This window comes from Roseofilum halophilum BLCC-M91 (assembly GCF_030068445.1).
Classification (GTDB): domain Bacteria; phylum Cyanobacteriota; class Cyanobacteriia; order Cyanobacteriales; family Desertifilaceae; genus Roseofilum; species Roseofilum halophilum.
Genome location: NZ_JAQPOK010000100.1, coordinates 1 through 55,043 on the forward strand (window position 1 = coordinate 1; position 55,043 = coordinate 55,043).

The following is a 55,043-nucleotide window of genomic DNA, read 5'->3' on the forward strand; positions in this document are numbered from 1 at the left end:
CCAGAAAATTGCATCATTTTGCGAAGTGTAAGCTGGTCAACCTATCAGGCACTGATGGCAGATGTTGGCGAAGATCGGGCGTGGAGAATTGCTTATGATAAAGGAGTCTTAGAACTGAGGATGCCATTACAACAGCATGAAATCCCTAATCGACTAATAGCACGTTTTATTGATACTATCGCCGATGAATTAGAAATTGAGGTGATGGGTGTGGGTGCATTGCTCTTAGAACGAGAAGATTTAAGTCGTGCCATTGAGCCAGATAGTTGCTTTTATATTCAGAATGAAGCTTTAGTCAGAGATAAAATCATTAAACTGCCCAACGATCCTCCTCCAGATTTGGCAATTGAGTCAGATTATACTCGCTCATCCTTGAAGAAATTTACGATTTATGCAGCATTGGGAGTGCCGGAACTGTGGAGATACACGAAGGAAATCCTGGAAGTTTATCAACTCATTGATGGAGAATATCAAAAGTTGGATAAAAGTCTGGCTTTCCCGTTTTTACCTGTGGATGAAATACCCGGTTTTATCGAGCAGAGTAAAGTGGTTGGACAACGATCTGCGGTGCGGTTGTTTCGGGAGAGAATTCGAGAAATTTTAGAGAGTGAGTCAAATACGAACCAGTAATAGCTTGGCAAGCTTAATGAGTGTAGGTTGGGTTGCCTTTGGGTTTCATTACTCAACCTAACCTACATTCTTACTGGTACACTGGTGATTGAGGAATTGATGCATTGATAGCATTTGCTAGATGCTCATATATAGCTTTAAAGGAAAGTGAGATATGGTGGGTTCGTGCGGGTTTCCGCTTCGCGGACATGAATACAAAAATAGTTGTCAGCCTACAAGATTTGGGTATAACCCGCCCCTACAGATCTCTGTAGCGTAAATAAATAGATTTGATATAACTGTGGATCTTAACGAAAATCAAGTTTCTTCAGGTTGTAAGATTGCTACAATAAAAGTCTATGTTTTCCGTTCAACCGCAACGCCATGACTCTCGTAGACTTCCAAGATGAATTTGATATCGTTGTTGTCGGTGCAGGCCATTCCGGGTGCGAAGCAGCCCTTGCCTCGGCCCGCCTTGGATGTCGCACCCTTCTGCTGACGCTGAATTTGGATAAAATTGCCTGGCAACCCTGTAATCCTGCTGTGGGGGGCCCCGCCAAGTCCCAATTAACCCATGAGGTGGATGCTTTGGGGGGAGAAATTGGGAAAATGAGCGATCGCACCTATCTCCAAAAACGAGTCCTCAATGCCTCCCGTGGGCCCGCAGTTTGGGCCCTCCGCGCTCAAACCGATAAGCGCGAATACGCTGCGGTCATGAAAAACATCGTCGAAACCCAAGAAAACCTGGTCTTGCGCGAAGCCATGGCTACCGACTTAGTATTGGGAAACAACGACGAAATTATTGGTGTAGAAACCTACTTTGGGGTCGCCTTCGGATGTCGCGCCGTCATTCTCACCACCGGAACCTTCCTGGGCGGTAAAATCTGGGTCGGTAAAAAATCCATGGATGCTGGACGAGCCGGTGAATTTGCCGCCGTCGGTCTCACGGAAACCCTGAACCGCTTAGGGTTTGAAACCGGACGACTCAAAACCGGAACCCCCGCGCGGGTCGATAAGCGCTCCGTAGACTATAGCAAAATGGAGCGGCAACCCGGAGAAAATGAAGCCGGTTGGTTTAGCTTTGACCCAGAGGTGTGGATTCCACGGGAACAGATGGACTGTTACATTACCCGCACCACTGCCGAAACCCATCAACTCATTCGCGATAATTTGCACCTTTCCCCCGTCTATGGCGGATGGGTAGATGCCAAAGGGCCCCGCTATTGTCCCAGTATTGAGGATAAAATTGTCCGCTTTGCCGACAAGGACTCCCATCAAATTTTTATTGAACCAGAAGGACGCACCATTCCGGAGTTGTATATCCAAGGCTTTTCTACGGGTTTACCGGAAACGTTGCAATTGAGGATGTTGCGCTCTTTACCCGGTTTAGAAAACTGTGTCATGTTGCGTCCAGCCTATGCGGTGGAATATGACTATTTACCCGCGACCCAATGTTATCCCACCCTGATGACAAAAAGAGTCGAAGGTTTGTTTTGTGCCGGACAAATTAATGGCACAACGGGTTATGAAGAAGCAGCCGCCCAAGGATTAGTGGCCGGAATTAATGCGGTGCGTTTGGTACGCGGCCAAGAGCCGATTGTTTTTGCCCGCGAACAGAGTTATGTCGGCACATTGATTGACGATCTCTGTACGAAAGAACTTCACGAACCCTATCGGATGCTCACCTCTCGTTCCGAATATCGGCTGCTGTTGCGCTCCGATAATGCGGATCAACGGTTAACACCTTTGGGTCGAGAAATTGGCTTGATTGATGACCGGCGCTGGAGCCTTTTTACCCAGAAGCAAGAGAAGATTACCGGGGAAAAAGAACGGCTCTATGAAACTCGCGTGAAAGAACACGATCCTGTCGGTAAGAAGATTGTAGCCGATACCGGACAAAAAATAAAAGGGTCGATTACCCTGGCGGATTTGTTGCGCCGTCCCCGGTTCCATTATGAGGATTTGGAGCGCTATGGCTTGGGAGATCTTCAGTTAGCGGCTGAAGAAAAACAAGGAGCTGAGATTGAGATTAAATATTCGGGCTATATCCAACGGCAACAAAATCAAATTGACCAAATTAACCGTCATGCCAATCATAAGTTGCCGGAGAGTTTGGATTATTTCCAAATAGAAACTCTGTCGATGGAAGCCAGGGAAAAGTTAGACCAGGTGCGTCCGTTGACCGTGGGTCAAGCCTCTCGAATTGGTGGGGTTAATCCTGCGGATATGAATGCGCTGTTGATTTATTTGGAGGTACAAAACCGGAGGAAGTTAACGATTAATAATTAATTACAGCGCTTTCCTTGCGTCGCGGATCTGTTTATGTCGGACTTTCGTCCGAAACGCGCGGCAGAAGGGTAATGGGCAGAAGGGTAATGGGCAGAAGGGTAATGGGTAAACCATTTTTCACTCTCCCCATTCCCCTATTCCTTTTGGACGAAAAGAGCGATCGCATGGGGGGTGGTACACCCCTCATCTTTTACTGTTCCCATAAGCTGACGTTATTTTGATAAAGTTTTGTAAAGAATATTAACGTCATTTTCAAAATTCTCTCTGATCGTCTACATTATACTAAAAATACTTCACAAATACTCAAAGCATAACAAAAGCTAATATGTACCTTTTGAAATCTGACAAACATAATAAAACGCAATTAAAATCACAAGTCACTTCCATGGATGCCAATCGAGAAAATGCCCTTTTCAATCAAGCGCCGACGGGGATGCTGGAATGGTCTCTAGAAGGAAAAATCCTGAGAATTAATCCTCGGTTTGCCCATCTGATTGGCTATCACGTATCAGAATTGCAAGGTCATTCGTTGATGGAAATTATTCATCCGGATGATATTGAGAGCGATCGCCAGTTTCTCGATCAACTCTTAGAGGGAGAGTTGCAAACCTTCATGCAAGAAAAACGCTATCTGCATCAAGATGGCTCCATGACGTGGGTTAACTTAGCAGTTTCCCTGATCCATACCAATTCCTCTAGTCCTCCGACTTTGCTCGGAGTTGTCACCGATACCAGCGAGCGCCAAGCGGTATTACGCGATCGCCGCAAAGCGCAACGAGCGCTCAAAGAGAGCGAACGGCGCTTTCGAGCCATCTTTAACTCTGCTTTTGGCTTTATGACGATTCTCTCTCCAGAGGGAGAAATTTTAGAAGCCAACCACACCCTCTTAGAGTTTGCTGGAATGCAACTTTCTGATGTGATCGATCGAGATTTATGGGATGCTCCCTGGTGGCCCCAAGATTGTGCCAATCAGGAACAGATCAAAGCTAAAATTAGGGAAGCAGCCAAGGGTAAAACTCTACGCTCAACGGTGGATTTTTTAGGGGTGAATCAGCAAAGCATCACCGTAGACTTTTCCATGAAACCGGTGATGGACTCTTGCGGGAAAGTGGTGATGCTGATTGCGGAAGGACGAGATATTAGCGATCGCCAAGCCTTGCAAAAAGAACTTGTTTGGCGCGATCAACTCTGGAATGCCTTCTTCAAAGCAGCTCCCATTGGCATGGCGATTCTGGACAAACAAATGCGATTTGTGCAAGTCAATGAAACCCTGGCCAGTACCAATGATACTGGAATTACCGAGCATCTGCGAAAAACCATTGGTGAAATTAACCCCTATCGAGCCACAACGCTCGAACCCCATCTGAAGCAAGTTTTAGCGACGGGTCAACCCCTGCTCAACGTGGAAGTCTCCCATGAAATTCCCCGCTTATCGGGGAATGTGCGTCATTGGTTAGAAAACTACTTTCCCCTCACCACCGAGCAAGGTCAATCGAAAGGAGTGGGGATGATCTGCATTGATATGACCGCTCGCAAACAGGCCGAACATGCCCTACGCCATTCTGAATCGTTGTTAAAAGATAAAAATCAACAGTTACAGGAAACCTTATGTGACTTAAAACGCACCCAATCCCATTTAATTCAAGCGGAGAAAATGTCTTCTCTAGGTCAAATGGTGGCGGGATTAGCCCATGAAATTAATAATCCGGTTAACTTTATCTATGGGAATCTGGCTCACGCAGAAACCTACATGAAAGATTTGGTCGAGATTCTGCAATTGTATCAATACCATTATCCCAAACCCCATCCGGCGATCGCCGAAATCAAGGACATTAAGGATCTCGATTTTCTGCTTGAAGATTTGCCGGAACTCCTCCATTCCATGACTGTGGGTACGGAGCGGATTCGCGAAATTGTCAAATCTATGCGGACGTTTTCTCGCTTAGATGAATCCTCCGTGAAGTCGGTTGATATTCATGAAGGGATTGATAGCACCTTATTGATTCTGCACAATCGCATGAAGGTCAAACCCGATTATTCCGGAATTGAGGTGATTAAAGAGTACGGAAAATTACCGAAAATTGAGTGTTATGCCGGACAACTGAATCAGGTGGTGATGAATATCCTTAGTAATGCCATCGATGCTATTGATGAATCCCTTTGCTCAAAACAAGGCAACTTACAAGAACCTCGTGAAGGCAAAATTCGTATTACCACCCAATTACTCGATGCTGACTGGGTAGAAATTCGGATTCAAGATAATGGAATGGGGATTCCGGAACGGGTCAAACATCGCTTATTCGATCCCTTTTTCACCACTAAACCGGTGGGTAAAGGCACAGGTTTAGGCTTATCGATTAGTTACCAAATTGTGATCAAAAACCATCGGGGTAAAATGGATTGTCATTCGATTCCAGGAGAAGGGACGGAATTTATTATTCAAATTCCCTGCACCCAAAGGGTAACGAGAAAAAATTAATACAGCGCTTCATCGTCTTCCACGTCTGGTTGGGTTGCAAATAGTTTGTGAATCTCGTGAACTAAGCCAATAATCCGATCGCATCTATTGAGTATCTCTTGTTTTTGTCTGCTGTTGCGTTTGGCAAATTCAGTGAAATACGACATTTTTCTTCTTTTGCGTGAGTCATCAGTCTCTGCGAGAGCCTTACCCCCTTTCCATACTTTGGGTTAATAGCGATAAGGAATTCTGGAGTTCTTGGACTCAGTGGGTTGATTTGGCAATTATCATCGTTCAATTAGACTTATTCCATAAATTGGACACCGATAAGGTAAACCCCGGTAAGATGGTTTCACCGTCTAACGTATCCGGTTGAATGCGCTTTTCTACTTTCTGAGATGGGCGATAAATTTCCACCGTTTGCCCTTGGATATCGATCAACCAACCTAGACTAGCACCGTTGTCTAGATATTCTTGCATTTTTGCTTGTAACTCTTTGAGAGAGTCAGTTTTAGAGCGCAATTCTAAGACAAAATCGGGACACAGGGGCGGGAACGTCTCTTGTTGTTCGGGGGTGAGCGCTTCCCATCTTTCGCGCTGCACCCAAGAGACATCCGGCGATCGCGCTGCACCATTGGGTAAACGAAAGGCCGTAGAAGAGTCAAAGACTTCCCCTAGTTGAGCTTCGTCATTCCAGACGATAAAGCGGGCAGTAAATCGGGCATTGCGTTTGCCAGTATTTCCTCCAGTGGGGGGCATAACAATCAATTCTCCGGTCGCGGTTTGTTCCAGACGCAGATCCCGATTGGCCTGTGCCAGTTGGGCAAACTGTTCTGGAGTCACTTGTAACTGTTCAGGAATAATCAGAGTGTGTGTCATCTTCCCGACCTACATTTTTAGGGTTATAGTATCAGAAACAGAGGAAAAAGTGTGCTTAGATTTCCATAAAATCAAAAAGACATCAACCCGGACAATAACTTAAATGAACAGTCTATTGATATATACAAAATATAGACGAAGGATACATAAATTGAATTGGAAAAATCTGATTGAATTCAAAAAAAGCTGGTACGCTTAAAAAGATAAGCAGTCGTAGTGGGCACGCCAGTTATGGTATTCACGTTATCGGTAGAACCAACCCAAACGAATTCACAACGGAGTTTAGGACGGGTATTGGTGGTCGAAGATGAAGAACTGATTCGGGAAACAGTCGCTTTATCCTTACGGGATGAAGGATTTGAGGTGATCGCGGCTGAAGATGGTCGCATGATAGTAGACTTATTTCACCAACAAGATGACGGCAGCGATCGCTCCCTAGACTCGATTGATGCCATCATCCTCGATCTGATGTTACCCTCAATTAACGGTCTCGATCTCTGCCGTTGGCTCCGTCAGAAAGGACAAACCGTACCGATCCTGATTCTCAGTGCCAAAGGCTCGGAAACCGATCGCGTCGTCGGCTTAGAAGTGGGTGCAGATGACTACCTCACCAAACCCTTCGGCGTGCGCGAATTAGTGGCCAGAGTCCGCGCCCTCCTACGGCGTAATCGCTACCCCATCCCCCCATCTAACCCTTCAGTGCTGAGAATCAAAGACATTACCCTATTTCCCCAAGAATGCCGGGTGATCGTCCGCGACCAAGAAATTAACCTCTCCCCCAAAGAATTCCGCCTCCTGGAACTGTTTATGAACCATCCTCGACGAGTGTGGTCGCGAGACCAACTGATCGAACGCATCTGGGAAGCCGACTTCATGGGAGATACCAAAACCGTAGACGTACATATTCGGTGGTTACGAGAAAAAATTGAACTCGATCCGAGTCATCCAGAATATTTACTCACCGTTCGTGGATTTGGATACCGCTTTAGCTAACCCGACTCCCGATTGAGAGTTCGCACCAAAACCGAGACCTTGAGGCGATAATCAAGGGGAGCAATGATTAATTGAGAATGCTGCGATGGTGCCACTATTCGGATTCTTGCTGGGATTAGCAATAGGTTTGATCCTATGGCTAGGATGTCAACTGCGCTTAGAACTACAAATTAAGCAAATCCTACCGGAACTGACTTCCTATTCAGGACTCATGGGCCGCTTCCCCGATCGCCTCCTGCGGGCGATCGCCCATCAACGACAACATCAGCACCATCTACAACAACAAATAGACTACTGGCAATCCATCCTTGCTCGTGCCCCCCTAGGATACTTACAAGTCGATGACCAAAACCAACTGATCTGGTGTAACACCGAAGCCTATAAAATCCTGGGCATCAATCCTCCCCAATCCGACAGTCCCCGTCTCCTGTTAGAAGTTGTCCGCTCCTACGAACTTGACGAACTGATCGAACAAACCCGCACCACCCAAAAACCGGCCGAAAAACAATGGCACTTTCAACCCATCGCCCCCACCCTAGACCCGGAAAACACCAAGCGGCGATCGCTAAAACCCAAAATCGCCCTCAAAGCCTATAGCCTTCCCCTCTCCCAAGGTCGCATCGGAGTCTTCCTAGAAAATCGTCAAGAACTGCTCACCTTAGCCAACCAGCGCGATCGGGCCTTTTCTGATGTCGCCCACGAACTCAAAACCCCCCTCACCTCCATTCGCCTCGTCGCCGAAACCCTGCAAACTCGCCTCGATCCCCCCCTCCGCAACTGGATCGATCGCCTCCTGTCCGAAGTCATTCGCCTCAGCGATATTGTTCAAGTTCTCCTCGATCTGAGCCAACTCGAACGGGAATCGGCCTACAGCCTCAAGTGGAAATCCATCAACCTACCCGACCTGATCCGCTCCTCCTGGTTATCCCTCGAACCCCTAGCCCGACAGAAAGAACTCCAACTCCAATACTCCGGGCCAGAACAGCTCTTTATCCACGCCGACGAACATCGGTTATGCAGAGTCCTCATTAACCTACTCGACAACAGTATTAAATATAGTCCCCTTCGCGACCCCATATGGGTTAAACTGAGCCTAGAAGAATCAACAAGTGTAACCCCCCAATTTTCTCAAAACTTCGTGCATCTTGAAGTGATTGATGGTGGCATAGGCTTCCCAGAAACCGACTTACCCTACGTCTTCGAGCGATTCTATCGGGGAGAACCTTCCCGTGCCAGAGTCCTCTCTAACCCCAAAACTACTCCCATCCCATCTAAAAATGCCTCCGATCCCCAACCAACTCTCTTAACTCACAGTAGTGGATTAGGATTAGCCATTGTGCGGCAAATTGTCGAAGCTCATCAAGGATGGGTAAGCGCCAGCAACCATCCAGAAACCGGTGGAGCCTGGATTGAAGTTTATCTACCTCAGCATCCATACCATTAGAGGAAAATATGGAGGATCAATCAATTGGGGCACAACGGACTTGGATATGGCGAGGATGGCGTATCCGCTATACCTATATTCGCAGTTTATCGCGCTTAGAGGCGATTCCGATTGTGTTATTGCATGGGTTTGGCTCTAGTTTTGCCCAATGGCGCTATAACTTGAAACCCTTGAGCGAGTCACATTCGGTTTATGCGTTGGACTTGCTGGGGTTTGGAATGTCGCAAAAGGCTCCAGAGCGCTATGGTTCGCCGTTATGGATGGCTCAGGTGTATGAATTTTGGCGCACTTGGATTCAGCGCCCGGTGATTTTGGCGGGACATTCTTTGGGGGGTTCGGTGGCGCTGGCGATCGCCGATACTTATCCAGAGATGGTACAAGGCTTAGTATTGTTCACCGTTCCCCCTTCCCGTGAAGAGCTGTTTCAATCTCAAGTACAAGCTAACCTCGCTTCCCTGGAAGGGTTACTCACTCCCCGGTTTTTGCTGGTTCCCCTGTTTCGTCTCCTGTTTTATCCCCCTTTATTGATTCCCTTTGTGCGTCAAGGGTTGCGCTCGGTTTATGTGAATAAAGATCTCGTCGATGAGCAGCTCGTGGAAAGTTTTACGACACCGCCTCAAGATCCGGGAGCGGTAGATGTTCTCTCTCGCCTCTTCCTGTCGAAAAATAATCGGGAGTATACCCCCCATGTGGGGCGCGTGTTTCCCCGGCTAAAAATGCCCGTTTTGCTGGTTTGGGGCAAGCAAGACCCCATTTTTTCAATTCGCCAAGCTCGTGAGCTTGTAGCCCAAAATTCCCAGGCTCAGTTGGTGGAGATTGAAGCAGCAGGGCATTGTGTTTATGATGAACAACCGCAACAGGTGAATCGAGCGCTGTTACAGTGGATTGAGGAAATTACAGAGTAGAGGGGTTTTTGGGGATGTCAAAACCAGCGATTATTGCCCATCGGGGAGCAAGCGGATATCGCCCTGAGCATACCTTAGCGGCTTATGAGTTGGCGATCGCCCAAGGTGCAGAGGCTATAGAATTAGATATTGTCCCCACCAAAGACGGCGAGCTAGTGGTACGCCATGACTCCGAATTAAGCCAAACCACAGATATCCTCACCCATCCAGAATTATCCCATTATCGAACCCCTAAAACCCTCTATGGGCAAACTCTAGAAGGTTGGTTTACCGAAGACTTAACCCTCGCCGAAATCAAAACCTTACGAGCCAAAGAACCCTTCAGTTTTCGCTCCTCTGATTATGATTTTCAATATCCGATTTTAACCCTCTCCGAAGTTTTGCAATGGCATCAAGTCACCCAACAAAAACTCCAGCGTCCCATCACCCTCTATATAGAAATCAAGCATTCCCATTATTTTCGCAGCCTCGGCTTACCCCTTGAAGAGCGGTTAATTGAATTGCTTAAAAACAAAGGATATAAATTTTCCCTCGACCCGATTTTAATTCTATCCTTTGAAATCGAGAGCGTGCAATATTTGCGCTCTTTAACCGATTTGCGTCTCATTCAACTGATGGCACAAGCAGAAGATCGACCCTACGATCGCATGATCAAAGGAGATCCAGTAACCTATCAGGAGTTACTCAGTTTACCCCAATTAACCCAAATCGCCCAATATGCCAGTGGTCTAGGATTACATAAAGAACTGCTCTGGTCAAAGGGTAGACAAGATTTAGTGAACCAATGTCACGATCTCAATTTAACGGTGAATGTCTGGACTTTTCGCCGTGAATCTCAGTTTGTTTTACCCGATTTTTCTGGGGATTGGCAGAAAGAAATGCAAGCATTTATGAATTTGGGCATTGATAGTTTAATTACCGATTTTCCAGATGTAGATCGATAGTAATATCAAGTGCGGTTAAACACCATATTACAAGCTATTCCTCCCATGTTCAGTTATGGACTGGGTACGGAGGCGATCGCCGAATTGCTGGATTTACAGTTGATTGGATTAAGATTGATAGAATTTTGATTGGTCTATTGTAGGGGTGGGTTTCAAACCCACCCTATTGTAGGGGTGGGTTTCAAACCCACCCCTACAATACCTAAAAACCCGATCAACTTCTGAGGGTGACGCTAAATTTCTCGACTAAAGCATCGCGCACCTGTTGATGGATGGGTTCCACATCAGCATCTGCTAACGTGCGATCGCCTGCTCGATAAACCAGACGAAAGGCTAAAGAGCGCTGTCCTTCGGGCACATTTTCCCCTTGATACTGATCGAAAACTGCCACCGATTCTAATAACGAAGAGCCTTTCGGTTGTCCCTTCGCTGCTGCTTTTGCCATCACTTTCTCAATCTCAGCGACGGAAATTTGGCGATCGGCAAAGAAGGCTAAATCGCGATCGCTTCCTGGATAAGTCGAATATCCCTTATAAATTGGTTGCAGCTTTTCATCCTGTTCCAGTGCCGCCAAAATCACCTCTAAATCCAGTTCAAATCCATACACCTCATCCGGTATCTCTAACTCCTGACACAACTGGGGATGGAGTTGCCCAAAGGTTCCTAACCGCTCCCCTTGTAACCATAAGGAAGCCGTGCGCCCTGGGTGAAAGCGCTTGTCCTGTTGATGCGGTTGATACTCTACCTGGTTTTCTGGACTCCCCGAACCGGGTAAAATACCTCCGGGTGTGGATAAACCCACGCGCTCAAACACCGCTTCTAAAAGTCCTTTGGCTTCATACCAGCTTAGGGTTGCCGGTTTGCCACCGCGAATCCAATTGCCCACACTAGAAGCACTAATGATACCGGCTACAGAATCCGCTTCCATGAGTCCATCTTCCTCACGCCAGAAGATTCGGCCCATTTCAAACCCATTCAGGGGGCCATTGCCTTGTTGTAAATTGTACTGAAATGCCAGAATCAGACTCGATAATAACTCCGTGCGTAGGGTGGAATATTCCGTAAACAGGGGATTGGCGATCGCCACCTGAGTCGAATCAGCCGAAAGCAAACTATCCTGGCGCAGATGGCTCAACCCATAGGAATAATGCATCACCTCCGTTAATCCCACCCCTCGCAGAGCTTCCCGCAACTGCCGCACAATCGACTCATCAGCCGGTAGATATCCCGGTTCCGATTGAGCAGGTAGGGTTTCACAGAAATTATCATAGCCATACAAGCGAGCAATCTCTTCAATCAGATCGATTTCCCGCTCTAAATCTCGGTAGCGATAGGGTGGAATAGTGACTAGCCAAGTGGGAGCGCTCCCTTCGACTGCGCTCAGGGAGCGTTCTTGTTGTTCCAAAGTACAGCCCAAAGCCGTTAAAATCCGTTCCACATCCTCCCCTAAAAGCTCCCCTTCCACTGGTTGGGCATCGGGAGATTCGGGATTGGCTAATGGGGAACCCAGCACCTGTTTAACGCGATCGAAACGGAGAGAAATTTGCTTTCCTCCGGTGCGAGTATCCGGTCGAAAATCCGCCACATCCCCCGCGACGACTGCCCCATCTGCCAACTCTTGCAACAGTTGAATCGCCCGCGCTGCCGCCACTTCCAACTCCGCCGGATTCACCCCGCGCTCATACCGCGCCGAAGCCTCCGTTCGCAGTCCTTGGGAGCGAGCGGAACGGCGAGTGACGATGGGAGTAAAGAGGGCAGCTTCGAGTAAAATGCGTGTCGTTTGCTCATCAACTTCCGTGGCTTCTCCCCCCATTACCCCCGCCAGGGCTACCGGTTTGTCATTCGCCGTAATCACCAGAGTCTCCGACTTAGCCGCAGAACCGAGATCGCGAGATTGCCCATCGAGGGTTACCAGGGTTTCCCCCCTGTGGGCAAAGCGTACGCCAATGGTAGGCGATTCTGTACCCGCGACGGTTAAGAGGCGATCGTAATCAAACCCATGGAGCGGTTGCCCCCATTCCAGCAACACATAATTCGTAATATCCACCACATTATTAATCGGACGCACCCCGGAAGCTACCAAACGCTGCTGTAGCCAAGCCGGAGACGGCATCAGTTTCAGTCCTTCAATCACCGCACCGATATAAGCAGGACAGGGATAATTGCTCTCATTCTTCCCCTTGCCGCCTTGCTCATCGAGCTTCACCACCACCTTTCCGTTTTGCCCAGGCGGATTAAACGGCTCCAGATTCGGCAATTTCAGCGTCGCCCCTGTCAGAGCTGCCACTTCCCTAGCAATACCCACTAAACTCAAAGCATCCGCGCGGTTTGCCGTCGAAGTTAGATCCAAAATCACATCATCCAAACCCAACAGGGGACGCACATCAGCCCCCAGGGTTAAGCCTTCTTGGGTAAAAATATGAATCCCTTCTGATTCTTTTTCTAATCCCAATTCCGACAGGGAGCAAATCATGCCAAAAGACTTTACCCCCCGCAGTTTCGCCGGTTTAATTTTTAAGTCAATTTGGCTCAAATGGGTTCCCACCACCGCCACCGGTACGCGAATACCTGCGCGAGCATTGGAGGCTCCACAGACAATATTGAGGGGTTCCGCAGCACCAACATTGACTTGGCAGACTTGCAGCTTATTGGCGTTGGGGTGGGGCGCAGCTTCCATAATTTCACCAACCACCACTCCGTCAGCCCAAGTGCGGCGGTCTTCAATGTCTTCTACTTCAAAGCCTGCCATGGTCAAAGTATGAGCTAATTCATCGGCAGACAGGGTGATATCGACGAGTTCTTGCAGCCAGTTCAGTGAGATACGCATGGATGGGGGTTTGTTCTCTAAAAGTCTCTCTCAATCCTTTGTTTATTGTGCGCTCCTACCGGCCCCTTTGCCAAGATCGTCACCAACTTGCCCTTTGCTATTCTTGTAGAGTGATTAAATTCGATTCATTCAATTAAGCTGATGACTCTAACCATTGCTCTTGAACCTACACCGATAGAGACAGATGCCCACGGGGTTTTACGAGTCGGTAAAACTCGTGTCACCCTGGATACTGTTGTAATCGCTTTTCTTGAAGGGTGTACATGCAAGCAAATAGGGGAGCAATATCCATCCCTTGAGCTATCGGATATTTATCTAGCGATCGGTTACTACCTGAGACATCAGGATGAGGTAAACACTTACTTGGCAGAAAGGCAACGTCAAGCGGATGTGATTCAGCAGGAGGCTGAACAACAGTTTAACCCAATAGGAATCCGCGATCGCTTGCTTGCTAGGCGCAGTCAAACCCAATAACCAAAATGATTAAGTTTCTGGCTGACGAAAACTTTAACAACCAGATTGTAAGAGGTGTTCTTCAGCAAAATCCAGATATCGATCTTGTGCGTGTTCAGGATGTCGGCTTGAAAGGGGCAAGCGATCCGGATGTATTGTTGTGGGCTGCCCAAGAGAAACGGATTGTCTTAACCCACGATGTTGCTACGATGATAACGTTTGCCTACGAACGGATTCAGGCAGGTTTACCCATGCCTGGATTGTTTGAAGTTAAGCGGCGTGTTCCGATAGGGTTAGTGATAGAAGAGATTATTTTAATTGCAGAATGTAGCCTTGATGGGGAGTGGGAAGGACAGGTGAGATTTTTGCCTCTCAAATGATCGGGCACAGCGCAAAAGGTTAATACCCCAAGTCTAACTCTTCTGCTTGAGCAATCAGTTCTTCAAGCGCTGCTTTTTGAGACTCTTCAACCTTCTTTTTATAGTTCATCAGTTCCTCAAATAAAATTCGCCGATGCCGACCAACTTTGCGGTGAGGAATTTCATTTTTGTCCGATAGATCTAGAAGAAATGGACGGGAGATATTGAGTAGGTCAGCAGCTTGCTCAATCGTTAACTCAGCATTGACCGGCATAATGGTTACGGCTTTACCAAGGGCCATCTGTTCGAGAATATCCAAAAGGAGTTGAACTGCCGTTGGAGGAAGGGTTAGCTCTCTCTCAATGTCGCCATCACTCGTTACTGTCAGTTGTAATGGCTTTTGATTGGGAATCAGAGCAGCAAAGGTTTTGCTGGCCTCTCTTGCTATTCGTGCTTCTTCAGCAGTGGCGATCGCGGTTGATTGATTAATACTCATAGCAAGCCTTCCATATTTGTTCCCTCTAGTCTACCTACACCCGTGAGTTACTGCTACTTCTAGGCTGTAGGGTATGATAAAATATTGGCAAAAGAGGGATAAATTGAGGAAAATTATCGATGCAAATTACCATCAACTTACCGCCAGACCTAGAACAAGACCTCATCCGTCAAGCGGAGCAATCTAATATTCCCCTATCGACCTTAATTCTGCAAGTATTACGCCACAGGATCGAAACGTCAACAATTTCATCTTGCCAATGGCCAGAGGCAATATTATCTTATCAAGGAGTCTGGGATTTCCCTGCTTTCGAGTCTTATCGGGATGAACTGCTTCCCCCTCGCGAGCAGGAACTCTTTTAATGCAATATCTCCTTGATACCTGTGCAATTAGCGACTTCATCAAAAGTGTAATCTCTAGTTACAAAATCTGTAGACAGAGGCGATCAATCTACATGAATGGCTAAGGGTGCTATGGAGCTTGAGTAAATCTCCACTTAAAATGGGGTTGATTCAAGCAGTTCCATTGAGAGATTCTAGCATTATCTTCCTGTGAGTGTCCGTTGACCTGAAGACACTTCCCACTAGCCATATTTACCAAATAAACAAATCCATTGCCTGCATCTCTGGTACTCCAAAGGAAATTAGGTCGGTTTTGACAGGGATACTGACTAATCGTTACATTATCACCGTTAGAACTACCATCAACTTGAATACATAGACCAGTAGATCTGGACTTGATAAAGAACTTACCGTTCTGCGAAGAGTTTACCCTTTCCCAGTGCAAATTATACTGATTAACACAATTCCACTGGGTTACAGGAGTGCCATGGTTAAAACTTGGGGGTATATGAATGCATTTATCACTATGTTGTGTTCTTACATAAACAAAATTGTTTTTACAAGTAGGTACTCCAGTAGCAGAGGAGCTAATACCCACGAGTGAAACGGTGACTAATATTGTTTTTAGCAGCGAATTCAATTTCATAATTATTACCTTAGAACCCTATATATATTACTCAAAAAACAGTAGTGGGTCTAGTGGGAAAATATTCTATTGTGTCTTTCTTGTAAAAGCCAAGACCATTTCCTTTAATATGACTTTGTATACTAATGTATACAACTGTGCTGTAAAATACTAAACTGTCTGCTATGATCAGTTATAAGTAAGCGTTTTTCTTGATTATGATTCTCAAAGAAATGTTACATCTTGCCGATGAAATGATATTTACTAAAACCGGTAAGCACTTAGATGATTTGCAGCAAGCCATAGTGCAAGGAACTCTGGAACGCAAAACCTACAAGCAAATTGCTAAGGAGTTTGACTGTTCAGAAAGTCGTGTTCGGGAAGTAGGATCGGAATTATGGAAAATTCTTTCAAAAGAACTGGGAGAAGAGATTAGTAAATCTAATTTTCGAGCAGCTATGCAGAGATCGAAAAATTCTAATGTATTTGCTCAGAATGTATTTAAAAATGTCAGTAGTAGTTTTAATATTTGTGAAAAAACAAGACCAACTGTAGATTTATCAGAAAAATACAATGCTCAATTATTTGACTCTCACGATTTAAGTGAAATGCCAGAATTGGGTGCATTCTACGATCGCGCCTCTGAACTCGAAACCCTAAAAACCTGGATCTTAGAAGACCACTGTCGTATTATCACGCTTATGGGTATCAGTGGCATTGGCAAAACTCAACTCGCTGTACAACTGGTCGAACAGATTAAATCTGAATTTGAAACTGTGGTTTGGCGAAGTCTGGAACATGCGCCCACTTTGAGCGAGTTAGAAGCCGACTTAATCGAAGTGTTCTGTTCTCCTCAAGCTGAAGACGCTTCTGCTGAGAAAAAGAAAGAATTACCCCTAATTAAATATCTACAAAAACATCGCTGCTTGATTGTATTCGATGACATCCAAAACTTGTGCTGTCCTGAAGAACTCGCAGGCAAATATAAACCCGGTTATGAACCTTATAAATCCTTCTTCCGGAAAATCAAAAACTTACCCCATCAAAGTTGCTTGCTTCTCATCGGTTGGGAACACCCTAGAGACTGTATTCCTCTGAATCAGCAATCTTCTGGGGTTCGGATGCTGCAATTAAAAGGTTTAGATCCTGTATCAAGCGAAACTCTGCTCAGAGAGAGTAAGCTAGAGGATGTCGAAAAGTGGCACATTTTGAACCAATATGAAGGCAATCCTTTCTGGTTAAAAAGTGTGGTTTCTCTGATTCAAGAGCTAGAGATTGAGCCAACGGACATATCAGCCGAACCGAGACTATTATTACCGGAAAATGTGAAGGACAATTTACAGGAACAATTCAATCGCTTATCCCCCATAGAACAGCAAGTGCTTCATCTGTTAGCACAAGCAGAGGAACCGGTTAAGTTAGGACAATTGCTGCAAAATCAGGTGCTTTCATCTTCAGACTTAATCAATGCGCTCCATTCCTTGTGCGATCGCTCCTTAATTGAACGGAAAGATAAGCGCTATAGTCTTTCACCAGTGATTCAACAAGCAGTTCATATCCATGATTCCCAAGAGAAGGGTTCAACTTGATGAATTCTTTTAAAGTCACTATCAGCAGAAACTAGGGTTAACCCGTGTTGTACTGCTGTGGCAACAATCCACAGGTCATGGTCAGTAAATCCTAAGTTGATCATACTGGTACGGCGACGCTTATTTTTATCTTTTGGAGCAAAGTAATTAAAAATTGCGGATTTTATCCTGCTATAAATAACCGCTGTTTCTTCATCGATAAAATATAAGTCAATATAAGTTAAAAATGCTTCAACCGCTCGTTTATTTTCTAAGCTTTTTTGGGATTTATCTGTCATGTATAGCAGTTCTGCATAACTAATAATGCTAATTCCAAAACTATCACTTCCATGAGTATTTAATTGATTAATAACTTGGCGATCGCCATTAATAATATAGCTACAGTGGTTAGTATCTAGAAGATAAGACATGGGAATTAAAATTGAGCGGGCGATCGGTTTTTATAGACAATATTCAAGCATTCTTCCAGGTCATCACCTTGCCAAGTTGCCGCAAATTTTACTAAATCTGCGGCCGTTTTACCTCTTTTAATCGGGGGGAGTTTTTGAAAAGAAGATGGTTCAGAGTTTTCTAAGGCTTGAATAGATTCAATAAAGTCACTTACTAAGGCCAGTCGGTCTGGGGAAAGTTGATTAAGTTGAATTGCGATTTTTTGTCGTAAGTTTACTGAATTCATGATTACTTCATTTTTTTTGATTGTTTAACTTGATTTTAGTATAAAACCAGGTTTCCGATCCAGATTTGGGTTAGGGTACAAAGGCGATCGCCACAAAATCCGTATAGATAAATACATTTCTCCGGTGATTAAACAAGCCGTTCATCCAGGATTCCCAAAACAACGGGTCGATCCTTGACTTGATTTTTGTGGCCTCATTGCATTGTGAGAATGATTATCATTTTATATTCAATCTATGACCCTTACATCCAGTGACATCACTCGATCGCCTATAATCGATCCAGAGCGTTCTGAGCAAGAGCGATGACAGCCACGTTACCCACAGCAACACCCCCTGAAATGATCCATCTTTCGGGTATTAGTTGGAAAACCTACGAGCATCTTCTGGAAGAACTGCAAGACCGCCGTTTGCGCTTAACCTACTATCGTGGAAAATTAGAAATCTTGGCTCCTTCACCAGAACACGAACTCTATAAAACAGTCATGGGGCGCTTTGTCGAGACTCTGGCAGAAGAATTAGACATTAATATTTATCCTCTGGGATCGACCACATACAAGCATCCAGAGTTAAGCGGAGCAGAACCTGATGAATGTTTTTATATTCGCAATATTGCTGCCATTCGCGGCCGGCGAAGATTGAAACCGGAAGATCCACCCCCCGATCTGGTCATTGAAATTGATATCACCAGCAGTTCGAGCGATCGCTTGCAGGTTTATGCCTCTTTGGGAGTCCCTGAAGTTTGGATTTATGATGGCAGCACTCTAACTATCCAACAATTACAAAATGAAGAGTATATTGCCTCCACGAACAGTCAATTTTTCCTCAATATTCCCATCCCAGACATTTCCAGATTTCTCCAACAAGCCGAAACGATAGATTATTTAGAATTAATCAAGCGGTTTCGCAATTGGGTCAAAACAGCGCTCTGAATTGATTTCAGACCTTAATGAGGTATCGAGATGAAGATGAAACGGCAGGCGATCGCCCAAGACACGCTAAATATCCTCAACACTGGCGCTTATCATCGGGAGCAAGGGCAACCGGTGAATATTCAACAGGACATTAAAACCTGTTTAGCCCGAACCACATACTACGAACCCGAAACCCTAGTTACTCTTGAAAATCAGGTTCTTTCCCTTGCGCCCCCCTTTGAGCATACGGAGTTTATTGTTAGGAATGAGACGACTTTAGTGGGGGCAGAGCGCCTAGCGCGATCGCAGCAGTTTGAAAGAATTGCCATACTTAATTTTGCCTCCTCTAAAAATCCTGGAGGTGGATTTCTCAACGGTTCGCAAGCTCAGGAAGAAAGTTTAGCTCGCAGTTCAGCATTGTATAAGAGTTTGACTCAGTGCCGAGAATACTACGACTATCATCGCGCTCATCGTAATCTTTTGTACTCCAATCGGATGATTTATTCACCCCATTGTCCCGTTTTTCGCCAAGATGATGGCACATTGCTAGAGGCTCCCTATCGGGTTGACTTTATCACCAGTCCAGCCCCTAATGCGGGGGCGATCGCACGCAATAATCCCGAACAGCTCCAACAAATTCCTCAAGTTTTGGGCGATCGAGCCAGTAAAGTCTTGAGTCTAGCCGCCCATTACAACTGTGATGCCTTAGTCTTGGGCGCTTGGGGATGTGGTGTTTTCAGAAACGATCCCACAGTGGTTGCCCAAACATTTGCTGATTTCCTCCTGCCCCATCAACCCTTTTGGGGACGATTCAAAACCGTATTATTCTCCGTCCTTTCCTCAGACAAACAGCAGCACATCCTGGCTGAATTTGAACGCCGATTTGCAGCGTTACGCCCTGGTAATGAGCAATAGAATGCGATCGACACCCACAAAATCCGGGTTGCTGCGATCGACAAGGGTCGGTTCCGACCATTCGGGTTAAGTTTGGTATAGAGCCTTTTTCTTGCGCTATGCCCTGCATGTCCCAAATTTCGGGCGATCCATACAGTTAACTGTCAACTTCTGGAAAGACAAGGTATGATAATTAAGTAGGGATGCATAACTCAAAAGTCATACCTAGATTGTAATTGATGATTGGATCGCTGAACCCAGTCGCTTGGTATAATTACCCTCAACTTCCAGATAAAGGTAGCAATTAGAGCGACAATGACGATCGAGTTAGGCGCTTAACCTGCGTCATCATCAATCTAGGATCGTCCTATCCTGGCAGTCAAACTTAAGAAGCGAGTAAGGCCTCAATGAGCTACTGCGTTAACCCAGTTTGTCCAAATCCAGAAAATTCTCCCAATGCTCAAGTTTGTGCTGCTTGTGGCTCCAAACTATTGCTTCGAGAGCGTTATCACATCTCTAAACTCTTGGGACAAGGTGGATTTGGGGCGACTTTTCTGGCTCAAAATATATCTCTTCCGGGGAATCCCTATTGTGTCATCAAACAACTCCGCCCGGCTTCAACTTCCCCACAAACTCTGCAAATGGCTAGAGAGCTGTTTCGGCGAGAGGCGAAAACCTTGGGTAAAATTGGCAATCATCCCCAATTGCCGGGTTTGCTGGATTATTTTGAGACGGAACAAGAATTCTATTTAGTTCAGGAGTATATTAGCGGAGCCACGTTAAGCCGAGAGGTGAAGCGGGGAGGGCCGTTTACAGAGGCCGGAATTAAGCAGTTTTTAAGCGAATTATTACCCGTTATTGAGTATATCCACTCCAATCAAGTCATTCATCGAGATATTAAACCGGCTAACTTGATTCGCCGCAATCAGGATAAAAAATTAGTCTTAATTGATTTTGGGGCGGTTAAGGATCAGGTGAATCCGACGGCAGTGGAGAATAGTTCGGATCAAACGGCTTTAACGGCTTTTGCGATCGGGACTCCAGGATATGCTCCCCCCGAACAGATGGCTCTGAGACCGGTTTATGCCAGTGATATTTATGCAGTCGGGGTGACTTGTATTTATTTGCTAACGGGTAAGTCTCCGAAGGATTTGGGCTACGATCCGGCAACGGGGGAGATTTTATGGGAACGACAGGTACAAATCAGCGACCATTTAACCCGTGTGTTGAAGAAAATGCTTGATGGGTCGGTTAAACATCGGTATCAGTCGGCTCAAGATATTTTGAAGGCTTTGGAGTTAGAGCCTTATTTAGATAGTTTGGCTCAGGGGATGTTAACGGGGCCGGTGAAGCCAACTTCAGAGACTTCTTCTAAAGGAACAGGCAGCCGGAATACGGGAAATTCTGGGCCGAGTAGCCATTTGTCTCGGTTTGGGGTGTCGATTCGATCGCGCCAATCCAGGTTACGAGGCGCGGGTAATACGGGGCTTTCTAATACGTCTCTTTCCACTCAGGCCAATTCTGGCCCGACTTCGGGGCCAAGTGCGGGGGGAAATAAGCCCAAGATTCCTACTCGTTTGAAGGAGCAGGAGTTGGCTACTTATTATGCTAAGGGGCGGCGGGATTTTGTCGATCATGATTTGAGTGCCCTCAATCTTCAGGAGATGGTGTTTCCAGAGGCGAATTTCCGGGAATGTAAGTTTGTGAAGACGAATTTTACTCGTGCGAATTTGTTTCGCTCAGATTTTACGAAGGCGCGTTTGAAACAGACGATTTTGCGGGATGCGAATTTGAGTCGGGCTTATTTTAATTATGCCAATTTGGAGGGGGCGGATCTGCGAGGTGCGGATTTGAGTTATGCCTATTTGAGTAGTGCGAATTTGAATGGGGCGAATTTATGCGGGGCGAATTTGACGGGGGCGAAGGTGACGGAGCAGCAGTTGAAACGGGCGCGAACGAATTGGAGGACGGTGTTACCCAAAGGGCGGAAGTAGACTCAATGAGGGAATGCTTCGGGTTAAATTCTTATTCATATCAAGTCCGCTTATTCATGTCCGCGAAGCGGAAATCCCCTAATTAAAAATCCAGGGAGCAAGATGCTCCCACTCCAGTTAGATCAAAGAATTGGAGGAGTGTGGGTATGTTGCCCGCTTCTTGAATCCAATTAATCGGATTTGATATCATTACTCATTACTCAAAAAAGGGCGATCGCCACGATCGCCCTTTTTCAGTGCAAAAACTCCCACTAGGGGAGTCTTGAGTTAAGTGTACTCAAGGCATATGAGTTGAGGGCCTTAAACCTCGTAGGGTTCTTTACCACTAAATTTGAGGGTCGCTGGCTCAGGGTTGCTGCCGATATTGCGGTCAATTTTACCGACAAATTCCCGACCTTCGTTCACTTTTTCAGGGAACACGCCATCTGCGGGGTGGAGATACTCGACTTCACCATTGGGATAAACCCGGTAAATTTTATAGTCATTGATCTTAAATTTGGGCCGCAGTTGGCGATAGGCTAGGGCCAAGCATTGTTCCTTGCGAGCCAAATACAGAAGGTTGTCGCCTTCTTGCATAGTGGCTGCACCACCAGTGGGCATCTCAAAGACTTGAGCTTTGGGGGATGTCCAAGTGATGGCGTACTTTTCTTCTACGGATGCTTTGGTGAGTAGTCCACCAGTGCTGCCGCCAAATAAGGGCGCTTGTCCGGTCAGTGTCTCACTCATGGTTAAAGCTCTCTCCTCTAAACCAAGATTTTTATGGCATCCTATCACTGAGATGGGGGTGGACTAGAGATTTTGTTAGGAACTGTTACAGTTGTTCATAATTGGTGGTCAGGAAGCCTACTTTTGCCGCCCAACGGTGGGCGACGGGCGACGGGAGCGGGAAGGGCGATCGCTTCTGGATGAACCTTGAGAAAAGTCTTTGTCTACGATGGGCAAGGTGAAGCGGAATTGAGAGCCTTGGTCTTTCCCTCCAGACTCGGCCCAAATCTGCCCCCCCCAGTTGGCGACAATTTGACGGCAAATGGCTAAACCGAGACCTGTCCCCCCGGTACTGCGACGCAGGGCACCTTCTTCTTGATAAAAGCGATCGAAGACAGTTTCGAGACGGTTGGGTTCAATTCCGCGACCACTATCTTCAACCGTCACTAAAACCATGGTGCGGTTATTTGCGGCGCGTTTTTGGGGGGGGACAAGATCCTGAAATTGCCTTTGGGTACTCAAGATGGCTCCGATAGTGACTTGTCCTTGGGAGGGGGTGAATTTACAAGCGTTATCGATGAGTTTGGATAAAACTTCGACCAACCATTCTCCATCGACATGAACGAGGGGCAGGTTGGTGGCCAGATGGGTAATAATTTGGGGTAAGTCTTGGTTGGGTTGATGGCTTCGGATGCTGCTGATGGCTAAGTCGATACATTCTTGTAAGGGTAGGGGTTCGGGATTCCAGTCTACGGAGCCGCTTTCGAGGCGAGACAGGGTGAGGAAGTCTTGGATCAGCTCTCGCAGCCGTTCGGCATCGTCTAGGGCGGTATTGAGCATCACCTGGCGCAAATCCTGGGGCATGTCGGGTTCGGTGGCTAAACTTTCCAGACAGACTTGGATGGTGGATAGGGGAGTGCGAAGTTCGTGACCGGTGATGGCGATTAGGTTACGGGTGGTGAGATCTAGGGCTTCGAGTTGTTGGTTGAGGTCTTCGAGGTTAGCGTAGGCTTGAGCTTGGATCAGGGCGACTCCAATTTGGGAGGCGATCGCCTGTACCATTTCCAATTGACTGGCTGCCCAGGTATAAGCACTGTCTCCACAGTGGTGAATTTCAATCATTCCCAGCAGTTCCTCTTTGTAGAGTACGGGAACCATTAACCAGGAGTGCATTTTGGCCGGGGTGAGTTGATCTCGAAGGGTGGGGTGATTGAGGGTATCCCGATTTAAGTTGCTCAGGTAAGCCCGGTGATGTTGCTCAACCACCTGGGAGAACAGGGGATGCTCGGTTAGGGGCCAACTTTTCCCTTTCAAAGATGAGAGTTTTTGGGAGTTAATGTACTCATATTCGATGGTGACCTGCTTTTGGGTCGCTTTACAGGGGTAAATGAGGCAGCGACAGCTCTCCATGGCTTGGCCGAGTTCTTTGGCAGCGATCTGAAAAATTTCTTCCGGGTCTAGGGAACGGCGGATGGCATCGGTGATGGAGTTAACGAGGCGTTCTTTTTTTTCTTGGTTGGCGATCGCCGTATAAGCCTTCACCAGTTTATATTGACCCGCTTGTAAATAGGTCACTAGACGCTCCGCAAATGGGGCCGGATCGAGATGAGTTATTTGACAAGCTGGAGCTTGGGTGATAAGAGTTTGGGCTTGTTCAATCTTTGTGGCTAATTCCGGACGATAGTCTACAATTCGAGAGAGCAGGGCATGGGCCGCCTCTTCACACACCTGGCGATCGAACGTCCAAATCCCCTCAAAGCGCCGCCCTTGATCCATCGTCATCAACGGCAATTCCGGCAACCCCATTCCCAATGGATCGCGTTCGCGACAAATTAAACAAGTGGCATACTGCTGACCAATAATCACCAAATGCCACTCATGCTTAAGTTCATCCTGGAGATCAAAAGCAACGGTTTCATACTCCTGGGAAGCACTCTTAAACTCCGTTTCTGGAGCCGCCAGAATATAAACCTGGTCAGTTTTTTGGGCAATGCGGCGATAGCGATGAGACTCTTGGCGATAAAACCGCTCTCGCTGGAAATTGGCAATCACTAAGGGGCGATCGCCCCCAGCCAATACCTGGTCTTCCATGGCATGGGAAAGGGCAGTCAAAGACGGCTTAAAATAGATTTGCGATCGCAGTTGGGGTAACCTTTGTAAAAGGTCAGCCAACACGGAAGTGTAATTACTCATTAACGCTGCTTCGCCCAGTCAGGACAACTCCACTCTTAACTTAAGTTTAGTTTGTTTAAGTTTTCATTCTATCGAGTTCTCGGGCCGTTTGATGCGGTTTATAGTCCAGGCAATCGATCGCCCGTTCCGAATTGGCATACTGAGGATGTACCGTACATTTTAACCGATGGTCATTAGTAAAAAATTGACAATGGGCACAGGGAATCTGATGCATTTGCTTGGCCTGAGCCAGACCCTCTCCCATCGCTCGACCTAATGTCCAGGCCACAACCGCAATCAAGACCCAAGCACTGATAAAGCAAATGGGCACCAGGAAAGGCTCTATCACTTGCATCAAATCAAATAAGAGATCGATAATCGTGAGCATAAAGGTATCCTTAATTCTGAAAAACAAGCAAGTTATGATTCTTATATAGCAGGATCTGACTTAACACAAGAACCTTCTTGATTGAAACCCCCTCACCTCCCCTAACCCTTAAATTACAAATTGTAAACAATCCTCCCACAGCGACTCAAACCTAAAACACCTATGAGATGATTAACTCTACAGAGCCAACAATCAACTACGAAACAGTAAAGAACTATTTATGAGCCTCAGACTTGGTGATACCGTTCCCAATTTTACCCAAGCCTCTTCCGAAGGTGAAATTGACTTCTATAGCTGGGCAGGAGATAGCTGGGTCGTCCTGTTTTCTCACCCCGCAGACTATACTCCCGTTTGTACCACAGAACTGGGCATGGTCGCCAAACTCAAACCAGAATTTGACAAACGCAATGTTAAAGTCATTGCCCTCAGCGTTGATGGTGTAGAATCCCACAAAGGATGGATTGGAGACATTAACGAGACCCAAAAAACAACCGTCAATTATCCCATTTTGGCCGATGAGGATAAAAAAGTCTCAAATCTCTATGACATGATTCATCCAGAATCCTTGAACAACTTAACCGTTCGTACCGTTTTTATCATCGATCCCAACAAAAAACTGCGCCTCAATCTTACCTATCCAGCCAGCACCGGACGCAACTTTGATGAAATTCTGCGAGTCATTGACTCCTTACAATTAACCGATTATCATCAAGTTGCCACTCCAGTTAATTGGAAAGATGGAGATGATTGCGTCATTGTCCCCTCTCTCAAAGATCCACAAGTCTTGAAAGAGAAGTTTCCCAAAGGATATGAAGAAATTAAACCCTATTTACGCATGACTCCCCAGCCCAATAAATAGGTTATAGCACTTCATTCTAGGGTGGGGAAGTGGGGACACGGGGACACGGAGACGCGGGGAAGTGGGGACGCGGAGACACGGGGACACGGGGACACGGGGACGCGGGGACGCGGGGACGCGGGGAAATTACTTCTTGCCTATTCCCTATTCCCTATTCCCTATTCCCTATTCCCTATTCCCTATTCCCTATTCCCTATTCCCTATTCCCTATTCCCTATTCCCTATTCCCTAAAGATAAAGTTCGGTAAGTAAACGGATGGATATCAAAGCAGGATTTATAGCCACAGTCGGCAACACGCCCCTGATTCGATTAAACAGCTTTTGCGAAGAAACCGGGTGTGAGATTCTCGGTAAAGCAGAATTCCTCAATCCAGGGGGTTCCGTCAAAGACCGAGCCGCCCTGTATATTATCGAAGATGCCGAAAAACAAGGACTCCTCAAACCCGGTGGTACAGTCGTAGAAGGAACGGCGGGTAACACAGGCATCGGTTTAGCCCATATTTGTAATGCTAAAGGCTATCGTTGCAAAATCATTATTCCCGAAACCCAATCCCAGGAAAAAATAGAGGCCCTGCGTACCCTAGGCGCAGAGGTACAAACCGTTCCAGCCGTTCCCTATCGAGACCCCAATAATTACGTGAAATTATCTGGCCGAGTCGCCGATGAACTCGATAACGCCATTTGGGCCAATCAATTTGATAATTTAGCCAATCGTCAAGCCCATTATGAAACCACAGGGCCAGAACTTTGGCAACAAACCGACGGTAAAATTGATGGTTGGGTGGCAGCTACAGGAACCGGGGGAACCTATGCCGGAGTTGCGATGTATTTGAAGGAGAAAAACCCCAATATTCGCGTAGTTGTCGCTGACCCCATGGGGAGTGGTTTATATTCCTATGTGAAAACCGGAGAAATTAAACCAGAAGGCAATTCAGTCACCGAAGGAATTGGCAATTCTCGGATTACCAAAAATATGGAAGGCGTGCCCATCGATGATGCCATTCAAGTGGACGATCCTGAATGTATCCGAGTCATTTATCAGTTATTGCGCCGGGATGGTTTATTTATGGGCGGTTCCGTTGGTATTAATGTGGGAGCTGCGGTAACTTTAGCCAAACAAATGGGGCCGGGACATACCATTGTCACGGTGTTATGTGATGGGGGCGCTCGCTATCAGTCCAAGCTTTATAATCGAGAGTGGTTAGCCTCGAAGAATTTGCTACCCTCTCCCTAAATCCCTCTCCCACGGGAGAGGGCATGTCCTGTTGCACAACTTATTTAGACTAGCTATAGTCACGACTAAAGTCCTTGCCAACTATTCGGGTTGCCAGGGGAGCCAGTCTTCATCTAGGTAGGCTAAGGCTATCTTGGAGAATCAACTCAATTTCTGAACAGAAATTGTTAACGGTATCATTCAACCAAAGTTGGTAGTCTGGGTCGTATAATAACGTGGGTTGAGGTTTAACTTGAGGTTCCATAACTCATTGCCTCTATCGGTTTCTTGATTGTATCGGCAAAAATAGCGATCGCTGTTATTCCTCTTCTATCATGTTCTCAAAAAGGCTGGTGAAAGATGAGTGAAACCCAAGCAACTAAACAGGTGCGGGTGTGCCAATACCAAAGCTGTCGTAAGTTAGGAGCAGATCGGGTATTGGAAGCATTTGAACTGCATCCGGTTGATGGGGTAGAGGTTATAGCCGTTCACTGTTTGGGGCAATGTGGCAATGGGCCGATGGTCTTGGTCTTACCAGAAGAAGTTTGGTATTGTCGGGTTTCTCCCCAGGAAGTGCCTGCGGTAGTCGAGCGGCATTTGATTGGGGGAAACCCGGTTAAAGGGATGTTATATCGGAAGTTTCATCCGTCTAACGGTTAAAGAGGCTAGGATTGATTGGGTAGACGAACTTTGGTCACTAAGCCGACTCGATGCAAGAGGCTAATGACTCCCCAACTGGGATCGATTTCCCACCATTTTAAGCCGCAACGAGCAGAAGAGGGAAAGGCATGATGGTTATTGTGCCAACCTTGTCCGTAGGTCAAGGGGACTAACCACCAAACATTGGTGGATTTATCATCGGTGTCATAGGTACGATAGCCGAAGGTGTGAGCGACACTGTTGACACCCCAGGCACCATGCCAAAGGAGAACGACGCGGACGACGCTTCCCCACATCACCCAAGGCAAGCCTCCGAGGGCAAAGAGGATGGCGGCTAAACCGAAGTGCAAAACCAGGAGATAGCGATCGCAGAATAGATAAAACGGATCGTCTTTGATATCTTTGGTCACTTTAGCAATTTTCTCATCTAACTCAGGTTTATGATAGAGAATCCAGATAAAATGACTCCACCAGAATCCTTTGTTAATATTGTGATAATCGCCTTCTTGATCGGAATGGGCATGATGAATCCGATGGGTTCCAGCCCAATCAATGGGGCTAGATAAACCGCTAAAAGTTCCACAAAACACAAAAAAATATTCAACCCATTTGGGACAAGTAAAGCTACGGTGACTGGCTAAACGATGCCAGCCAATTTCCACTCCCGATCCGGTGATAATGTGCAAAACCAGAAAAACGCCCACAGCCGACCAACTAAAAAATGGGGGGAAAAAGGCTAAAACGGCTCCGATATGCATGGCAATCATCACCCCTATGATAATCCAGTTTAATTGGGGAGAGGCTTCGGTTTCAGGAATCGTCGTTTTAGAAGTGATTTCTTTAATCATCAAAGGTTACCTGAGATAAATTGGTTTAGCTTTTGATTACCCCTTTTGGGTAAAGGGTTGATAGCATTTGTCCTCATCGTATAAGTGACAAACGCTGGTAATTTTCCAGAGAGAAGAGAGAGAAAATTCATTGGTGGTCATGTATTCTCCCCAATTTTCTTCTAGACTGGCATTGGCCCGACGCAGATTGTACCAGGGGATAGCCGTGGAGATGTGATGGGGAACATGAACGTTAATATCATGGGCCATCCATTCAAACCATCTGGGATATTGACAATGGGCCGTTCCCATGAGTTGGGCTTCGGCTTCGTTCCATTGAGATTGGGGTTTAAAGGGAATATCGGGTTTGGTGTGATGTAAGAGGGTGATGGTACTCATCCAGAAATGGAAGACGAGCCAAGGCATTAACCAATAGTTGACTAATCCCCACCAGCCGGTGGTGGCAATGAGTAAGGGAAATCCGATCGCCATTTGAGCGAGGACAAAGAGAACGGAAAACCGAACTTGTCCCCGTTGTTTGCCTGCAAATGTCCACCATTGGAAGTGGAGTTTTGCCCAATGAACGGCGGAGGCTAACCACCAAAATTTACCCCGCAGGGCACGATAGGCCCATTTTTCGATGGGATGGAAACTGTTGTATTCTTCGCGGGAATAGGCTTTCCAAGCGTTATCAATTTCTAGGCAGTTGGTGTATTTATGGTGGATGTCATGTTGAATCCGCCAACTATGGAAGGGATAGATGCAGGGAATAAGAACGAGATGGCCGACGAGGTTGTTGATCCATATGCGATTGGAGAAAGAGCGGTGTCCGCAGTCGTGAGCGAGGACGAATAGGCCGGTGAAGGCGCTACCGGTAAAGAGCCAGAGTAGGGGAAGTAAGTACCAAGGGGCGTGAGCTGTGCCCCACCATCCTAAACCGACGAGGATCAGATTCGTGATTACTCCCGTCCAGGCTTTCAGGGGATGTTTGATAAATACTTCCTTGGGAAGGGTATTGAGAATATCTCTGAGGCGGATATTGGGATCGAGTCCGATCTTCTTGTCTGCTTGCAGCAGTTCAGACGGGTGCGCGATCGCTGTTTTCATGCGAAATTTTCCTGTTGTATGGTTTATAGATTTGAGGTGGAGACGATCCACCCCAGTTGAAGTGAGGCCCAAAAGGGGATGACTAGGATTCGGAGAAGGTGCGATACCCCTTTTCTTCGTCATACAAGTGGCAAACATCGGTAATTTGCCACAAAAGACGGAAAGAAAAGCGATTTCTGGTGATATATTCTCCCCAATTTTCTTCAATGCTGGCGTGTGCTTTACGCAGGTTATACCAGGGAATGGCAGTGGTTAAATGATGGGGAACATGAACGTTAATATCATGGCAAATCCACTCAAACCACCAAGGATATTTACAATCCGTGCTACCGACGAGCTGGGCGGTGACTTCATGCCATTTTCCGTCGGGTTCAAATCTGAGATCGGGCAAAGTGTGGTGCAGGAGAGTAACGGTACTGAGCCAAAAGTGGAAGACCAACCAAGGCATACACCAGAGGGAAAACCAGCCCCACCATCCTGTGGTAGCAATGAGCAGGGGGAAGCCAATTGCCATTTCTGCCATGACGAATAGGGCAGAAAATTTGAATTGTTCCCGTTCTTTTCCTGGCTTGATTGTCCACCATTGAAAGTGGAGTTGAAACCAATGGACAATGGAGCCTAACCACCAGAATTTTCCATGGAGGGAGCGATAGACTGTTTTTTCAAATTTATTGAGGGCTTCATACTGCTCCACGTAGAAGGGATTCCAGGTATTATCGCGGTCAATATGATTCGTATTTTTATGATGAATGTTATGTTGAATTCTCCAGGGATGGAAGGGATAAATGCAGGGAGTGAGGGCAATATGACCGACCAGATTATTGACCCATTTCTTGTTCGCAAAGGAACGATGGCCACAGTCATGGGCAATTACAAATAAGCCAAAAAATCCGGTTCCTGTAAAGAGCCAGAGGAGGGGAAGTAAGGTCCAGGGGGCGATCGCGATTCCCCACCATCCTAAACTGACGAGAACGACATTGGAGAGAAAGCCAAACCAAGCCTTAAATCGGCTTTTGATAAAAACGTCTTTGGGTAAGGTTTTTAAGACATCTTTTAAGCGCAAATTTCGATCGAGTTGGGGTCTTCCCGTTGATATAAGCTCCGCCGAGGGATTGGCGATCGCTGTTTCCATGCTAAATCTTCCTCAGTCAACAATTGCATCATTATACCCCTTACTTACGCAATTTTCATGAATTTTAGAAAAGCTAATTTTGAGGATCGATCGAGCAATTCTAAATCCATAAAAAGGGCATATTTTCAACCGTATAAATACTTATTTTTTCTGCCAACAACCTTTATTTTTCTTTCAAAGGAGGACGGGGGGTATGGGCCTTAGCAGGTGTGCCCCAACAAATGTAGGCTTCTGGTAAAGAGCGAAACACACTACTACGGGCCCCAACCACGGTATTTGAGCCAATTTCGACCCCTGGAGAGACAAAACAATCGGTCGCAATCCATACCCCATTGCCCATCTTAATCGGGGCAGTTACGAGGCAAAAACAGGGGTCTTTCACATCATGGGAACCCGTACAAAGATAGGTTTTCTGGGAGATCACACAATGTTGGCCAATTTCAATCTCATCTAAGCTATAGAACACCACATCATCGCCAATCCAACTGTAATCGCCAATGGTTATTTTCCAGGGATAGGTAAATCGGGCCGTAGGTCGGATGACCACCCCTGGGCCAATTTTGGCCCCAAACCAGCGTAACAGAACGATCCGAATACCATGCCAATTATGTAGAGTTAAGGGGAAAGTAACCCCTTGCACAAACCACCAAAGAATAATCATCCAACTGGGACGACCGCGATCGAAATTGGACTGGTCATACTGGCGTAAATCCACCCAGGAAGGAGAATCTAGGCGATAAGATTGGGAGGGTTCAGGACTTGATGGGGGTGTTGACATGGCTAGGGGAAGATTGAGATCCAGAAGATTGAGCTTTGGTGGGATTAATATGCCCTCCAAATTGGCGCAGTTCAAATAGTTTTACGCCAATATTGTATTCATATTGACTCAGGAGCCGGGCATAAATATATCCAGCGCGGCCATCTAAAAATCCCAGTTGGAGAATATAGTGTAAGATAAATCGAATAGTGGGTTTAAAGGGTAGGCGCACCCAGATTTTTTTCAGCCACCGTTTGCGCTGGACTGCATCGCCAAATAAATTTGCACCAATGGTATTGCCTTCGTCCATGCCTTCAATCAGGTTGTAATAGACTCTAGCTTCCCAATTAGAATAGCGGTTATGGCGAGCGAGCCAAGCATAAATATCCCGGAAGTCTTCATGGAGCATATCTTCTTTGAGGTATCCCACATTGCCGTCGAGGATCACATGCTCATGCACTTCATTATCACCGGCATTTCTGACATCTTCCACATTGAGGTTTTCGTAGCGTCCTTTTTGATGTTTGAACAGGCGTAAGTTCCAATCGGGATAGCGTCCCCCATGGCGAATCCAAGATCCGAGAAAAATAACTCGGCGATTGAGATAATAGCCATTCATGTTAGGGTCTTGAATTGCTTTTTTGATTTCTTCCCATAGTGGAGGAGTGATGCGTTCATCACAATCGACAATCAAGATCCATTCATTACGAAAGGGGAGATTGTCTAGAGACCAGTTTTTCTTTTTTGGCCACGATCCATTAAACTTAAATTGGATGACGTTTGTTCCTAAACTTTCGGCAATTTCTGCGGTGCGATCGCCACTTTGGGAATCGACAACAAAGATCTCATCCGCCGGTTGCAAACTCTCCAAGCAAGCAGCTATGTTATCTTCTTCATCTTTTGCTGGAATAATAATTGATACTGGGACTTTAGGTGCTTCAGAGGTCATAAGGGCACAGGAGGTACAAGGGCAACGTTTAGGATATCAGATCGATCTCAAAGTTTCGATTGGGGGATCTGCATTTTTCTTTTTTAGTTATAACAGTTATGGTCTGACGGCCAAGATCAATGGAGTGGAGATAGATTTACTTTGATGGAGATTTTGTAGACCATAATCCTTCGATCGCCGTAGTTAGATAGCCGATTTGACCATAGGCATAGACTAGGTTATCAAACCTCTGGGCCGGATCGCGGATGTATTTCACGGATTTATAGAGTCCCCGAATGATGCGTTCTCCTCCCCGCGAAAATTGATGAATTCCTCCCCGGTTGGAGAGTTGTTCCCGATAGCATTCGCTCACCCCTTGCCACCACCCTCGACGCAGAAACCAAGATCGGTTAACTCGTTCGGGAGCGACGTTATGGGCAACTAAGGCTTCGGGGAGATAGCTGACTTGCCATCCCGATTGTAGGGCCAATTCGGTCATTACCAGTTCTTCATTGGAGAGCAATTTTTTCCCGACTCGCCCTAAATTGGGGTCAAAGCCACCAATGTCTGCGAGGAAACTGCGGCGGATGGAGTAGTTTAAGCCTCTGGGGGTGTGGTTGGGTTGGGTGATGAAGAGGGGTTTATCGCCTAAATCATAGGCTCCGAGATTACCGGCTAAACCTTCTGAGAGCCACGGGGGAGGGGTAATATCGGGGGGCCAAATGAGGGTGACTTTACCGCCAGCGATCGCCAGTTTATCGTTCTCTGCGTAGGCTTTAGCCAGGACGGTTAACCAGGAGGGTGTGGCGATCGCATCATCATCTAAATAGGCTAAAATTTCTCCACTGGCGGTTTTTGCACCGGTATTGCGAGCCACGGATAAACCGGTGACGGGTTCGTAAACCGACTTCAAGCGGGGATGGGGTTGTAAGGAGTGTATGACTTCTTGGGTGCGATCGCTTGAGGCATTATCAACCACAATCACCTCAAAGTCGGGATGATCTTGACTGAGCAAGCTTTCTATGGCTGCACCCAGATATCGCTCTCGGTTATGGGTACAGATAATGGCTGAGATTTGGACGCTCATGGGGGAATAGGGGAATGGGGACGCGGGGACACGGGGACGCGGGGACAGGGAGATAGATAGAGATAGGTTTAGGGCTTTCTTTGGTTATTTCTTTGATTAATAGGGTGGGTAGATTGAATTGTCCATTTTTCGGGTTGTGAAGCCATTTTTACTAACTGACCTAATATTTCTTCCAAATGATCATCGTCACCTCCATTGCATTTTGCCATACTCTCAATTCCTTAAAAGAACGAATATCTGCCATAATCAACAGGTGTCATATCTTTTTTTACTCAATTCTCTCATTTTAATTCAATCCCCGTGTCTTCACCCCCCTGTCTCCGCGTCCCCGCGTCCCCGCGTCTCCGCGTCCCCGTGTCATACTCACTAGGGTTTAAGTTGGCGATGTAAACCGTTTAAGGATTGGGCTAACTGGGATAGACGCTCTTCTAGGATATGCTTTTGGCTCAGAAATTGCCGCAATTGTTGATAGCGATGAATGGCTAAACTAATCGATGGGATTTCTTCTGCTGCACACGAACGACTCCAAACCTCTCCATTTTCCTTCAGTCCACAGAGTCGGTAGGAAGTGCGAGAGCCTGGGTTGGGGGTAGATTCGAGCCATCCCTCGATAATTGGCCCTTGATGATAGAGTGCTGTAATTTGATGATGGATCTGGTTTAACTGATCTTGCCATTGGCGGGCGATCGCCTCAATATCATGAAGTAAGTCAATGGCCAGATCCGGATAATATTGATTTTGATGGCGGCTTAAGCGCGTGGGTTTAGTTTTGGGAAAATGGGGCAGTTGAGTAGACGGATGCACCTGGGTTGCCCCTAATCGCTTCTGATTTGGGGGTTCAAGAATATCAGGATTGGGTAAATTGTCCATGACGACCTTGAGTTTTCTTTTTTCTTTGTTTCAAGAAATCTTTTTGTAGCTTATCGTTGCTCTCTGGAGGGACAAGGCGCTGGGGGAGCTTGTCTCTCTAGTGTGTCGGTTTAGGGGGATTCCAAATTTTTCAGCCGCTTTTGCAACTCTTTCAAAGACTGATATAAATCCGGTAGACGCTTATAGATGGCAGATGCTTTCAGATAGATGGGATGATTGACCGCCGGGTTTCCCGAAATAACGGAGCCAGAGGGTATGGTTCCATGTACTCCGGCTTTAGCGGAGGCGATCGCATTATCGCCAATCACGGTATTGTTGGCAATTCCCACTTGTCCGGCTAGAAGCACATTGTTACCCACTTTTGTACCACCTGCCATCCCGGCTTGACCGGCGATCGCACAATTGGAGCCGATTTTGGAACCATGGCCAATCTGCACTAAGTTATCAATTTTCGTCTGGCTACCGATGCGGGTTTCACCCACGGCTGGACGGTCAATGGCACTATTACAACCCACTTCTACTCCCTCTTCTAATACGGCTCTCCCAGATTGTTGCATCTTGAACCAGCCTTTAGGGGTAGGAACAAAGCCAAAACCTTCTGATCCAATGACTGCACCACTATGAATGACACAATCTTTACCCAGTTGAGTGCGTTCGTGGAGGGTACAGTTGGCATGGAGAACAGTGCGATCGCCTATTTCCACTTGGGGATAAATGACTACATTGGCATGAATACAGACCCCATCGCCAATTTTGACCCCGGAGGCGATCGCCACATGGGGGCCAATATACACCCCTTCTCCTAACTCTACATCCTCGGCAATGACGGCTGTGGGGTGAAGCTGCGGTTGGGGATGAAAGGGTTGATAAAAGAGGTCAATAACTTGGGCAAATAACAGACGCGGTTCCCTAGTGGCGATCCAGGCAATCCCTCGCTCTGTGGCAGTTTCAGTTAACTCCGTGGGCAAGATGAGGGCGATCGCCTCCGTGGTGTTAATCTGATTAGCAAACTTCCCACCCTCAATGAAACTCAGACTCTGGGGTGTGGCTTCATCTACCGGTGCAACTCCCCCGATCTCTGGATCGAGACCGGGTAGGGAGTTTTCTGCGGCCACCTTACCCAATTTTTCAATAATTTCACTGAGTTTCATAGACTTAAACACCAAGTTTTGAGGGTATCTGTGCAAAGTTTACAGCAGTTGTTGGCGATCGCGATAGAACCCTAAGACTCATTACTTGTTACTCATTGAATATTACTGGAGTGGGAGCATCTTGCTCCCTACTCCCTAGATTTTTAATTCCCTTCGAGTTCTTCCGGCATTTTGGGAATGCCCGCCGTCAGCACTTCACACCCAGTTTCGGTGACTAAAACATCATCTTCGATGCGGACTCCGATACCGCGCCATTGGGGGGGGACTTCCGGTTGCTCTTCTGCGGGTTCAACCAAGGGGGCAATATACATGCCTGGTTCCACGGTTAACACTTGACCCGGTTGTAGCACTTGCGACTCTTCTTCATTTTGTTTATAGGCTCCTACATCATGGACATCGAGACCGAGCCAGTGGCTCGTCCGATGCATGTAATAGGGCTTATATTTATTTTCTTTGATCAGTTCTTCCGGTTCTCCGACTAAAAAGCCTAATTCGATCATGCCTTCGACTAGCACTTGAACGGCGGTATCATGAACAGCGCTAAAGGGGTTACCGGGTTTGATTTGGGCGATCGCCTGTCGTTGGGCTTCCAGGACAATTTCATAAATCACCCGTTGTTCCATACAATACTTACCACCGACCGGATAAGTACGGGTAATATCGCCATTGTAATAGCCGTAGGAACACCCGGCATCAATCAGTAACAAATCTCCTGCTTCTAGGGCGCGGCAGTTTTCGATGTAATGCAAAATACAGGCATTCGGGCCAGAAGCCACAATGGACGGATAGGCCGGGCCAACTCCTCCGCGACGACGAAAGAGACGCTCCATTTCCGCTTGAATTTCATACTCGTAAATGCCCGGTTTGGCCATATCCCAAGCTAAATGATGAGCTTCTACAGAAATGGCGATCGCCTTACGCATCAGCTCCAATTCCGCCTCACTCTTGACCAAGCGTAGGGGATGTAATAGGGTCATCGGGTCTTCTAGAGCCGTGGGGCCAAAGCCTTTTTTCGGGTATTGCCTCAGTAACGACTGCCACTGCTGCAACATGGTCTGATTAAACTTTTCATCAATACCAAAATGATAGTAGAGGCGATCGGCTTTGACTAAATACTGGGGTAATTTTTCCTCCAACTCCCCAATAGGATAGGCTTCATCCGCACCATAAACCGCCTTCGCATCCTCGACTCCGACGCGGTAACCGCTCCAAACTTCCTTCTCCCACTCCTTCGGTTGCACAAACAAAATAAACCGGTGTTCCTCATGGTGAGGCGCTAAAACCGCTACCGCTTCCGGTTCATTAAACCCAGTCAGATAGAAAAAATCGCTCTCTTGGCGAAAGGGATGCTCCACATCCCGGTGCATCACCGCTAGGGGAGCGCTGCGAAAAATGGCTGTACTTTTTGCCATTTTCGCCATGACTTTTTCCCGGCGCTGGCGATATTCGTCTTGCAGGTGTACGGAAACGGCCTCGGAGAGGGATGAAACCACGCGAATTGAACCTCCTGGGATAATTTGCTTAAATATCTTTTCAATTTATTACATCTTATAGCGCTTTCTGCTTTAGTTTTAGCTGCGATCTCAAGAATATTGCCAGATTTGGCGTTATCGCTCGATAGACTTAGAATAGGGAATTCATTAAAGCGGTTAATCCCCAGAGCAGAAACAGGCCAAAACTGGTAATGCCGATGACGATCAGGGCTAAAATGATAATCATGACAATGATAAATCCGCGATCGGCTGCTTCCCTGGATTTAGGCGCTTGTAAATGTTCTTCAAGTAATTGCATATTCATCGCGTTGGCTTTCCAGGTGAGATCAAAAATATCACCTAAAACGGGGACAATTCCGGTCAAAGTATCGATGAGGATATTCATCACCATGCGTCCTAGAGTTTCTTTGGGTAATCTAAACCGGGTTGCCTCTAGAACAATATAAGCCGATAAAATAGCGCTCACCATATCTCCACCCCCAGGAATTAAACCAATAATGGGATCGAGTCCCACACGGTAATTTAAACCAGGAATCGGCAGAGCGTTATCCAGGAGTTGACTTAAACGCCGCAGACGTTGAATCCGATAAAGTTTGCTTCCCTGTTCTCTGTCTGGTTCCCGATTCCTATCTTCCATGATGAATCAATAATGAATTTTTACTTTAATCTAAAGAAGGTAAACGTTCTGGCCCCCAGATTTGATTGCCTTCTTTAATGGGGTCGCGCAGAGCATCACAGTTGCGCGGTTTTTGGTCAATTTTACGCTGGTTTTGACAGGATTCAAAAAAGATTTGGGCAACTAAATATTTGGGTAACATTTGCGGCCGAGATAAGGCGCGATTAAAAAAGCCTTGGGCTGCTTGCCATTGTTCGAGTTCTTTGAGAATCTGGGCTTTGAGATAATGGACTTCTGGATGATTGGGGGTCGCAGTTAAGGCTAAATTAACATATTCGAGGGCATTGGGATAGTCGCCTAAATCGCGATAGGCCATGGCAATGCCGCGATAGGCAAGATATTGGGGACGGGCCAGGTTTTCTAAACGGGCGATCGCCTGTTGGGGATCGGCAAAGGGTAAATTTACGGCTAACATCAAGTCCATATATCCCTTAATTAAATTCAACTCTGGATCGTCACCCCGAATCCGTTCGGCTTCCTTAATAAACTTCAGTACCTCCTGTAACTGATTCAAGGCTTGGGGCGCTCCCCTCACCGGCCCATCTTTAGCCAAGGCATAACCCCCTTCCATAAAATGGCCCACTGCGATGTACAGATTACCCCGTAAAGGATTCTCCTCCATTAAAGCCTTAGCGACTTCACGGGTTTGGGTGGCATACTCTCCCAATTGCTCCCAATCTTGGTCAATATAGGCCATAGAAGCAATCATGGCATACACCAAGGGATCGTCGGCTTCGGTCTGTTGGGCCTGTTGTAAATACTGTTGCCCTTGGGGATAATCTCCGCCAATAAAAATCGCCTTAAATGCTGCTTCGGTATGGTCGCCAATGGCCTGGGGATTTTGTTGGCGGAAGGGATCGCCCGCTTGTAGGGAAGGGGTAAAAAAGCTCAGGTGCAGGCAACTGGCGATCGCCAAACCGGAGCAAAATTGAAAGAGGTTAAGCCGGTTTTTCATAGGAGTTTAACGGAACAGCAATCCGTTGTGTTCTAGTCCGATAGTATACTCGATATGATGATGCATCTTTCATGAAAAGTTCCCATTCCCCTATCCCCCATGCTCTATCTGAAAAACTTAACGTATCATCCTCCAGCGATTCCCGATCCGGTTCTCAAAGCCATTAACTTAGAACTGGGGCCCCAAGAATTGGGATTAATTATTGGCCCTAGTGGCTCCGGAAAAAGCACATTGATGGAAATTTTGGCCGGTTTAGTTTACCCGACGGCGGGAGAAATTTGCTGGCGCGAGCAAATTTTGATTGCTGAGGATATGCAACAATTGGCGGGATTGGTGTTTCAGTTTCCCGAACGGCATTTTTGCGGCAGTACAATTCTGGACGAGTTGCGCTTGGGTCATCCAGAGTTAGATTTAGATCGGGTGAAGGAAGCGTTGATGGAGGTGGGGTTAGATCATCTGTCGTTGCAAACGTCTCCCCATGCTTTAAGTGGAGGTCAACAGCGCCGTTTGGCGTTGGCAGTACAGCTTATCCGTCAACCGAATATTTTAATGTTGGATGAACCTACAGCCGGTTTAGATTGGTCGATGCGTCGGCAATTGGTGCAATTATTGGCTAAAATTAAGTCCCATTGGACGTTGATGATTGTCACCCACGATCCCGATGAGTTGGTGAGTTTAGCCGATCGCTGTTGGCATTTAAACCACGGCGAGTTAACGGCGGTCAAGCTCTAGAAGGGCGATCGCGATCGTGATAAGCTGCTGGTGAACAGAGCAAAACCTTTAGGTGTGGTGCGATCGTGGTTTTAGAAATTTCCCAAGCTATTTCTCCCTTACCTGCTTCTGTGGACATTTGGCAAAAGACAATGGGTTGGCAACCCACCCCCAGCCAACTCAACCAATTCCAGCAGCTCTATGGCTTAATTTTGGCGGGAAATCGCCACATGAATCTAACCCGCATTACCGAGCCAACAGAATTTTGGGAAAAGCATTTATGGGACTCTATTCGTCCCCTGGGGTTTGCTCTATCTTCCTCTCAACCGCAAGATTGTCCCCTGAAACCTTGGCCCGCGAATCAACCCTTGCGCGGTCTGGATATTGGCACAGGAGGCGGTTTTCCGGGGCTTCCCGTGGCTTTTGCCTTGAAGCCTCTGTATCCGCAATTACAGTTAACGTTGCTCGATAGTACCCAGAAGAAGGTCTTGTTTTTAGAAGAGGCGATCGCCACCCTCAATTTACCCTACATTCAAGCTCACGTCGGTAGAGCCGAACAGATCCATCATCAACCGGACTATACTCAACACTATGATTTTTGCTTAATCCGAGCCGTCGCCAAAGCCCCAATCTGTTTACAGTATGCTCTTCCCTTTCTCAAACCTGGAGGTTTAGTCATTTTATATCGGGGGCGCTGGAGTCTGGAAGAAGAAAAAATTCTCAAGCAAACCCTACGCAGTTTAGGGGGACGGTTAACCTGGATCGATGCCTTTGTCACTCCCTTAAGTCAAGCCACGCGCCACTGTCTTTATGTGTGTAAGCAATAGAAAGGCAAACCCACCAAGGGAGGAAGGCAACAGGCAACAGGCAACAGGCAATTTCTCCGCGTCTCCGTGTCTCCGTGTCTCCGCGTCTCCGTATCCCCCCATTCCCCATTCCCTCTATGCTGTTCAATTCCTATATTTTTATTTTCCTGTTTTTACCCCTGACTTTAACCGTCTGGATCGGTTTAAATCGGTTTAAGCTGATTAAAGCCAGTCGGGTATGGTTAACCGTTACCTCTTTTGTGTTTTATGGTTATTGGAATATTTCCTATTTGCCTCTGTTGCTACTTTCCGTAGGGTTTAATTATCAGATGGGAAAGGCGATAAAACAGAGCGAACCTCAAAGCAAATCCGCTAAAACCTTGCTCTGGATAGGCATCAGCATTAACTTACTGCTGATTGGATATTATAAATATGCCCATTTTTTGGTCAACTCTATCAACGGAATTCTGCATACTCACCTGCCAATTCCTGACATTATTCTACCCTTAGCCATATCCTTTTATACGTTTACCCAGATTGCCTATCTGGTGGATGCTTACCGAGGAGAAACCCAAGCTCTAAACTACGATCCCTTAACCTATGGCTTATTTGTGGTCTTTTTTCCCCAACTCATTGCCGGCCCCATTTTACGACACAATCAACTCATTCCCCAGTTTCGCGCCCTCAAAACCTACATTTTCTGCCACGAAAACTTCACCAAAGGGTGTGTCTTATTTAGCCTAGGCTTGTGTAAAAAAGTCTTAATTGCCGATCGCCTCTCCCCCTGGGTGGCTCCTGTCTTCGATCGTGCTAGTGAAGTCACCTTTCTAGAAGCCTGGATCGGCGTATTGAGTTATACCTATCAACTCTACTTCGACTTCTCTGGCTACTCCGATATGGCGATCGCATTAGGACTCATGTTTAACATCCATCTCCCCATCAACTTCAACTCCCCCTACAAAGCAACCTCCATCCGCGACTTTTGGCAACGTTGGCATATTACCCTATCCCATTTCTTGCGAGACTACCTTTACATTCCCCTAGGAGGCGATCGCAAAGGCCAAATTCGCCACTATACTCATTTAATCATCACCATGTTACTCGGTGGACTCTGGCATGGTGCAGGTTGGAACTATGTCATCTGGGGAGGACTCCATGGTTTCTATCTATGTATTAATCATCTCTGGCGTAAACTCAACCTCGTCTTACCTCAATTTCTCTCCTGGACGATCGCATTTCTCTGTGTCATTCTTGCCTGGGTTTTATTTAGAGCCAAAACCCTCGCTGATAGCTTCACCCTTTTACAAACCATGAGCGGTATTAACGGCATCATTTTACCCAGTAACTCCCTAGAGAACATCCCCATTTTAACTCAATGGGGAATCACATTTCAATCCTGGTACTCCTTTAACTATTTACCCGAATTTTGGCAAAGTCAAAGCTTACCCTTCTTCATTCTCTTATGCCTAACCTTAGCCGTCAAATATTGCCCCAATACCCAAGAACTTATGGCTAAATTTCAACCCAATGCTTACTGGGCAACCGGCGTAGGACTTTTAACCGCAACCGCCCTATTATCACTCAATCAAGTGTCCGAGTTTCTCTATTTCCAATTTTAGCATAGGGAGAAAACCATTGTTACATCAACATCCAAAAAAGCGCCACAAAAATTCTCATCAATCGATTGCCTTTAACCTCTTATTTGGGTTTTGGGTTATCTTACCCTTGGCGATCGTCGGTGGATTTAATCTCCTCATCGATCCCTATGGAGTTTATAATGAATTTTTCATTTTGCGGCAACTTAATGAGTATAAACCCAAGAAAGAAGATAATGACCGACTCTATAAAGCCATAGACATTATTCATCTTCAACCCAATACCATCTTACTCGGTTCATCTAGAGTCAAACGAGGCTTAGATCCCAATCATCCCGCTCTAGAGGCTTTCCCCCCAGTTTATAACTTAGGTCTCAATGGGGCAAACATCTATGAAATCAGACGATATTTAGAGCATACCTTAGCCAATAATCCTAGGCTTAAGCGAGTGATTTTAGGACTCGATTTTTTTACCTTCGATCATCACATTAAAAATCAGCCTGGTTTTGCCGAATATCGCTTAGAAAAAAAGCAAGTTGCCTGGAAAGATAAAATCAATACCACCTTATCCTTAGACACCTTAGCCAGTAGCCAGGAAACCATTCAGGCTAATTTTGACACGCCTAGATCCGAGCAATTTTCGGAACATCAAGGCTTTTTACCCTACTTTAAAATTCATGATGGTAATACAGAGATTCGCTTTCAGGGGTCAACCACACTATTTTTTATCGAGCATAAGAATTATCAGCTATCGGCAGCGTATATGCAAGATCTAAAGAAGATTGTCCAGCTTTGTCAACAAAACGAAGTGGAATTAATTCCTTTTATTTCTCCCGCCCATGGGATTCGATTACAGTTAATTTATGCCAGTGGAAAATGGCCAGTTTTTGAAGAATGGAAGCGGCAAATGGTAGCGTTAATGGGATCGGTTTGGGATTTTTCCAATTATAACTCAGTGACTGAAGAACGGTTAAGCGAAAGCATGAATTATTATGTAGATGATTCCCATTATACCAAGCCCATTGGCGATTGGATTCTCAATCGCGTTTTGGGTTATCAAGAAGAAGAAGTTCCGCCAGATTTCGGAGTTCTCTTAACCCGTGATAACCTGGATCGGGTTTTAGAAAATAATCGTCAAGATCGCGATCGATGGCAGCAGGAATACCCTGAATCTGTGGAGTTTGTCCAATCGATTCAGGCAGATACGATTAAAAATTAAAAATGGGTAGGGGCGAAAAAGAGGCAAGCCCCTACTGTTTTTTTGGTTAACCTCGATCGTCGCTATTTTCTGTTACCATCGGATCGCGCCAAAAAACGATCGCCTCATTCAACGGTTGAATTTGACTTCCTGGGAAGTAAAATTGCACGATGTTTTCCCCATTCCAGCCTAACTCTGCCAAGCGATAGGCCCCAGTCTGACTTAATCCTACCCCATGGCCAAAGCCACCGCCGACAAAGGTATAGCCTTTGAGCGCTTGGTTCTCATCCAACATGGGGTCAAGATAAAAGAGGGTACTAATGGGAGGATAAAAGGCGTTGCGAATCTGGTCTTTTCTAATTTCTAAGGGCCCCTTATCGGTTTGCACTTCCATGGTTAAGACTCGACCCGATGACGCTCGTTCGGTCACTTTGACGCTCTCAATGGTTTGAATTCCGGCCATGGGATGGTTACGGTTGCTCAAATATTTGTTCAAGAACTCAGTCATGTCTTTTAAGGAGGTGCTATAACGCCACCGGAAACGGTTCCACCCGGTTTCATTAAATCCCTGTTTGAGATTAAGAAATTGCCGTAAATTCGCTTCATTGCCTAAGCTTTTCTGGGATAAATCCCAAATGACCCCGGTAGAATCAACCCTCGCTCGCAGATAGGGCCGTGCTGGGCCATCCCAGACATCTTCAAAGGGTGCAGTAATGCCACCAGTGGTGGAAGAATAGAGGGCATCGACCAATTCATTCTCGTAGGTGGCGACTAAACTGCGAGTCGCGGCGATCGCCCGATCGGCCCTAGCGGACGCATCTCCTAACCCCCAATACACCTGACAATCGGTAGTTGCGCAGAGTTCATAATCATCAATGGCAAACCGGCGTAAGTTTCTCAGGGTATAGGTTCGCGCTAGAATCGCCTGGGCTTCCACGGCTGCGGGGGGAGCTTGGGGGCCAATTTCATGGGGAACCACGCCCCGCAAATAGGTCTCTAAGGGGACAAAATTGACCAAGGTGAAATCGCCATAGGCATTGGGCTGCATTTGCAAGGAGCCGCCATAGAGCCGGGTGGTTCCTCCAGTATGCACCACTTGAATCCGGTCATTGCCACTCTCAACTTCTAGGGAACGCCGGTTATATCGATACCCATTAACAATCCAATAGGGTTGGGGATAGGTGCGTAAGACTTGCGTTTCAATATGGGCGATGGTGTTGCCCTCAGACTTTAAGCTATCGAGTAACATGCGGCGTAGTAGGGGCGTATTATAGACCTCGCGCTTGGCCCAAACTTGCCAGCGTTTGGGATTGGCAATTTCGACTTCTAAACCCCGTTCGCGCCATTTTTGGGCATCATGTTCGGCACTTTCAAAGCTGCGATGGGTACTCAAGACAACCCGTTCCTCCACCATGGGTTGGGGTAGGGGTTTCATCTCGATCTGGAGTTTAACGCTATTGGTTTCTAGGGTTCTTTCTCCTTCTACTGTTGCATAGCGTAGGGTTAGGCGATCGCCGGGCAATGCGTTTAAAGTTAACGCCTCCCCAGCTTGATCCCCAAACCGTTGTTCAATACCAATTTTCAGCAGGCGATTGGCTTGAGACCATCCTGGAAGGGCCGACAACCCCACCATCGCCAACGACATCATAGCCGCGCTCACCCATTTTGCCGGTTGAATTCCCATTGTCTTAAACTGGATCATAACGTTTCCACTCTCCCATCAGGCTGACATCTTTATACTGTACATAGATTCTGAATACAGCGATCGCCCATTGTTCCACCGGAAAGTTATGCCCATACCCTATAAACCATAGATAAAGGTAATTAAGAGGGGAACCGCGAACATCATTAACAGACTCAACGGTGCGCCCACTTTGGTAAAGTCAAAAAACTTATAACCTCCGGGACTATACACCATGGCATTGGTTTGATATCCAATGGGAGTCATAAAACTATTAGAAGCAGCAAACACAACAGCATACATAAAGGCGTAGGGGTTTAAGTCTAGGGTTTTAGCCACTTCTACGGCGATCGGTAACATCAAAATTACGGAGGCATTATTAGAAAGAATTTCTGTCAGCAGAGAAGTAATAATAAAGAAGAATAAGAGTATCCAATAACCGGATAAGTGGCCTCCTAAACTAATTAAATTTTCAGCTAACCATTGGGTTGCCCCAGATTTATTCATGGCTATACCGAGAGGAAGTAAACCCGCTAACAGAAAAATCACATCCCAGCGTACAGATCCATAAACTTCTCCTGGTTTTAAGCATCCAGTCATAATCATTAACACCACGCCGGTTAAAGCACTGACTAAAATCGGAACGATATTAAAGGCAGCCAACATAATAACTCCCGTTGTAATTCCCAGAGCAATCCCAGCTTTTTTACGCCTTAAAACATCTACATTTTTTTGTTCTAATACCAAGAGTTCGCGGGTGGTTTGTAGCCCCACAAAACTCTGTTTTGGCCCTTGAATCAACAACAAATCGCCAAATCTTAACGGAATTTTACCCAGTCTTCCCTGGACTAATTCAGAACCTCTTCTAATCGCTAAAACTGTGGCATTATAGCGTTGTCGAAATCGCAATTCTTTTAAGGTTGTTCCAATCAATCGAGAATTGGAGAGAATCAGAACTTCGGCAATTTTTTCTTCTCCAGACGCGATCGCTTTTTCTATGGATTTTTCTTGAAATTTGATATCCGCTAAAATTTCGAGTCCCTTAGATTCTCTGATTTTCAGTAATTCTTCGCGACTGCTGCGAATGACGAGAATATCACCAGCATTCAAAACTTTATCCGCGAGGGGTTGGGAAAAGCGCTGTTTATCACGGATAATTTCCAGGACATCTAAATCAAATTTACGCTGAATCCTGGTTTTTTGTAAGGTTTTTCCAATCAAGCTCGATCGAGGAGTAATCACCACTTCACTTACATAGTCTTTGAGGTTATAATCTTCTGTCATTAGGTTATTCTCCAAGTGATTGGGCAGCAATTTTGGAGCGATTAAAGACAAATAAGTTAAGCCGATGATAAACACCATTAACCCTAATTGAGTGAATTGAAAAACCGAAAATTCACCATAACCGAGTTGGGCAGAAACACCACTGGCGAGAATATTGGTTGATGTGCCAATTAAGGTGAGCAATCCACCTAAAATAGTGGAATAGGATAAAGGGATCAGCAGTTTACTGGGGGAGATTTTTTTACGCTTACTCCATTCTTCAATAATGGGCAAAAAAATCGCAACAATGGCGGTATTATTAATAAATCCTGAGATGGGCCCCACAATTGAACCCATGACAAAAATTTGTTGGGAAGGATGATCTCCTGCCCATCGGAGTATCCAGTTACGGACAACTTGAATCACGCCGGTTTTGGTAATTCCTGCACTGAGGATAAACATGGCCATCACGGTGACTGTGGCAGGATTACTAAATCCAGAAATCCCTTCTTCAGGAGTGACCAATCCCAGTAACATTAAAGCTACAGTAATGGAGAGGGCGGTAATATCGGCAGGCAGCCATTCAGTAATGAAAGAAATTAAACCAAGAACAACAACAGTCAGCGTGAGAATAATGGGCATAGTTGGTTAGGGATGATTGAGAACAGAGAAGAAGATGCTGTTCCCTGATGATGGTTGCGTGTTTTAACGAAGGGGGAGTTCTAGCTGTTGTAATTGGGTGGTGTGTTGGGGACAAAGGGTGGCAACAGCAGCAACAATTACTTTACCACTTAATCCTCCGATCGCCTGGGCTTGTTCTTCGGTGATGCCGTCTGCAACCAGTTGTTGGGCAATATCATGGACATGCTCTTCTAGGGTTTGTCCAGAGTTTAAGGCACTGCATGTTTTTTGGGCTAATTCTAGGGTTTGCTCTTGGCCGATCGCCTGATACGCTTGACTTTCTACAGGGGTTAATAGGGTGGGTAGGAAGTCGTCAAAACTGACGGATTGGTTCATGGGTAGTTGAGCCAATGCCGGGGAGATCAGGCTCAAGAGCAGGGGGGTTAGGCTAAGGCAGGAAAGCTTAGAGAAAAGGGACATGGGAAAGAATGACCATCACATTTTAGAGCTTTTCCTAGTTTAGCAATCCCATCCGGAATGGCCCTAGGGTTCGAGTTCCTCAAAGTTGACTTCGGGTAAGTTGGGGGGAATAATCAGGCGGCGGAAACTGGTTTTATGGCTTTCCCGTTGGGTGAGCAGTTCTACGGAGATCGCCTCAAATTGGATTTCCATGGCTCCTTTAGGCACACTTAAGTTAAACAGGATGCTGCGGCGATCGTAACCATCAGGAACCAGATCGACGATCCAGCGCGGTTCCTCTAACAGGGTGCGGGTTTGGGCATCCACTAACCAGTATTTAAGATGGATATTGGGCGATCGCGTGGCTAAAATGGCTTTGATGGCAATGATTTCTTCGGCGATCCAGTCTCGCTCTGGTGCTTCCAAAATCGGCATCGGAACAGGGGGAAGAGAAGAGAGGGACTCGGATGCTGATGGCTCTTCTGCAACTGGCGATGGCTCCGGCTGGCGATCGCCGGGATCTAAGACAATTTCTTGGGACTCTTCTGCTGGCGCGAGGAGCAAGGGAAAACGGGTTGTGCCTTCTAAAGGATAGCCAGAGTCGTTATCGACAAACTCTCCCTCAATTACATCATCATCTTCCTCAAATTCTCCGGCGATCGCCTCATCCTCTTCCCCATCCGTGCGATCCTCCACCCAATCTTCAGCCTCTTTAGCCAGATCGTTGAGTCGCTCGCTAAATTTATCTTGCAGGTGTAAGGAGTGGAACGCTTCATCCACGGGGGAAGGAGGAGACGCTTGGGGAGGTTCGGGGGCTTCTTCCTGGGGTTCGCGGTTCAGATTCAGGGGCGGTAAGGTGAGTTTGGGCTTCGGTTTTTCCGGTTCAGACGAGGGCGGCAGTTGGGGTAAATCCTGCTCAGGAGGGGATTGGCTGCCGTTGAGTGAGGGCAATTGCAGATATTTGACCTTGGGAGAGTCAGAGGGGGAAAACAGTTGGGGGGGAAGGGAAGAGGATGGAGAGGCTTCCCAGGAGCGATCGCTTTCTGCTGGGGAGTGCTTGGCAATGTTGAAGAGGTCGAGGTTAACTGAAGGGGGGTTAACGGGAGGAGGCGGAGCCATGGGATCGCCGGTGAGGGGGAACGGTAAAATCGGAGGATGGGCCGCTTCTTCTGTATCCCGTTGAACTGTAATGGCTTCCATCAATTGTTCTAAGCCTGTGGTGAGGCTAAATTGGGTTTCGGTGAGGGGAGTTGGAGGCGTTTGGGGGCCCTGAGCGGGTATAGCGGGAGTGGGCCAGGAGTCGAACAGTTGAGCTTGTCCCAGGATAAAGCAGAGGGAGATTGAGTCCGGTAAGTTAAAGCGATATTCAAAGGGAACGGGCAAGCTTTGCAGAATAAGCTGGTGTTTGAGTTCTTGCAGGGTTTCCAGGTTTTGGGGGTTTTTCAGGGCGATCGCCAGTTGCAAGCCGATGGGTTGGGGAAAGGTTTGGGGGCGATCGCCGCGCAACTGCCCCGTGAGGGTAATGGGAGCGTTACTATCGGCCACATACATAGTGCGATCGAGGATCAGTTTCAGCGAAGAGAGATCCACTTGTTCCCAAGAGGATGAGGGGTCTAAGACTGGGGTCGGTTGGGAACGTTCTGGAGGGGGAGGCACATCAAAGAAGCTACTATCGTAGGCTTCGGGTTCTTCGGGTTCTTCTGATTCTTCCGGTTCTTGGAGCGCCTCGGCTTCTATTTCCTCGTCAATTTCATCTGCTTCTGGATCGAAACATAAGGCTTCTAGAGAAACCTGATAGGTTTGGGCTGGTTGGTCTGGAGGTTCGGCAATACAGGAAATTTCCCACAGTCCCGGTTTCAGATAAGTGTAGGGAAAGACGACCATCAGGCCTTCTTTATTGGTGTGGTGCTGACGGGTTTGAATTTGGGGAGGGGATGAAGCGTGCAGTTGGTAGCTGAGGTGAATGTCGATCGCCGTTTGTGGATAGGGCGATCGCAGCACCAAACGATATTGTCCCTCTAACACTTCGACGCTAGGGGGTTCTAAGGGTAACCAGGCGCGATCGCCCTCTTTTTGAATCAGAAATTCCCAGGCTTTCATGGTGGCTGGTTTGCAGTTCGTGCCCATCAAGGTTGCTAAATTACGTCCGATCCTAACTTAATTGTTGTCTTCTTGGGCCAGACCTAGCATCAAGGCTTTGAACTCACGAGATATTGTAGCGTCGCTTCCATAACGGCATTGGTATGCCTGATGACACTTAAAACTAAAGCTTCTCGGTAAATCCGTTGCCCTGGGTGATCGGTTTGGTTTGCCCTGCCTCTAGAAACCAGGATCGCTGCTAATGTACATTCATGGGTTAAGGCGATCGCCTGAGCGCGTAATTGCACCTCTTGCTCCAGGGATAAATGCTGTTGCTCCTTCGCCCGGTAAATCTGTTGACGACAATCCTCCAGTCGATCGGATAAAGCTACACTATGAGGGACAATCTCAGTCTGTTTTTGGCTGGCCTTCTCCACTAAATCTAAGCTGGCTCTAGCTAATCCTAACAACGGAAACGTTGGATCTAAGACACTGTTGCGATCCTTGTTAGCGATCCAATCGGGCGATCGAATCGCAACCACCTGGCGATCGGCAATGAAATAGCGATCGCATTGGGCACTCACCGTATTCGTGGATGCCATCGCTGCCAAAGCCATCGGTGGAGAAAAGCGTAAATCTCCCCTAACCGATGAAACCAAAGGAATCAGAGCAAAAAGAATGTGCCCATCCGGTAATCTCGCAGCAATCACCGCTTCTTGAAACAAATTCCAGCCCGTGATCCAAGGCAGATATCCAGATAACCGATAACCCCCATCAACGTTTGTCGCCTCTAACGTCGGTTTGTCCCGGCTCACATGAGCATAGGATACGCCGATCAAACGCTCACCCGATCGCATTTTCGGTAGATAATCCCTTTTCAAACTTTCATTTTCACCACCGGCAATAAAAGAGCCAGCCGTCTGATGTTGAATTTGGGTAAAAGCCAACGTGCCCGAATAGCGCGTTAATCTCTCTAAAAAACCAAAATAATCTCCTGGACTCACTTCGATTCCACTCCATTGAGCCGGAATATTCAGCCCCAGGAGCGATCGCCCACCTAAACCCGCCAATCCTTGGCCCAAACTCTCCGTTTTTTCCTCCATTGCCTCTGGATTCGGAGCCGTTTCCAGATAATCTTCCGTGAGTTGCCATAGATTGAAAGAAGTAGGGGCTTGCATAGTTTCTGCTTTTGGAATCGGTTGATATGACTGGAGTGGGAGCGTCTGGCTCCCTAGATTTTTAATTTCTGAGTGGATTTTACCATCCTTGTCAAGGGTACGGTCTAGACTTCCGTTGACCAGTGCTTCGCGCGATATGGCAGGATATCCTAGTGGTGAAGAATGAAAACGGGGTAATGGCGGAGCTATTCAACGGTCACGTTATGGGAAAATCTGTAATTTATCGCATTTTAGATGCTAATCTAGACCGCGCCAGGGAAGGATTGCGGATCGTGGAAGAGTGGTGTCGGTTTGGGTTGAATAACCCGGATCTGACGGAGGAGTGTAAGCGGTTGCGCCAGGAGTTGGCCCAATGGCATACGGCGGAAATTCGGGCGGCTCGGAATACGCCCGACGATCCGGGAACCCAGTTAACTCACGAGCGAGAAGAATGTCGGGGAACGATTCATCAGCTACTCCAGGCGAATTTATGTCGGGTTGAGGAGGCGCTGCGGGTTCTGGAGGAGTATGGCAAGCTGGAAGACCGGCAGATGGGCCGGGTGTGCAAGCAAATGCGCTACCGGGTGTATACTCTGGAGACTCAGTTAATGGCCTATGGTCGCCATCAGCAGCTCTTGGAGGCGCAGTTATATTTGGTGACTTCTCCGATGCCGGAATTGTTGGAGGTGGTGGAGGCGGCTCTGCAAGGGGGGCTGAAGCTGGTTCAATATCGGGATAAGAATACTGAGGATGGGGAGCGTTTTGCTTTGGCTCAGAGTTTGCGACAATTGTGCGATCGCTATGGCGCTTTGTTCTTGATTAATGACCGGGTAGATTTGGCGTTGGCAGTGGATGCGGATGGGGTTCATTTGGGACAACAGGATCTGCCTATTGCTGTGGCGCGGGAAATGTTGGGGTCTCAGAAAATTATCGGTTGTTCGACGACGAATCCGGAAGAGATGAAACGGGCGATCGCAAACGGTGCTGATTATGTGGGGGTGGGGCCGGTGTTTGCCACGCCTACGAAACCGAATAAGGCGGCCGCTGGCCATGAGTATGTGCGCTATGCGGCTGGGCATTGTCCGATTCCCTGGTTTGCGATCGGTGGCATTGATGTGAATAATTTTAATGAGGTGCTAGAATCGGGCGCTCACCGTATTGCTGTGGTGCGATCGATTATGGAAGCGGAACAACCAACGCTGGTGACCCAATATTTCCTCTCTCAACTCGCACGGATGGAAACCATGAAAGCGATCCAAAATACTCAAGCAGCGAGGGTGTAGAGGTTGAGTATGGCAGAAATCACTTTACAGGTCAATGGGGACTCCCTCCCTTGTGCCCCTGGCATGAATTTACCCCAGTTTTTAGAGTCCATCGACTTAAATCCCCGCTTAGTGGCGGTGGAATATAATGGCGAAATCCTCCATCGCCAGTTTTGGGATACGACTGAGATTAAGGAGGGCGATCGCCTGGAAATTGTCACCATTGTGGGTGGTGGGTAACGTTCCAGGGTTAACCGGGTTTTTCTGACTGATATCAGTTAAGTAACAAAAGCCATCTGAAAACCCGGTTTCTTCGTTTGGGGGAAGCAAAGAGCGATGAATGCAGGTGGAATTTGTTTAGACGCTTCCCCAATAATTTCTATACTCATAGGTCAAGAGGAAAAGTTCTAATACGAATATCTAAGAAGGCGATCGCTATTGGAATTTATCATGAACGAAACATCTAGGTTCCCCGATCGCGTCGTGCTACAAAATCGTCAAATAAGTATCCATTGAGGTTTCAGGTAACACTTTAAGGGTCTGATTTTTCAAGTCGAGTTCAATTCCTAATGCTTCCAGAGGAAAAACTCCCAAGAGAGGATCGCGTCCTCCCGGCAATTCTAAGCATTCAAACGTTCCTTCTCGACCTAATAAGGAAATACTCGCGTCTCGGAAAAGTCGTGCTTTGCTGAATCCATTAGCAGTAGCTACATCCACTTCTTTGAACAATTCTAAGCCTAATTGGGCGATCGCCTCGGAAGGTAAACACAAGGTGCTTGCTCCTGTATCTACAAGCACATTATCTAGAGTTACCGATCGCACTTCTTCTGAAGGAATTAAACCTCGCCCAGCATTAGCTTGGTCAATACGGTTGGTTATGGTTAAAGGGGTGATAATTTTGCCCATGGGCGTTTCCGTTTGAGTTGTCATAGTTGTACGTCGTGTTACTCTACCTCGATTATGACTAATTTTTGAGCAGAAGTGCGATCGCCCCCCAAAAGGCGATCGCCAATGCTCAAGAGGCGATCGCCAGTTACCTTGAGTTTTGCCAAGAAGATAGTATTACTCCTCCAAGTCCAAGTTCAGTTGCTGCTATATTATGTGAGTGACACTAATCAACGATCGCCAAATGGCTAAATTATCCCCAGATCGTAGCACCCTGATTTGGAACTTGAAACAAGACTTATTAGATATTGTCGATGAAGCCAAAGCTGCTGAGTTAGCTTTATTAGAGGGTTTTGGAGAAACCGATCGCACTATTGAAGCTTTGGATCAACTCACCGAAATTGCTGAACAAGCTAAAGAACGATTTTCTCAATTGTCGATTGTACAAATTAGAATTGCCGAATCGCAACCGATCGCCCCTCAAGATCTGTTAACATTGTTAGACGATCGAATAGGGGCAATCTCTGGCCGAGTGCCTGCTTTGAAACAGAGTACACAAGAAATTAAGGTAGATTGGAATTTATCATGAATGAAACATCTGGATTCCCCGATCGCTCCCAAGTACAGCAAACTCTGAGCAGAGCGCATCGTAGTTGTCAGGAAATGGAGTTAGCGGGTTTGGAGTTGCAAGAGGTGATTGAACGATTAGAGAGCAATATTAGGCAACAACGTCTCAAGCGACTCAAACAAGTTTCTTCAGTTGAGTAAAAGGCGATCGCCAATCCTCAAGATCGCCACTTACCTTGAGTATTGCCAAGAAAACGGTTTAACCCCTCCAAGTCCAAGTTCAGTTGCTGCTTAAATTTCAGGCGATCGCGAAGCGAAACGGAGTTTTATCGCCCCCCAAAATCACTAAACCCCCAAAAGGCGATCGCCAATGCTCAAGAGGCGATCGTGCCAGCGATGGGTCGCATTATCGCCTTTACTCTGCCTCTTCATCCCAATCTTCAGCCGTTAGGAGTGCTTGTTTGCTATGACGAACATGAATGATGTATACTATATCATTGCGAATTACAAATAATATTCGATAAACATTAGGACTTTTTCCATAGAGCAGTTGTCGAACTTCTTCCGGAAACACATCATTTTCAATGGCTAAAGCGCAGCGTCGGGGCTTGACTTGTAATGTAGCAAGTTTATCCATTAATTTACGAAACCACTGATCGCCGTAGCTTGGGTTCCGCTCTTTTAACCACTCATAAGCCACTTCAATTTCAATTTCCGCACCTTTAGTAATCTGAACTTGGAATTCCATGTTTCTGTTGCATTTCTTTCGTAAATGCTTCTAAAGGTCGGACTCTTCCAGCATTGAGATCGTCTAATCCTTGTTGAATACCAGTAATGGTTTCCAAGTATTCGATCGCCTCTAGAAGTTTTTGATAAGATGCAGCATCTTGAACGACTAATTCAGCTTTACCATTGACTGTCAATACCATGGGGCTACCGGTTTGTTTCATCTGTTCGATAAACTCAGATGTATTTCTCTTGAAGTTAGAAAGGGACTGAATATCGCGACTTAAGTTGAGCATAATAGGGTTTTACTCAATTTGCACTAAATTTAATGTTAGCATGAGTGAGTAGAGCGATCGCCCCCCAAAATCACTAAACCCCCAAAAGGCGATCGCCAATTCCAAAGATGCGATCGCCACTTACCTTGAGTATTGCCCAGAAGACGGTATAATGCCTCCGAGTCCAAGTTCAGTTGCCGCTTAAATCTCAGGCGATCGTGCCAGCGAAACGGAGTTTTATCACCTAATAGCTCTGTGATTCCCGAAGGGATTGGGTCGCATTATTGCCCCCACAACTGGTTCACCCATGCAAGTCTTGAAGAGATCCCTTGGCGATCGCCATCAAGAATGCTAAATTCAATCCATACTTGACTCAACTCAATCATGAAAATTAAGGCGATTATTCACGAAGCCCAAGAGGGTGGATACTGGGCAGAAGTACCAGCTCTACCTGGATGTATTACTGAGGGAGAGTCTTGGGAAGAAGTGATGGACAATCTACAAGAAGCAATTATGGGATGGTTGGAAGTCGCCAATGAAAGCGCCCCGATCCAAGAAACCGATCGCATTGTCGAAATTGCAGTATGAAGTTAGTTTCTGGGAAAAATTACAGTAATCGAAATGTTCCTTGAGAGTGTTGTCCCATGAAAAGCCTGAAAAATGGGGATTATAGCGTAAAAAATGGTTTTCCCATTACCAATTACCCATTACCCATTACCGCGCGAAGCGCTGTAAGCTGTATCAATCAACTTTGCTGGGTTTCTAAACGAGCTAGAGTCGTTGCCGCTTCTGCCAGATAAAGGGCAGTGATAGCACGTTTTTTAGGATCTTTTTCTTGTTGAAGATCATGGGTGAAAATCCGAATACGATTTTCATAAGCACGGATGGATTCTGAATCGTTAATGGTATGATTTTCAATAGTCATGGCTCAATGGGTAAGGTATTGATTCTGATTGGGAGTAATTGTTGTTCGGGTTCAAGGTAAATAAAGCGAACTTCGAGGAGTTCGTTTATTGCTAGGGTAACATCTTGACTGGCTCCTGGAGGGTTTACTGATTCATGAAAGGCAATGGCGGTGTAATTACCAGGAG

The 55,043-nt window shown here is 46.6% G+C and carries 60 protein-coding genes (1 of these 60 running past the window's edge); 27 read left to right on the forward strand and 33 right to left on the reverse strand.

Going from position 1 to position 55,043, the window contains the following annotated elements:
- The 3 genes from PJF56_RS13805 to PJF56_RS13815 all read left to right on the forward strand — a co-directional run.
- Positions 1-630 (forward strand): Uma2 family endonuclease (locus PJF56_RS13805; RefSeq protein WP_283763263.1); only part of this gene is annotated, 630 nt, incomplete at its 5' end.
- Between the two features lie 363 nt (positions 631-993).
- The gene (mnmG, locus tag PJF56_RS13810; RefSeq protein ID WP_283763264.1) at positions 994-2,898 is read left to right on the forward strand and encodes a tRNA uridine-5-carboxymethylaminomethyl(34) synthesis enzyme MnmG; all 1,905 of its coding nucleotides are present in this window, start codon (positions 994-996) and stop codon (positions 2,896-2,898) included.
- Positions 2,899-3,283: 385 nt separating this feature from the next.
- Positions 3,284-5,377: a PAS domain S-box protein gene (locus tag PJF56_RS13815; RefSeq protein WP_283763265.1), complete on the forward strand. Its 2,094-nt coding sequence runs from the start codon at positions 3,284-3,286 to the stop codon at positions 5,375-5,377.
- On the opposite strand, the gene PJF56_RS13820 is transcribed toward PJF56_RS13815, so the two are convergent.
- Both PJF56_RS13820 and PJF56_RS13825 read right to left on the reverse strand, forming a co-directional pair.
- Positions 5,374-5,523, reverse strand: a complete 150-nt coding sequence (locus PJF56_RS13820; protein ID WP_283763266.1) for a hypothetical protein — start codon at positions 5,521-5,523, stop codon at positions 5,374-5,376. The two genes, PJF56_RS13815 and PJF56_RS13820, sit on opposite strands and share 4 nt — an antisense overlap.
- 127 nt (positions 5,524-5,650) lie before the next feature.
- Positions 5,651-6,235 (reverse strand): Uma2 family endonuclease, encoded by a 585-nt coding sequence (locus PJF56_RS13825; protein ID WP_283763267.1) that lies wholly within the window; start codon positions 6,233-6,235, stop codon positions 5,651-5,653.
- A 231-nt stretch (positions 6,236-6,466) separates the two neighbouring features.
- Between PJF56_RS13825 and PJF56_RS13830 the strand changes: the two genes are divergently transcribed.
- From PJF56_RS13830 to PJF56_RS13845, 4 genes are all read left to right on the forward strand, one after another.
- Positions 6,467-7,228: a response regulator transcription factor gene (locus PJF56_RS13830; RefSeq protein WP_283763268.1), complete on the forward strand. Its 762-nt coding sequence runs from the start codon at positions 6,467-6,469 to the stop codon at positions 7,226-7,228.
- Positions 7,229-7,313: 85 nt separating this feature from the next.
- On the forward strand, positions 7,314-8,672 hold the full coding sequence (locus PJF56_RS13835; RefSeq protein ID WP_283763269.1) for a sensor histidine kinase: 1,359 nt from the start codon (positions 7,314-7,316) through the stop codon (positions 8,670-8,672).
- Between the two features lie 8 nt (positions 8,673-8,680).
- Entirely contained in the window at positions 8,681-9,577 is an 897-nt protein-coding gene (locus PJF56_RS13840) for an alpha/beta fold hydrolase (protein WP_283763270.1), read from the forward strand.
- Positions 9,578-9,591: 14 nt separating this feature from the next.
- Entirely contained in the window at positions 9,592-10,521 is a 930-nt protein-coding gene (locus tag PJF56_RS13845; RefSeq protein WP_283763271.1) for a glycerophosphodiester phosphodiesterase family protein, read from the forward strand.
- 214 nt (positions 10,522-10,735) lie between these two features.
- On the opposite strand, the gene pheT is transcribed toward PJF56_RS13845, so the two are convergent.
- The gene (pheT, locus tag PJF56_RS13850; RefSeq protein ID WP_283763272.1) at positions 10,736-13,348 is read right to left on the reverse strand and encodes a phenylalanine--tRNA ligase subunit beta; all 2,613 of its coding nucleotides are present in this window, start codon (positions 13,346-13,348) and stop codon (positions 10,736-10,738) included.
- 141 nt (positions 13,349-13,489) lie between these two features.
- On the opposite strand from pheT, the gene PJF56_RS13855 reads away from it, so the two are divergent.
- Both PJF56_RS13855 and PJF56_RS13860 read left to right on the forward strand, forming a co-directional pair.
- Complete coding sequence (locus PJF56_RS13855) at positions 13,490-13,822, forward strand: DUF433 domain-containing protein (protein ID WP_283763273.1); 333 nt, start codon at positions 13,490-13,492, stop codon at positions 13,820-13,822.
- A 5-nt stretch (positions 13,823-13,827) separates the two neighbouring features.
- The gene (locus PJF56_RS13860; protein ID WP_283763274.1) at positions 13,828-14,181 is read left to right on the forward strand and encodes a DUF5615 family PIN-like protein; all 354 of its coding nucleotides are present in this window, start codon (positions 13,828-13,830) and stop codon (positions 14,179-14,181) included.
- A 19-nt stretch (positions 14,182-14,200) separates the two neighbouring features.
- Here PJF56_RS13860 and PJF56_RS13865 read toward each other — a convergent pair whose 3' ends face one another.
- A complete protein-coding gene (locus PJF56_RS13865; protein WP_283763275.1) occupies positions 14,201-14,656 on the reverse strand; it encodes a helix-turn-helix domain-containing protein in 456 nt (151 codons plus the stop codon).
- A gap of 119 nt (positions 14,657-14,775) precedes the next feature.
- Here PJF56_RS13865 and PJF56_RS13870 point away from each other — a divergent pair, with 119 nt between their 5' ends.
- Positions 14,776-15,018, forward strand: a complete 243-nt coding sequence (locus PJF56_RS13870; protein ID WP_283763276.1) for a hypothetical protein — start codon at positions 14,776-14,778, stop codon at positions 15,016-15,018.
- Positions 15,019-15,127: 109 nt separating this feature from the next.
- Here the strand turns inward: PJF56_RS13870 and PJF56_RS22370 are convergent, their stop codons facing one another.
- Positions 15,128-15,643: an RICIN domain-containing protein gene (locus PJF56_RS22370; RefSeq protein WP_430540888.1), complete on the reverse strand. Its 516-nt coding sequence runs from the start codon at positions 15,641-15,643 to the stop codon at positions 15,128-15,130.
- 197 nt (positions 15,644-15,840) lie between these two features.
- Here PJF56_RS22370 and PJF56_RS13875 point away from each other — a divergent pair, with 197 nt between their 5' ends.
- Entirely contained in the window at positions 15,841-17,211 is a 1,371-nt protein-coding gene (locus tag PJF56_RS13875; RefSeq protein WP_283763277.1) for a helix-turn-helix domain-containing protein, read from the forward strand.
- On the opposite strand, the gene PJF56_RS13880 is transcribed toward PJF56_RS13875, so the two are convergent.
- Complete coding sequence (locus tag PJF56_RS13880) at positions 17,175-17,621, reverse strand: type II toxin-antitoxin system VapC family toxin (protein ID WP_283763278.1); 447 nt, start codon at positions 17,619-17,621, stop codon at positions 17,175-17,177. The two genes, PJF56_RS13875 and PJF56_RS13880, sit on opposite strands and share 37 nt — an antisense overlap.
- Positions 17,622-17,626: 5 nt before the next feature.
- On the reverse strand, positions 17,627-17,887 hold the full coding sequence (locus PJF56_RS13885) for a hypothetical protein (RefSeq protein WP_283763279.1): 261 nt from the start codon (positions 17,885-17,887) through the stop codon (positions 17,627-17,629).
- 303 nt (positions 17,888-18,190) lie between these two features.
- Between PJF56_RS13885 and PJF56_RS13890 the strand changes: the two genes are divergently transcribed.
- The 3 genes from PJF56_RS13890 to PJF56_RS13900 all read left to right on the forward strand — a co-directional run bounded on the left by PJF56_RS13890 (position 18,191) and on the right by PJF56_RS13900 (position 21,687).
- Positions 18,191-18,817, forward strand: a complete 627-nt coding sequence (locus PJF56_RS13890) for a Uma2 family endonuclease (protein ID WP_283763280.1) — start codon at positions 18,191-18,193, stop codon at positions 18,815-18,817.
- A gap of 36 nt (positions 18,818-18,853) precedes the next feature.
- Positions 18,854-19,714: a TIGR02452 family protein gene (locus PJF56_RS13895; RefSeq protein WP_430540889.1), complete on the forward strand. Its 861-nt coding sequence runs from the start codon at positions 18,854-18,856 to the stop codon at positions 19,712-19,714.
- A 386-nt stretch (positions 19,715-20,100) separates the two neighbouring features.
- A complete protein-coding gene (locus PJF56_RS13900; protein ID WP_283763282.1) occupies positions 20,101-21,687 on the forward strand; it encodes a serine/threonine-protein kinase in 1,587 nt (528 codons plus the stop codon).
- 300 nt (positions 21,688-21,987) lie between these two features.
- Here the strand turns inward: PJF56_RS13900 and psaD are convergent, their stop codons facing one another.
- The 3 genes from psaD to PJF56_RS13915 all read right to left on the reverse strand — a co-directional run bounded on the left by psaD (position 21,988) and on the right by PJF56_RS13915 (position 24,952).
- Positions 21,988-22,413, reverse strand: a complete 426-nt coding sequence (gene psaD, locus PJF56_RS13905) for a photosystem I reaction center subunit II PsaD (RefSeq protein WP_283763283.1) — start codon at positions 22,411-22,413, stop codon at positions 21,988-21,990.
- Between the two features lie 117 nt (positions 22,414-22,530).
- Complete coding sequence (locus PJF56_RS13910) at positions 22,531-24,585, reverse strand: DICT sensory domain-containing protein (RefSeq protein ID WP_283763284.1); 2,055 nt, start codon at positions 24,583-24,585, stop codon at positions 22,531-22,533.
- 55 nt (positions 24,586-24,640) lie between these two features.
- Complete coding sequence (locus tag PJF56_RS13915; protein ID WP_283763285.1) at positions 24,641-24,952, reverse strand: hypothetical protein; 312 nt, start codon at positions 24,950-24,952, stop codon at positions 24,641-24,643.
- 220 nt (positions 24,953-25,172) lie between these two features.
- Between PJF56_RS13915 and PJF56_RS13920 the strand changes: the two genes are divergently transcribed.
- Both PJF56_RS13920 and PJF56_RS13925 read left to right on the forward strand, forming a co-directional pair.
- Positions 25,173-25,811: a peroxiredoxin gene (locus tag PJF56_RS13920; protein WP_283763286.1), complete on the forward strand. Its 639-nt coding sequence runs from the start codon at positions 25,173-25,175 to the stop codon at positions 25,809-25,811.
- 256 nt (positions 25,812-26,067) lie between these two features.
- Positions 26,068-27,045: a cysteine synthase A gene (locus PJF56_RS13925; protein WP_283763287.1), complete on the forward strand. Its 978-nt coding sequence runs from the start codon at positions 26,068-26,070 to the stop codon at positions 27,043-27,045.
- Between the two features lie 109 nt (positions 27,046-27,154).
- Here the strand turns inward: PJF56_RS13925 and PJF56_RS13930 are convergent, their stop codons facing one another.
- Positions 27,155-27,289 carry a hypothetical protein gene (locus PJF56_RS13930; protein ID WP_283763288.1) on the reverse strand — a complete coding sequence of 45 codons (135 nt, stop codon included), beginning with the start codon at positions 27,287-27,289 and terminating at the stop codon, positions 27,155-27,157.
- Between the two features lie 95 nt (positions 27,290-27,384).
- Here PJF56_RS13930 and PJF56_RS13935 point away from each other — a divergent pair, with 95 nt between their 5' ends.
- A complete protein-coding gene (locus tag PJF56_RS13935) occupies positions 27,385-27,684 on the forward strand; it encodes a (2Fe-2S) ferredoxin domain-containing protein (RefSeq protein WP_283763289.1) in 300 nt (99 codons plus the stop codon).
- Positions 27,685-27,689: 5 nt separating this feature from the next.
- Here PJF56_RS13935 and PJF56_RS13940 read toward each other — a convergent pair whose 3' ends face one another.
- From PJF56_RS13940 to PJF56_RS13995, 12 genes are all read right to left on the reverse strand, one after another.
- Entirely contained in the window at positions 27,690-28,532 is an 843-nt protein-coding gene (locus PJF56_RS13940) for an acyl-CoA desaturase (RefSeq protein WP_283763290.1), read from the reverse strand.
- 36 nt (positions 28,533-28,568) lie between these two features.
- Positions 28,569-29,618, reverse strand: a complete 1,050-nt coding sequence (locus PJF56_RS13945) for a fatty acid desaturase (protein ID WP_283763291.1) — start codon at positions 29,616-29,618, stop codon at positions 28,569-28,571.
- Positions 29,619-29,700: 82 nt separating this feature from the next.
- A complete protein-coding gene (locus tag PJF56_RS13950) occupies positions 29,701-30,750 on the reverse strand; it encodes a fatty acid desaturase (protein ID WP_283763292.1) in 1,050 nt (349 codons plus the stop codon).
- Between the two features lie 163 nt (positions 30,751-30,913).
- Positions 30,914-31,528 (reverse strand): hormogonium polysaccharide biosynthesis acetyltransferase HpsU, encoded by a 615-nt coding sequence (gene hpsU / locus PJF56_RS13955; RefSeq protein WP_283763293.1) that lies wholly within the window; start codon positions 31,526-31,528, stop codon positions 30,914-30,916.
- Entirely contained in the window at positions 31,503-32,456 is a 954-nt protein-coding gene (locus PJF56_RS13960) for a glycosyltransferase family 2 protein (RefSeq protein ID WP_283763294.1), read from the reverse strand. Before PJF56_RS13960 ends, hpsU begins: the two co-directional genes overlap by 26 nt.
- 136 nt (positions 32,457-32,592) lie before the next feature.
- Positions 32,593-33,522, reverse strand: a complete 930-nt coding sequence (locus PJF56_RS13965; RefSeq protein ID WP_283763295.1) for a glycosyltransferase family 2 protein — start codon at positions 33,520-33,522, stop codon at positions 32,593-32,595.
- 68 nt (positions 33,523-33,590) lie between these two features.
- Positions 33,591-33,731, reverse strand: coding sequence for a hypothetical protein (locus PJF56_RS13970; protein WP_283763296.1), 141 nt, complete (start codon positions 33,729-33,731; stop codon positions 33,591-33,593).
- Positions 33,732-33,888: 157 nt separating this feature from the next.
- Positions 33,889-34,392, reverse strand: coding sequence for a hypothetical protein (locus PJF56_RS13975; RefSeq protein WP_283763297.1), 504 nt, complete (start codon positions 34,390-34,392; stop codon positions 33,889-33,891).
- A gap of 110 nt (positions 34,393-34,502) precedes the next feature.
- Positions 34,503-35,543 carry a UDP-3-O-(3-hydroxymyristoyl)glucosamine N-acyltransferase gene (gene lpxD, locus PJF56_RS13980; protein WP_283763298.1) on the reverse strand — a complete coding sequence of 347 codons (1,041 nt, stop codon included), beginning with the start codon at positions 35,541-35,543 and terminating at the stop codon, positions 34,503-34,505.
- A gap of 143 nt (positions 35,544-35,686) precedes the next feature.
- Entirely contained in the window at positions 35,687-37,000 is a 1,314-nt protein-coding gene (locus tag PJF56_RS13985) for an aminopeptidase P N-terminal domain-containing protein (RefSeq protein WP_347179548.1), read from the reverse strand.
- Between the two features lie 166 nt (positions 37,001-37,166).
- A complete protein-coding gene (locus PJF56_RS13990) occupies positions 37,167-37,673 on the reverse strand; it encodes a DUF4112 domain-containing protein (RefSeq protein WP_283763300.1) in 507 nt (168 codons plus the stop codon).
- Positions 37,674-37,698: 25 nt separating this feature from the next.
- Entirely contained in the window at positions 37,699-38,667 is a 969-nt protein-coding gene (locus tag PJF56_RS13995) for a Sll0314/Alr1548 family TPR repeat-containing protein (protein ID WP_283763301.1), read from the reverse strand.
- 99 nt (positions 38,668-38,766) lie between these two features.
- On the opposite strand from PJF56_RS13995, the gene PJF56_RS14000 reads away from it, so the two are divergent.
- The 4 genes from PJF56_RS14000 (at position 38,767) to PJF56_RS14015 (ending at position 42,998) form a co-directional block, all read left to right on the forward strand.
- Positions 38,767-39,399 (forward strand): ABC transporter ATP-binding protein, encoded by a 633-nt coding sequence (locus PJF56_RS14000; protein WP_283763302.1) that lies wholly within the window; start codon positions 38,767-38,769, stop codon positions 39,397-39,399.
- A 65-nt stretch (positions 39,400-39,464) separates the two neighbouring features.
- Positions 39,465-40,205, forward strand: coding sequence for a 16S rRNA (guanine(527)-N(7))-methyltransferase RsmG (gene rsmG, locus PJF56_RS14005; RefSeq protein WP_283763303.1), 741 nt, complete (start codon positions 39,465-39,467; stop codon positions 40,203-40,205).
- A 116-nt stretch (positions 40,206-40,321) separates the two neighbouring features.
- Entirely contained in the window at positions 40,322-41,803 is a 1,482-nt protein-coding gene (locus PJF56_RS14010; RefSeq protein WP_283763304.1) for an MBOAT family O-acyltransferase, read from the forward strand.
- Positions 41,804-41,819: 16 nt separating this feature from the next.
- The gene (locus PJF56_RS14015; RefSeq protein ID WP_283763305.1) at positions 41,820-42,998 is read left to right on the forward strand and encodes a hypothetical protein; all 1,179 of its coding nucleotides are present in this window, start codon (positions 41,820-41,822) and stop codon (positions 42,996-42,998) included.
- 46 nt (positions 42,999-43,044) lie between these two features.
- Here PJF56_RS14015 and PJF56_RS14020 read toward each other — a convergent pair whose 3' ends face one another.
- The 5 genes from PJF56_RS14020 to PJF56_RS14040 all read right to left on the reverse strand — a co-directional run bounded on the left by PJF56_RS14020 (position 43,045) and on the right by PJF56_RS14040 (position 50,258).
- Positions 43,045-44,661 (reverse strand): SpoIID/LytB domain-containing protein, encoded by a 1,617-nt coding sequence (locus tag PJF56_RS14020; RefSeq protein WP_430540890.1) that lies wholly within the window; start codon positions 44,659-44,661, stop codon positions 43,045-43,047.
- A gap of 117 nt (positions 44,662-44,778) precedes the next feature.
- Entirely contained in the window at positions 44,779-46,563 is a 1,785-nt protein-coding gene (locus PJF56_RS14025) for an SLC13 family permease (RefSeq protein WP_283763307.1), read from the reverse strand.
- A 63-nt stretch (positions 46,564-46,626) separates the two neighbouring features.
- Complete coding sequence (locus PJF56_RS14030) at positions 46,627-46,938, reverse strand: DUF732 domain-containing protein (protein WP_283763308.1); 312 nt, start codon at positions 46,936-46,938, stop codon at positions 46,627-46,629.
- Positions 46,939-47,085: 147 nt separating this feature from the next.
- Positions 47,086-49,128 carry a hypothetical protein gene (locus PJF56_RS14035; RefSeq protein ID WP_283763309.1) on the reverse strand — a complete coding sequence of 681 codons (2,043 nt, stop codon included), beginning with the start codon at positions 49,126-49,128 and terminating at the stop codon, positions 47,086-47,088.
- A 62-nt stretch (positions 49,129-49,190) separates the two neighbouring features.
- The gene (locus PJF56_RS14040; protein ID WP_283763310.1) at positions 49,191-50,258 is read right to left on the reverse strand and encodes an acyl-CoA dehydrogenase family protein; all 1,068 of its coding nucleotides are present in this window, start codon (positions 50,256-50,258) and stop codon (positions 49,191-49,193) included.
- A gap of 203 nt (positions 50,259-50,461) precedes the next feature.
- On the opposite strand from PJF56_RS14040, the gene PJF56_RS14045 reads away from it, so the two are divergent.
- Entirely contained in the window at positions 50,462-51,520 is a 1,059-nt protein-coding gene (locus PJF56_RS14045) for a thiamine phosphate synthase (protein ID WP_283763311.1), read from the forward strand.
- Between the two features lie 9 nt (positions 51,521-51,529).
- Complete coding sequence (gene thiS / locus PJF56_RS14050; protein ID WP_283763312.1) at positions 51,530-51,739, forward strand: sulfur carrier protein ThiS; 210 nt, start codon at positions 51,530-51,532, stop codon at positions 51,737-51,739.
- A 246-nt stretch (positions 51,740-51,985) separates the two neighbouring features.
- Here thiS and PJF56_RS14055 read toward each other — a convergent pair whose 3' ends face one another.
- Positions 51,986-52,429: an aspartyl protease family protein gene (locus tag PJF56_RS14055; protein ID WP_283763313.1), complete on the reverse strand. Its 444-nt coding sequence runs from the start codon at positions 52,427-52,429 to the stop codon at positions 51,986-51,988.
- A 41-nt stretch (positions 52,430-52,470) separates the two neighbouring features.
- Between PJF56_RS14055 and PJF56_RS14060 the strand changes: the two genes are divergently transcribed.
- Genes PJF56_RS14060 through PJF56_RS14070 form a run of 3 tightly spaced genes read left to right on the forward strand, consistent with a single transcriptional unit; the run spans position 52,471 to position 53,152 of the window.
- Positions 52,471-52,608 (forward strand): type II toxin-antitoxin system HicB family antitoxin, encoded by a 138-nt coding sequence (locus PJF56_RS14060; protein WP_283763314.1) that lies wholly within the window; start codon positions 52,471-52,473, stop codon positions 52,606-52,608.
- Positions 52,605-52,973, forward strand: a complete 369-nt coding sequence (locus tag PJF56_RS14065) for a hypothetical protein (RefSeq protein ID WP_283763315.1) — start codon at positions 52,605-52,607, stop codon at positions 52,971-52,973. The genes PJF56_RS14060 and PJF56_RS14065 overlap by 4 nt, the downstream gene beginning before the upstream one ends.
- Positions 52,970-53,152, forward strand: coding sequence for a hypothetical protein (locus tag PJF56_RS14070; protein ID WP_283763316.1), 183 nt, complete (start codon positions 52,970-52,972; stop codon positions 53,150-53,152). The genes PJF56_RS14065 and PJF56_RS14070 overlap by 4 nt, the downstream gene beginning before the upstream one ends.
- Before the next feature lie 214 nt (positions 53,153-53,366).
- On the opposite strand, the gene PJF56_RS14075 is transcribed toward PJF56_RS14070, so the two are convergent.
- The gene (locus PJF56_RS14075) at positions 53,367-53,699 is read right to left on the reverse strand and encodes a type II toxin-antitoxin system RelE/ParE family toxin (RefSeq protein WP_283763317.1); all 333 of its coding nucleotides are present in this window, start codon (positions 53,697-53,699) and stop codon (positions 53,367-53,369) included.
- Positions 53,674-53,973: a type II toxin-antitoxin system Phd/YefM family antitoxin gene (locus tag PJF56_RS14080; protein WP_283763318.1), complete on the reverse strand. Its 300-nt coding sequence runs from the start codon at positions 53,971-53,973 to the stop codon at positions 53,674-53,676. Before PJF56_RS14080 ends, PJF56_RS14075 begins: the two co-directional genes overlap by 26 nt.
- Before the next feature lie 363 nt (positions 53,974-54,336).
- Here PJF56_RS14080 and PJF56_RS14085 point away from each other — a divergent pair, with 363 nt between their 5' ends.
- Complete coding sequence (locus tag PJF56_RS14085) at positions 54,337-54,540, forward strand: type II toxin-antitoxin system HicB family antitoxin (RefSeq protein ID WP_283763319.1); 204 nt, start codon at positions 54,337-54,339, stop codon at positions 54,538-54,540.
- Between the two features lie 157 nt (positions 54,541-54,697).
- On the opposite strand, the gene PJF56_RS14090 is transcribed toward PJF56_RS14085, so the two are convergent.
- Positions 54,698-54,877, reverse strand: a complete 180-nt coding sequence (locus PJF56_RS14090) for a hypothetical protein (protein ID WP_283763320.1) — start codon at positions 54,875-54,877, stop codon at positions 54,698-54,700.
- On the reverse strand, positions 54,874-55,043 hold the 3' portion of the coding sequence (locus PJF56_RS14095; protein ID WP_283763321.1) for a hypothetical protein. Its footprint extends 157 nt past the window's final position; the window shows 170 of its 327 coding nt (coding positions 158-327); its start codon lies off the right edge, out of view — the gene reads right to left on this strand; its stop codon occupies positions 54,874-54,876. Before PJF56_RS14095 ends, PJF56_RS14090 begins: the two co-directional genes overlap by 4 nt.

What these genes read in the sequence shown, in the direction of transcription:
- PJF56_RS14000 (WP_283763302.1), top strand. Translation starts at nt 38,767, where the DNA reads ATGCTCTATCTGAAAAACTTAACGTATCATCCTCCAGCGATTCCCGAT.
- PJF56_RS14070 (WP_283763316.1), top strand. Translation starts at nt 52,970, where the DNA reads ATGAATGAAACATCTGGATTCCCCGATCGCTCCCAAGTACAGCAAACT.
- PJF56_RS13830 (WP_283763268.1), top strand. Translation starts at nt 6,467, where the DNA reads ATGGTATTCACGTTATCGGTAGAACCAACCCAAACGAATTCACAACGG.
- hpsU (WP_283763293.1), bottom strand. Translation starts at nt 31,528, where the DNA reads ATGTCAACACCCCCATCAAGTCCTGAACCCTCCCAATCTTATCGCCTA.
- lpxD (WP_283763298.1), bottom strand. Translation starts at nt 35,543, where the DNA reads ATGAAACTCAGTGAAATTATTGAAAAATTGGGTAAGGTGGCCGCAGAA.
- PJF56_RS13835 (WP_283763269.1), top strand. Translation starts at nt 7,314, where the DNA reads ATGGTGCCACTATTCGGATTCTTGCTGGGATTAGCAATAGGTTTGATC.
- PJF56_RS13895 (WP_430540889.1), top strand. Translation starts at nt 18,854, where the DNA reads ATGAAACGGCAGGCGATCGCCCAAGACACGCTAAATATCCTCAACACT.
- PJF56_RS22370 (WP_430540888.1), bottom strand. Translation starts at nt 15,643, where the DNA reads ATGAAATTGAATTCGCTGCTAAAAACAATATTAGTCACCGTTTCACTC.
- PJF56_RS13950 (WP_283763292.1), bottom strand. Translation starts at nt 30,750, where the DNA reads ATGGAAACAGCGATCGCCAATCCCTCGGCGGAGCTTATATCAACGGGA.
- PJF56_RS13900 (WP_283763282.1), top strand. Translation starts at nt 20,101, where the DNA reads ATGAGCTACTGCGTTAACCCAGTTTGTCCAAATCCAGAAAATTCTCCC.
- PJF56_RS14040 (WP_283763310.1), bottom strand. Translation starts at nt 50,258, where the DNA reads ATGCAAGCCCCTACTTCTTTCAATCTATGGCAACTCACGGAAGATTAT.
- PJF56_RS13975 (WP_283763297.1), bottom strand. Translation starts at nt 34,392, where the DNA reads ATGGACAATTTACCCAATCCTGATATTCTTGAACCCCCAAATCAGAAG.
- PJF56_RS13995 (WP_283763301.1), bottom strand. Translation starts at nt 38,667, where the DNA reads ATGAAAAACCGGCTTAACCTCTTTCAATTTTGCTCCGGTTTGGCGATC.
- PJF56_RS14045 (WP_283763311.1), top strand. Translation starts at nt 50,462, where the DNA reads ATGGGAAAATCTGTAATTTATCGCATTTTAGATGCTAATCTAGACCGC.
- PJF56_RS13825 (WP_283763267.1), bottom strand. Translation starts at nt 6,235, where the DNA reads ATGACACACACTCTGATTATTCCTGAACAGTTACAAGTGACTCCAGAA.
- PJF56_RS13915 (WP_283763285.1), bottom strand. Translation starts at nt 24,952, where the DNA reads ATGCTCACGATTATCGATCTCTTATTTGATTTGATGCAAGTGATAGAG.
- PJF56_RS13930 (WP_283763288.1), bottom strand. Translation starts at nt 27,289, where the DNA reads ATGGAACCTCAAGTTAAACCTCAACCCACGTTATTATACGACCCAGAC.
- PJF56_RS13865 (WP_283763275.1), bottom strand. Translation starts at nt 14,656, where the DNA reads ATGAGTATTAATCAATCAACCGCGATCGCCACTGCTGAAGAAGCACGA.
- pheT (WP_283763272.1), bottom strand. Translation starts at nt 13,348, where the DNA reads ATGCGTATCTCACTGAACTGGCTGCAAGAACTCGTCGATATCACCCTG.
- PJF56_RS13960 (WP_283763294.1), bottom strand. Translation starts at nt 32,456, where the DNA reads ATGACCTCTGAAGCACCTAAAGTCCCAGTATCAATTATTATTCCAGCA.
- PJF56_RS14025 (WP_283763307.1), bottom strand. Translation starts at nt 46,563, where the DNA reads ATGCCCATTATTCTCACGCTGACTGTTGTTGTTCTTGGTTTAATTTCT.
- PJF56_RS13815 (WP_283763265.1), top strand. Translation starts at nt 3,284, where the DNA reads ATGGATGCCAATCGAGAAAATGCCCTTTTCAATCAAGCGCCGACGGGG.
- PJF56_RS13990 (WP_283763300.1), bottom strand. Translation starts at nt 37,673, where the DNA reads ATGGAAGATAGGAATCGGGAACCAGACAGAGAACAGGGAAGCAAACTT.
- PJF56_RS13890 (WP_283763280.1), top strand. Translation starts at nt 18,191, where the DNA reads ATGACAGCCACGTTACCCACAGCAACACCCCCTGAAATGATCCATCTT.
- PJF56_RS14030 (WP_283763308.1), bottom strand. Translation starts at nt 46,938, where the DNA reads ATGAACCAATCCGTCAGTTTTGACGACTTCCTACCCACCCTATTAACC.
- PJF56_RS13855 (WP_283763273.1), top strand. Translation starts at nt 13,490, where the DNA reads ATGACTCTAACCATTGCTCTTGAACCTACACCGATAGAGACAGATGCC.
- PJF56_RS14020 (WP_430540890.1), bottom strand. Translation starts at nt 44,661, where the DNA reads ATGGGAATTCAACCGGCAAAATGGGTGAGCGCGGCTATGATGTCGTTG.
- PJF56_RS13845 (WP_283763271.1), top strand. Translation starts at nt 9,592, where the DNA reads ATGTCAAAACCAGCGATTATTGCCCATCGGGGAGCAAGCGGATATCGC.
- PJF56_RS13970 (WP_283763296.1), bottom strand. Translation starts at nt 33,731, where the DNA reads ATGGCAAAATGCAATGGAGGTGACGATGATCATTTGGAAGAAATATTA.
- PJF56_RS13965 (WP_283763295.1), bottom strand. Translation starts at nt 33,522, where the DNA reads ATGAGCGTCCAAATCTCAGCCATTATCTGTACCCATAACCGAGAGCGA.
- psaD (WP_283763283.1), bottom strand. Translation starts at nt 22,413, where the DNA reads ATGAGTGAGACACTGACCGGACAAGCGCCCTTATTTGGCGGCAGCACT.
- PJF56_RS13885 (WP_283763279.1), bottom strand. Translation starts at nt 17,887, where the DNA reads ATGAATTCAGTAAACTTACGACAAAAAATCGCAATTCAACTTAATCAA.
- PJF56_RS13920 (WP_283763286.1), top strand. Translation starts at nt 25,173, where the DNA reads ATGAGCCTCAGACTTGGTGATACCGTTCCCAATTTTACCCAAGCCTCT.
- PJF56_RS13860 (WP_283763274.1), top strand. Translation starts at nt 13,828, where the DNA reads ATGATTAAGTTTCTGGCTGACGAAAACTTTAACAACCAGATTGTAAGA.
- PJF56_RS13945 (WP_283763291.1), bottom strand. Translation starts at nt 29,618, where the DNA reads ATGAAAACAGCGATCGCGCACCCGTCTGAACTGCTGCAAGCAGACAAG.
- PJF56_RS14055 (WP_283763313.1), bottom strand. Translation starts at nt 52,429, where the DNA reads ATGACAACTCAAACGGAAACGCCCATGGGCAAAATTATCACCCCTTTA.
- mnmG (WP_283763264.1), top strand. Translation starts at nt 994, where the DNA reads ATGACTCTCGTAGACTTCCAAGATGAATTTGATATCGTTGTTGTCGGT.
- PJF56_RS14080 (WP_283763318.1), bottom strand. Translation starts at nt 53,973, where the DNA reads ATGCTCAACTTAAGTCGCGATATTCAGTCCCTTTCTAACTTCAAGAGA.
- PJF56_RS14085 (WP_283763319.1), top strand. Translation starts at nt 54,337, where the DNA reads ATGAAAATTAAGGCGATTATTCACGAAGCCCAAGAGGGTGGATACTGG.
- PJF56_RS13875 (WP_283763277.1), top strand. Translation starts at nt 15,841, where the DNA reads ATGATTCTCAAAGAAATGTTACATCTTGCCGATGAAATGATATTTACT.
- PJF56_RS13910 (WP_283763284.1), bottom strand. Translation starts at nt 24,585, where the DNA reads ATGAGTAATTACACTTCCGTGTTGGCTGACCTTTTACAAAGGTTACCC.
- PJF56_RS13925 (WP_283763287.1), top strand. Translation starts at nt 26,068, where the DNA reads ATGGATATCAAAGCAGGATTTATAGCCACAGTCGGCAACACGCCCCTG.
- PJF56_RS13940 (WP_283763290.1), bottom strand. Translation starts at nt 28,532, where the DNA reads ATGATTAAAGAAATCACTTCTAAAACGACGATTCCTGAAACCGAAGCC.
- PJF56_RS13840 (WP_283763270.1), top strand. Translation starts at nt 8,681, where the DNA reads ATGGAGGATCAATCAATTGGGGCACAACGGACTTGGATATGGCGAGGA.
- PJF56_RS14010 (WP_283763304.1), top strand. Translation starts at nt 40,322, where the DNA reads ATGCTGTTCAATTCCTATATTTTTATTTTCCTGTTTTTACCCCTGACT.
- PJF56_RS13820 (WP_283763266.1), bottom strand. Translation starts at nt 5,523, where the DNA reads ATGTCGTATTTCACTGAATTTGCCAAACGCAACAGCAGACAAAAACAA.
- PJF56_RS13870 (WP_283763276.1), top strand. Translation starts at nt 14,776, where the DNA reads ATGCAAATTACCATCAACTTACCGCCAGACCTAGAACAAGACCTCATC.
- PJF56_RS14075 (WP_283763317.1), bottom strand. Translation starts at nt 53,699, where the DNA reads ATGGAATTCCAAGTTCAGATTACTAAAGGTGCGGAAATTGAAATTGAA.
- PJF56_RS14035 (WP_283763309.1), bottom strand. Translation starts at nt 49,128, where the DNA reads ATGGGCACGAACTGCAAACCAGCCACCATGAAAGCCTGGGAATTTCTG.
- PJF56_RS14090 (WP_283763320.1), bottom strand. Translation starts at nt 54,877, where the DNA reads ATGACTATTGAAAATCATACCATTAACGATTCAGAATCCATCCGTGCT.
- thiS (WP_283763312.1), top strand. Translation starts at nt 51,530, where the DNA reads ATGGCAGAAATCACTTTACAGGTCAATGGGGACTCCCTCCCTTGTGCC.
- PJF56_RS13880 (WP_283763278.1), bottom strand. Translation starts at nt 17,621, where the DNA reads ATGTCTTATCTTCTAGATACTAACCACTGTAGCTATATTATTAATGGC.
- PJF56_RS13935 (WP_283763289.1), top strand. Translation starts at nt 27,385, where the DNA reads ATGAGTGAAACCCAAGCAACTAAACAGGTGCGGGTGTGCCAATACCAA.